At 59.8% G+C, this 56,153-nt stretch carries 57 protein-coding genes (2 of these 57 cut by a window edge); 29 read left to right on the top strand and 28 right to left on the bottom strand.

Features of this window, described 5'->3' with window-relative positions; translation table 11 throughout:
- Positions 1-268, bottom strand: the 5' portion of a protein-coding gene (locus ACQY8Q_RS21065; RefSeq protein WP_318417681.1) for a hypothetical protein. Its footprint begins 32 nt before the window's first position; only the first 268 of its 300 coding nucleotides appear in the window; its start codon is at positions 266-268; the stop codon falls past the left edge of the window.
- 242 nt (positions 269-510) lie between these two features.
- Between ACQY8Q_RS21065 and ACQY8Q_RS21060 the strand changes: the two genes are divergently transcribed.
- Entirely contained in the window at positions 511-3,393 is a 2,883-nt protein-coding gene (locus tag ACQY8Q_RS21060) for an Rne/Rng family ribonuclease (RefSeq protein WP_428428342.1), read from the top strand.
- Between the two features lie 163 nt (positions 3,394-3,556).
- Positions 3,557-3,772, top strand: coding sequence for a hypothetical protein (locus ACQY8Q_RS21055; protein WP_428428341.1), 216 nt, complete (start codon positions 3,557-3,559; stop codon positions 3,770-3,772).
- Positions 3,773-3,925: 153 nt separating this feature from the next.
- On the opposite strand, the gene ACQY8Q_RS21050 is transcribed toward ACQY8Q_RS21055, so the two are convergent.
- Positions 3,926-5,119, bottom strand: a complete 1,194-nt coding sequence (locus ACQY8Q_RS21050; protein ID WP_428428340.1) for a pyridoxal phosphate-dependent aminotransferase — start codon at positions 5,117-5,119, stop codon at positions 3,926-3,928.
- A gap of 185 nt (positions 5,120-5,304) precedes the next feature.
- On the opposite strand from ACQY8Q_RS21050, the gene ACQY8Q_RS21045 reads away from it, so the two are divergent.
- The 5 genes from ACQY8Q_RS21045 to aat all read left to right on the top strand — a co-directional run bounded on the left by ACQY8Q_RS21045 (position 5,305) and on the right by aat (position 9,100).
- Positions 5,305-6,072: a DsbA family protein gene (locus ACQY8Q_RS21045; protein WP_428428339.1), complete on the top strand. Its 768-nt coding sequence runs from the start codon at positions 5,305-5,307 to the stop codon at positions 6,070-6,072.
- A gap of 121 nt (positions 6,073-6,193) precedes the next feature.
- A complete protein-coding gene (gene aroQ / locus ACQY8Q_RS21040) occupies positions 6,194-6,640 on the top strand; it encodes a type II 3-dehydroquinate dehydratase (RefSeq protein WP_113245971.1) in 447 nt (148 codons plus the stop codon).
- A 22-nt stretch (positions 6,641-6,662) separates the two neighbouring features.
- On the top strand, positions 6,663-7,124 hold the full coding sequence (accB, locus tag ACQY8Q_RS21035) for an acetyl-CoA carboxylase biotin carboxyl carrier protein (protein ID WP_428428338.1): 462 nt from the start codon (positions 6,663-6,665) through the stop codon (positions 7,122-7,124).
- Positions 7,125-7,133: 9 nt separating this feature from the next.
- Entirely contained in the window at positions 7,134-8,477 is a 1,344-nt protein-coding gene (accC, locus tag ACQY8Q_RS21030; RefSeq protein WP_428428337.1) for an acetyl-CoA carboxylase biotin carboxylase subunit, read from the top strand.
- 8 nt (positions 8,478-8,485) lie between these two features.
- Positions 8,486-9,100 carry a leucyl/phenylalanyl-tRNA--protein transferase gene (gene aat, locus ACQY8Q_RS21025; RefSeq protein ID WP_428428336.1) on the top strand — a complete coding sequence of 205 codons (615 nt, stop codon included), beginning with the start codon at positions 8,486-8,488 and terminating at the stop codon, positions 9,098-9,100.
- A 44-nt stretch (positions 9,101-9,144) separates the two neighbouring features.
- Here the strand turns inward: aat and ACQY8Q_RS21020 are convergent, their stop codons facing one another.
- The 6 genes from ACQY8Q_RS21020 to gatB all read right to left on the bottom strand — a co-directional run bounded on the left by ACQY8Q_RS21020 (position 9,145) and on the right by gatB (position 13,248).
- Positions 9,145-9,570: a GNAT family N-acetyltransferase gene (locus ACQY8Q_RS21020; protein WP_428428335.1), complete on the bottom strand. Its 426-nt coding sequence runs from the start codon at positions 9,568-9,570 to the stop codon at positions 9,145-9,147.
- Entirely contained in the window at positions 9,551-9,967 is a 417-nt protein-coding gene (locus ACQY8Q_RS21015) for a DUF2155 domain-containing protein (RefSeq protein ID WP_428429836.1), read from the bottom strand. The genes ACQY8Q_RS21020 and ACQY8Q_RS21015 overlap by 20 nt, the downstream gene beginning before the upstream one ends.
- A 164-nt stretch (positions 9,968-10,131) precedes the next feature.
- Complete coding sequence (locus ACQY8Q_RS21010) at positions 10,132-10,527, bottom strand: NADH:ubiquinone oxidoreductase subunit NDUFA12 (protein WP_428428334.1); 396 nt, start codon at positions 10,525-10,527, stop codon at positions 10,132-10,134.
- A 105-nt stretch (positions 10,528-10,632) separates the two neighbouring features.
- The gene (locus ACQY8Q_RS21005; RefSeq protein WP_428428333.1) at positions 10,633-11,106 is read right to left on the bottom strand and encodes an N-acetyltransferase family protein; all 474 of its coding nucleotides are present in this window, start codon (positions 11,104-11,106) and stop codon (positions 10,633-10,635) included.
- 91 nt (positions 11,107-11,197) lie between these two features.
- Entirely contained in the window at positions 11,198-11,683 is a 486-nt protein-coding gene (locus tag ACQY8Q_RS21000) for a GNAT family N-acetyltransferase (RefSeq protein WP_428428332.1), read from the bottom strand.
- Between the two features lie 62 nt (positions 11,684-11,745).
- Complete coding sequence (gene gatB / locus ACQY8Q_RS20995) at positions 11,746-13,248, bottom strand: Asp-tRNA(Asn)/Glu-tRNA(Gln) amidotransferase subunit GatB (RefSeq protein ID WP_428428331.1); 1,503 nt, start codon at positions 13,246-13,248, stop codon at positions 11,746-11,748.
- 149 nt (positions 13,249-13,397) lie between these two features.
- On the opposite strand from gatB, the gene ACQY8Q_RS20990 reads away from it, so the two are divergent.
- The 4 genes from ACQY8Q_RS20990 (at position 13,398) to ACQY8Q_RS20975 (ending at position 15,694) form a co-directional block, all read left to right on the top strand.
- Positions 13,398-13,706, top strand: a complete 309-nt coding sequence (locus ACQY8Q_RS20990; RefSeq protein WP_428428330.1) for a DUF1294 domain-containing protein — start codon at positions 13,398-13,400, stop codon at positions 13,704-13,706.
- An 83-nt stretch (positions 13,707-13,789) separates the two neighbouring features.
- The gene (locus ACQY8Q_RS20985) at positions 13,790-14,257 is read left to right on the top strand and encodes an Rrf2 family transcriptional regulator (protein WP_428428329.1); all 468 of its coding nucleotides are present in this window, start codon (positions 13,790-13,792) and stop codon (positions 14,255-14,257) included.
- Positions 14,258-14,336: 79 nt separating this feature from the next.
- Positions 14,337-15,242, top strand: a complete 906-nt coding sequence (locus ACQY8Q_RS20980) for an NAD(P)/FAD-dependent oxidoreductase (RefSeq protein WP_428428328.1) — start codon at positions 14,337-14,339, stop codon at positions 15,240-15,242.
- A gap of 194 nt (positions 15,243-15,436) precedes the next feature.
- Positions 15,437-15,694, top strand: coding sequence for a YjhX family toxin (locus tag ACQY8Q_RS20975; RefSeq protein WP_428428327.1), 258 nt, complete (start codon positions 15,437-15,439; stop codon positions 15,692-15,694).
- 50 nt (positions 15,695-15,744) lie between these two features.
- On the opposite strand, the gene ACQY8Q_RS20970 is transcribed toward ACQY8Q_RS20975, so the two are convergent.
- The 5 genes from ACQY8Q_RS20970 to ACQY8Q_RS20950 form a co-directional block, all read right to left on the bottom strand.
- Positions 15,745-16,254 carry an N-acetyltransferase family protein gene (locus ACQY8Q_RS20970; protein WP_428428326.1) on the bottom strand — a complete coding sequence of 170 codons (510 nt, stop codon included), beginning with the start codon at positions 16,252-16,254 and terminating at the stop codon, positions 15,745-15,747.
- Positions 16,255-16,287: 33 nt separating this feature from the next.
- Positions 16,288-16,776 (bottom strand): N-acetyltransferase family protein, encoded by a 489-nt coding sequence (locus ACQY8Q_RS20965; RefSeq protein ID WP_428428325.1) that lies wholly within the window; start codon positions 16,774-16,776, stop codon positions 16,288-16,290.
- A 23-nt stretch (positions 16,777-16,799) separates the two neighbouring features.
- Positions 16,800-18,281 carry an Asp-tRNA(Asn)/Glu-tRNA(Gln) amidotransferase subunit GatA gene (gene gatA / locus ACQY8Q_RS20960; RefSeq protein WP_428428324.1) on the bottom strand — a complete coding sequence of 494 codons (1,482 nt, stop codon included), beginning with the start codon at positions 18,279-18,281 and terminating at the stop codon, positions 16,800-16,802.
- 48 nt (positions 18,282-18,329) lie between these two features.
- On the bottom strand, positions 18,330-18,617 hold the full coding sequence (gene gatC / locus ACQY8Q_RS20955) for an Asp-tRNA(Asn)/Glu-tRNA(Gln) amidotransferase subunit GatC (RefSeq protein ID WP_428428323.1): 288 nt from the start codon (positions 18,615-18,617) through the stop codon (positions 18,330-18,332).
- Between the two features lie 85 nt (positions 18,618-18,702).
- Positions 18,703-19,407 carry a metal-dependent hydrolase gene (locus tag ACQY8Q_RS20950; RefSeq protein WP_428428322.1) on the bottom strand — a complete coding sequence of 235 codons (705 nt, stop codon included), beginning with the start codon at positions 19,405-19,407 and terminating at the stop codon, positions 18,703-18,705.
- 95 nt (positions 19,408-19,502) lie between these two features.
- On the opposite strand from ACQY8Q_RS20950, the gene ruvX reads away from it, so the two are divergent.
- Complete coding sequence (gene ruvX, locus ACQY8Q_RS20945; protein ID WP_428428321.1) at positions 19,503-19,997, top strand: Holliday junction resolvase RuvX; 495 nt, start codon at positions 19,503-19,505, stop codon at positions 19,995-19,997.
- Here the strand turns inward: ruvX and ACQY8Q_RS20940 are convergent.
- Both ACQY8Q_RS20940 and ACQY8Q_RS20935 read right to left on the bottom strand, forming a co-directional pair.
- Positions 19,934-20,278 (bottom strand): DUF6105 family protein, encoded by a 345-nt coding sequence (locus tag ACQY8Q_RS20940; RefSeq protein ID WP_428428320.1) that lies wholly within the window; start codon positions 20,276-20,278, stop codon positions 19,934-19,936. The genes ruvX and ACQY8Q_RS20940 overlap by 64 nt on opposite strands.
- Positions 20,275-20,418 carry a hypothetical protein gene (locus tag ACQY8Q_RS20935; protein ID WP_428428319.1) on the bottom strand — a complete coding sequence of 48 codons (144 nt, stop codon included), beginning with the start codon at positions 20,416-20,418 and terminating at the stop codon, positions 20,275-20,277. The genes ACQY8Q_RS20940 and ACQY8Q_RS20935 overlap by 4 nt, the downstream gene beginning before the upstream one ends.
- 183 nt (positions 20,419-20,601) lie before the next feature.
- Here ACQY8Q_RS20935 and ACQY8Q_RS20930 point away from each other — a divergent pair, with 183 nt between their 5' ends.
- Complete coding sequence (locus ACQY8Q_RS20930) at positions 20,602-21,537, top strand: AEC family transporter (protein ID WP_428428318.1); 936 nt, start codon at positions 20,602-20,604, stop codon at positions 21,535-21,537.
- Here ACQY8Q_RS20930 and ACQY8Q_RS20925 read toward each other — a convergent pair.
- Entirely contained in the window at positions 21,519-23,168 is a 1,650-nt protein-coding gene (locus tag ACQY8Q_RS20925; RefSeq protein WP_428428317.1) for an acyl-CoA dehydrogenase family protein, read from the bottom strand. The genes ACQY8Q_RS20930 and ACQY8Q_RS20925 overlap by 19 nt on opposite strands.
- Positions 23,169-23,367: 199 nt before the next feature.
- Here ACQY8Q_RS20925 and ACQY8Q_RS20920 point away from each other — a divergent pair, with 199 nt between their 5' ends.
- From ACQY8Q_RS20920 to rpmG, 10 genes are all read left to right on the top strand, one after another.
- Positions 23,368-24,309, top strand: a complete 942-nt coding sequence (locus tag ACQY8Q_RS20920; RefSeq protein ID WP_113245951.1) for an aspartate carbamoyltransferase catalytic subunit — start codon at positions 23,368-23,370, stop codon at positions 24,307-24,309.
- The gene (locus ACQY8Q_RS20915) at positions 24,306-25,595 is read left to right on the top strand and encodes a dihydroorotase (protein WP_428428316.1); all 1,290 of its coding nucleotides are present in this window, start codon (positions 24,306-24,308) and stop codon (positions 25,593-25,595) included. Before ACQY8Q_RS20920 ends, ACQY8Q_RS20915 begins: the two co-directional genes overlap by 4 nt.
- Positions 25,596-25,754: 159 nt before the next feature.
- A complete protein-coding gene (plsY, locus tag ACQY8Q_RS20910; RefSeq protein WP_428428315.1) occupies positions 25,755-26,369 on the top strand; it encodes a glycerol-3-phosphate 1-O-acyltransferase PlsY in 615 nt (204 codons plus the stop codon).
- Positions 26,370-26,375: 6 nt separating this feature from the next.
- The gene (gene dprA, locus ACQY8Q_RS20905; RefSeq protein ID WP_428428314.1) at positions 26,376-27,527 is read left to right on the top strand and encodes a DNA-processing protein DprA; all 1,152 of its coding nucleotides are present in this window, start codon (positions 26,376-26,378) and stop codon (positions 27,525-27,527) included.
- A 547-nt stretch (positions 27,528-28,074) separates the two neighbouring features.
- Positions 28,075-30,756, top strand: a complete 2,682-nt coding sequence (topA, locus tag ACQY8Q_RS20900) for a type I DNA topoisomerase (RefSeq protein ID WP_428428313.1) — start codon at positions 28,075-28,077, stop codon at positions 30,754-30,756.
- A 2-nt stretch (positions 30,757-30,758) separates the two neighbouring features.
- Positions 30,759-33,137, top strand: coding sequence for a ribonuclease R (rnr, locus tag ACQY8Q_RS20895; protein ID WP_428428312.1), 2,379 nt, complete (start codon positions 30,759-30,761; stop codon positions 33,135-33,137).
- A gap of 46 nt (positions 33,138-33,183) precedes the next feature.
- Positions 33,184-33,645, top strand: a complete 462-nt coding sequence (locus ACQY8Q_RS20890) for a DUF983 domain-containing protein (RefSeq protein ID WP_428428311.1) — start codon at positions 33,184-33,186, stop codon at positions 33,643-33,645.
- Positions 33,642-34,352 carry an NUDIX hydrolase gene (locus ACQY8Q_RS20885; RefSeq protein ID WP_428428310.1) on the top strand — a complete coding sequence of 237 codons (711 nt, stop codon included), beginning with the start codon at positions 33,642-33,644 and terminating at the stop codon, positions 34,350-34,352. Before ACQY8Q_RS20890 ends, ACQY8Q_RS20885 begins: the two co-directional genes overlap by 4 nt.
- 13 nt (positions 34,353-34,365) lie before the next feature.
- Positions 34,366-35,550, top strand: a complete 1,185-nt coding sequence (locus ACQY8Q_RS20880; protein WP_428428309.1) for an MFS transporter — start codon at positions 34,366-34,368, stop codon at positions 35,548-35,550.
- Between the two features lie 93 nt (positions 35,551-35,643).
- Positions 35,644-35,811 (top strand): 50S ribosomal protein L33, encoded by a 168-nt coding sequence (rpmG, locus tag ACQY8Q_RS20875; RefSeq protein ID WP_037107821.1) that lies wholly within the window; start codon positions 35,644-35,646, stop codon positions 35,809-35,811.
- Between the two features lie 712 nt (positions 35,812-36,523).
- Here the strand turns inward: rpmG and ACQY8Q_RS20870 are convergent.
- Positions 36,524-37,891 carry a PleD family two-component system response regulator gene (locus tag ACQY8Q_RS20870; RefSeq protein WP_428428308.1) on the bottom strand — a complete coding sequence of 456 codons (1,368 nt, stop codon included), beginning with the start codon at positions 37,889-37,891 and terminating at the stop codon, positions 36,524-36,526.
- A 116-nt stretch (positions 37,892-38,007) separates the two neighbouring features.
- Complete coding sequence (locus ACQY8Q_RS20865) at positions 38,008-38,379, bottom strand: response regulator (RefSeq protein ID WP_003547430.1); 372 nt, start codon at positions 38,377-38,379, stop codon at positions 38,008-38,010.
- Positions 38,380-38,537: 158 nt separating this feature from the next.
- On the opposite strand from ACQY8Q_RS20865, the gene ACQY8Q_RS20860 reads away from it, so the two are divergent.
- The 4 genes from ACQY8Q_RS20860 (at position 38,538) to ACQY8Q_RS20845 (ending at position 42,219) form a co-directional block, all read left to right on the top strand.
- Entirely contained in the window at positions 38,538-38,816 is a 279-nt protein-coding gene (locus ACQY8Q_RS20860; RefSeq protein ID WP_428428307.1) for a DUF3572 domain-containing protein, read from the top strand.
- 2 nt (positions 38,817-38,818) lie between these two features.
- The gene (locus tag ACQY8Q_RS20855) at positions 38,819-39,460 is read left to right on the top strand and encodes a hypothetical protein (RefSeq protein WP_428428306.1); all 642 of its coding nucleotides are present in this window, start codon (positions 38,819-38,821) and stop codon (positions 39,458-39,460) included.
- Positions 39,461-39,602: 142 nt separating this feature from the next.
- Complete coding sequence (locus ACQY8Q_RS20850) at positions 39,603-40,892, top strand: DNA polymerase IV (protein WP_428428305.1); 1,290 nt, start codon at positions 39,603-39,605, stop codon at positions 40,890-40,892.
- Between the two features lie 103 nt (positions 40,893-40,995).
- Positions 40,996-42,219 (top strand): L,D-transpeptidase family protein, encoded by a 1,224-nt coding sequence (locus ACQY8Q_RS20845; RefSeq protein WP_428429835.1) that lies wholly within the window; start codon positions 40,996-40,998, stop codon positions 42,217-42,219.
- 10 nt (positions 42,220-42,229) lie between these two features.
- Here the strand turns inward: ACQY8Q_RS20845 and dnaE are convergent, their stop codons facing one another.
- Positions 42,230-45,742 carry a DNA polymerase III subunit alpha gene (gene dnaE / locus ACQY8Q_RS20840; protein WP_428428304.1) on the bottom strand — a complete coding sequence of 1,171 codons (3,513 nt, stop codon included), beginning with the start codon at positions 45,740-45,742 and terminating at the stop codon, positions 42,230-42,232.
- A gap of 185 nt (positions 45,743-45,927) precedes the next feature.
- Here dnaE and ACQY8Q_RS20835 point away from each other — a divergent pair, with 185 nt between their 5' ends.
- Together ACQY8Q_RS20835 and ACQY8Q_RS20830 are read left to right on the top strand one after the other, a co-directional pair.
- Positions 45,928-46,173, top strand: a complete 246-nt coding sequence (locus ACQY8Q_RS20835) for a hypothetical protein (RefSeq protein ID WP_428428303.1) — start codon at positions 45,928-45,930, stop codon at positions 46,171-46,173.
- Positions 46,174-46,207: 34 nt separating this feature from the next.
- Positions 46,208-46,789: a hypothetical protein gene (locus ACQY8Q_RS20830; protein WP_428428302.1), complete on the top strand. Its 582-nt coding sequence runs from the start codon at positions 46,208-46,210 to the stop codon at positions 46,787-46,789.
- Between the two features lie 54 nt (positions 46,790-46,843).
- Here ACQY8Q_RS20830 and ACQY8Q_RS20825 read toward each other — a convergent pair whose 3' ends face one another.
- From ACQY8Q_RS20825 to ACQY8Q_RS20785, 9 genes are all read right to left on the bottom strand, one after another.
- On the bottom strand, positions 46,844-47,527 hold the full coding sequence (locus ACQY8Q_RS20825) for an ABC transporter ATP-binding protein (protein ID WP_428428301.1): 684 nt from the start codon (positions 47,525-47,527) through the stop codon (positions 46,844-46,846).
- A gap of 18 nt (positions 47,528-47,545) precedes the next feature.
- Positions 47,546-48,853 carry a lipoprotein-releasing ABC transporter permease subunit gene (locus ACQY8Q_RS20820; protein WP_428428300.1) on the bottom strand — a complete coding sequence of 436 codons (1,308 nt, stop codon included), beginning with the start codon at positions 48,851-48,853 and terminating at the stop codon, positions 47,546-47,548.
- An 11-nt stretch (positions 48,854-48,864) separates the two neighbouring features.
- Positions 48,865-50,193 carry a proline--tRNA ligase gene (gene proS / locus ACQY8Q_RS20815; protein ID WP_428428299.1) on the bottom strand — a complete coding sequence of 443 codons (1,329 nt, stop codon included), beginning with the start codon at positions 50,191-50,193 and terminating at the stop codon, positions 48,865-48,867.
- Positions 50,194-50,879: 686 nt separating this feature from the next.
- Complete coding sequence (locus ACQY8Q_RS20810; protein WP_428428298.1) at positions 50,880-51,149, bottom strand: DUF1467 family protein; 270 nt, start codon at positions 51,147-51,149, stop codon at positions 50,880-50,882.
- A gap of 129 nt (positions 51,150-51,278) precedes the next feature.
- Complete coding sequence (gene mce, locus ACQY8Q_RS20805) at positions 51,279-51,683, bottom strand: methylmalonyl-CoA epimerase (RefSeq protein ID WP_428428297.1); 405 nt, start codon at positions 51,681-51,683, stop codon at positions 51,279-51,281.
- A gap of 17 nt (positions 51,684-51,700) precedes the next feature.
- Positions 51,701-53,368, bottom strand: a complete 1,668-nt coding sequence (locus ACQY8Q_RS20800) for a ribonuclease J (protein WP_428428296.1) — start codon at positions 53,366-53,368, stop codon at positions 51,701-51,703.
- 35 nt (positions 53,369-53,403) lie between these two features.
- Entirely contained in the window at positions 53,404-54,171 is a 768-nt protein-coding gene (locus ACQY8Q_RS20795; RefSeq protein ID WP_428428295.1) for a biotin--[acetyl-CoA-carboxylase] ligase, read from the bottom strand.
- Positions 54,168-55,610: an NADH-quinone oxidoreductase subunit NuoN gene (gene nuoN, locus ACQY8Q_RS20790; RefSeq protein ID WP_428428294.1), complete on the bottom strand. Its 1,443-nt coding sequence runs from the start codon at positions 55,608-55,610 to the stop codon at positions 54,168-54,170. The genes ACQY8Q_RS20795 and nuoN overlap by 4 nt, the downstream gene beginning before the upstream one ends.
- An 18-nt stretch (positions 55,611-55,628) precedes the next feature.
- Positions 55,629-56,153, bottom strand: the 3' end of a protein-coding gene (locus ACQY8Q_RS20785) for an NADH-quinone oxidoreductase subunit M (RefSeq protein WP_428428293.1). 987 nt of this gene lie beyond the right edge of the window; only the last 525 of its 1,512 coding nucleotides appear in the window; the start codon falls outside the window, past its right edge — the gene reads right to left on this strand; its stop codon occupies positions 55,629-55,631.

Genomic DNA, 56,153 nt, shown 5'->3' with positions numbered 1-56,153 from the left:
TGACATAGAAAACATAAAAGCCTTGCAGGGAGAAAGTGTTGACGGGATAGAATCGACGACCGGCAGCCAAAGGGTTTTTCAAGCCCTGGCGCCAGAGCGTGATCGGGACGGGTAAAACCGCTTCAACGCAGATCACGTCTCGGACAAGCAGTCGCGCTTCATCCGCCGTCGCTCCACTTTTTCTTCGTATGCTGAATCGAGAAATTCCGGCGGTGGCCGGAGCGTTTATGGTGACGATCACCGCAGGCCCGTGACCGGGCACATTCATCGGGCCTTCAGGGCCTACTACATTGGCATTCTTGTTTGGTCATTAACGTTGTCCCAGCAGTATCGGTCAGAAGTAAACAGGCCCCGGAACAGATTGGTTCCGGCTGCTGTCTGGCTGTTGGACGATTTCCCCAACCATACAGGAACATTCACATCCGGCGAAAAACCTGAACTGCATGGAAAGTCTCCTCCGGGAGGCTATTTTCCTGCTGTTTCCAAGGTACGCCGAGGAGCACCACCTACATGGCAGAGAAAATGCTTATCGATGCGTCTCACGCTGAAGAGACGCGCGTTGTTGTCGTACGCGGAAGCCGCATAGAAGAATTCGACTTCGAATCCGAACACAAGAAACAGATCCGCGGCAATATCTATCTCGCGAAAGTGACGCGCGTTGAGCCGTCGCTGCAGGCGGCCTTCGTCGATTACGGCGGCAACCGCCACGGCTTCCTGGCCTTCGCCGAAATCCACCCTGACTATTACCAGATTCCGCTCGCCGACCGGCAGGCGCTTTTGCGGCAGGAAGCCGAAGACGCGCGCCGCGATGACGACATCGAGCATGTCGAAACCGGCACGGATCTCGGCCCTGACTCAGACGATGAAACAGTAGAGACGACGGTAGAAAACGTCGTCGAGATCATCGAGGCGGCCGCCGAGCCGGTCGAGACCGTGGAAACGGCTGTCGAGGCTGAAGAAAAGCCGAAGGCAAAAGCCAAGCGCCCGCGCCGCACCAAGAAGGCTGCTGCCGCAGAAGCCGAAGCAACCGGGACTGACAGCGACGAAGGCAATGGTGGCGAAATGGCCGCCATGGTCGATACCGACAGCATTTCGGAAGATACCCGCGGCGGACGCCGTGGTCATGACGACGATGATGACGATGGTCATCACGAGGAAAAGGAAGTCATCGAATCCGTCGGCGCCGAAGATGCGATGGAAGAAGTGCCGGACCGGCAGGTCAACCGCCGTCCGCGCAAGCAGTACCGCATCCAAGAAGTCATCAAGCGCCGGCAGATTCTGCTGGTGCAGGTGGCCAAGGAAGAACGTGGCAACAAGGGCGCAGCTCTCACCACTTACCTGTCGCTGGCCGGCCGCTATTCGGTTCTGATGCCGAACACGGCGCGTGGCGGCGGTATCTCCCGCAAAATCACCAACCTGCCGGATCGCAAGCGTCTGAAGGAAATTGCCCGCGCGCTCGACGTGCCGCAGGGCATGGGCGTCATCCTGCGCACCGCCGGTGCCAACCGCACCAAGGTCGAGGTCAAGCGCGACTTCGAATACCTGATGCGCCTGTGGGAAAATGTTCGCACGCTCACGCTGTCTTCGACAGCCCCCTGCCTCGTCTATGAGGAAGGCTCACTGATCAAGCGCTCGATCCGCGACCTTTACAACAAGGACATCAGCGAGATCATCGTTTCCGGTGAAGAAGGCTACAAGGAAGCCAAGGGCTTCATGAAGATGCTGATGCCGAGCCACGCCAAGGTGGTCCAACCTTACCGCGACGTACACCCGATCTTCTCGCGCTCGGGCATCGAAGCCCAGCTCGATCGCATGCTAGTGCCGCAGGTAACGCTGAAGTCCGGCGGTTACATCATCATCAACCAGACCGAAGCGCTGGTTGCCATCGACGTCAACTCGGGCCGTTCGACCCGCGAACACTCGATCGAAGACACGGCGCTCCAGACCAACCTTGAAGCCGCCGAAGAAGTCGCCCGCCAGCTACGCCTGCGCGACCTTGCCGGTCTTGTGGTCGTCGACTTCATCGACATGGAAGAAAAGCGCAACAACCGCTCGGTTGAAAAGCGCCTGAAGGATCACCTCAAGAACGACCGCGCCCGCATCCAGGTCGGCCGCATCTCGCATTTCGGCCTGCTCGAAATGTCGCGCCAGCGCATTCGTGCATCGGTGCTTGAATCGACGATGCAGGTCTGCTCGCATTGCAACGGCACGGGCCACGTCCGTTCGCAGTCCTCCGTTGCCCTGCATGTCCTGCGCGGCGTCGAGGAGTATCTGCTGAAGAACACCACGCACAACATCACCGTGCGGACGACCCCGGATATCGCGCTCTACCTGCTCAACCACAAGCGCGGCACGATCATCGATTATGAAGAGCGCTTTGGCGTTCAGATCATCATCGAGGCGGACGCTCATGTCGGTGCGCAGCATTTTGCCATCGATCGCAATGAAGCTGTCGAGAACCCGGTCAAGATCGATCAGATCATCCAGTTCGAGCCAGAGATCGACGAAGATGACGATATCATCATCGAAGAGGATATCGAGGACGACGAAGAACTCGTGGTCGAAGCCAAGCCGGAACGCGCAGAGCGGGCCGAGCGCAGCGAACGCGCACCTGCCGAGCAGAGTGACGAACAAGGCAACCGCAAGCGCAAGCGCCGCCGGCGCCGGCGTGGTGGCCGCCCGGGTGGTGATCAGGGTACCGAAGCCGGTGTCAGTTCCGACGATGCCTCCGATGAGGATGGCGACGAGGACGAAGCCGATGACGTTGCCGCACAGGCAGGTTCCGAAGATCCACAGGATGCAGGCCTGAGCGAAGAAGAACGCCAGAAGCGCAAGCGCCGCCGTCGCGGCAAGCGTGGTGGCCGCCGCAACCGTCCGGACGAGGCAGAAGGTGAAAACCAGGCAGCCGACGGCGAAACCGCAGGCGAAGAAGCCTCGACAGACGCGCCAGAAGCGGAAGCTGCTGTTGCCGTTCCAGCCGAAGCCGTGGTTGCCGCTGTAGCTTTTGAGGACGTCGCCGAAGCTCCGGTCGTTGCCGAGGCAGACGCAAAGCCCGCCAAGCCGAAGCGCAGCCGCAAGAAGGCCGTGGCTGCTGTAGAAGAAGCCGTTGCCGAGGAAGCGCCTGTCGCAACCGCCGATGCGGATGCCCAGGCTGCTGTCGAAGCAAAGCTGGAAACGGTTGCTGTAGTCGAAGAACCGGCAGTCGAAAAGGCTGCCGCGGACCTCGAAGAGACGAAGCAGGAAGACATCAAGCCGGTGCGCGCCAATCGTGATATCGAAACGATCGCCAGCGAACCGGTCGTCAAGTCGTCCGCCGTCAAGAAGGACGAAGGCGACACGGACCCCGCAAAGCCCAAGAAGGGCGGCTGGTGGCAGAAGCGCGGCTTCTTCTAAGTCGAGACTGACAGCTAAGAAATGAAAAACCGGCCAAGCAATTGGCCGGTTTTTTCGTTTTGGCTCCCTGTTCCATTAGGAACTGCGAAAACAAAACGGTTTCGGCAGAGTGTGGCCTACTGGACGAGATGGGCTCGTCCGGCAATAAGCCGAGGAGGCAATCATGCGACGTTTCCTTGTCGCAGCGGCGCTCGTCGCCATTCCCACCATTTCGCTTGCCGCACCGTCCCAAGCCGGCAGCAATGGCCGCCAGCGTTACAATGACTTCTACTATGGGAGTTATGACACAGCCTTTGAACCGGTCTGTGTGATCAGGACAGTGCGCAGGACGGACGTGCACGGCAACCCCGTCATCCAGAAGGTCCGAATCTGCCGCTGAGGCAAGCGGGTTCGACATGGGCTATAGGCATGTGCGTCCGCTGGGCGCGCATGAAACGCTGGCGGCCCGCTGCCGATCCACTTCCCAATCTGATTCACAGCCGTGACAGACTGAATCCGGAAAAACCGTTAACAGTCTGGGATCGCTACAGGATCATGCCAACCAGCGGGCGATGCGGTCCATTGCGTCGACCATGTCAGCGTGCGCACCTGCATAGGAAAACCGCATCGTGCGATGACCTTCGACAGGATCGAAATCGAGCCCCGGCGTTGCCGCGACATTGATCTCGGCCAGCATCTTGCGGGCAAATTCCATGCTGTCATTGGTGAAGCGGCTGACATCGGCATAGGCGTAGAAGGCGCCGTCCATCGGCGAAGCGATGGTAAAACCGATCTCCGGCAGGCGCTTCAGCAGCAGATCACGATTGGCGGCGTAGGATGCCTTGTAGACATCCAGTTCCGCCTCACAGCCGAGCGCTGCTTCTGCGGCGATCTGCGACAGTTCCGGTGGCGAGATATAGAGGCTCTGGGCGATCCGCTCGAAGGCGCGCACCTGGGCTTCCGGCAGGATCATCCAGCCGATCCGCCAGCCGGTCATGCAGTAATATTTGGAGAACGAGTTGATGATAACCGCTTCATCGGTCACCGCCAGCGCCGTCGTCTCCTCGCCCGCGAATGTCAGGCCATGATAGATCTCGTCCGATATAAAGGCGATATCATTGTCGTGGCAATAATCAGCGAGTGCCTTCAACCCTGCCCTGCCGGTCACCGTGCCTGTCGGGTTGGCCGGGCTGGCGAGAAGAACGCCGTCCAACGGCCTTCCCGCTTTTTTAGCCGCTGCTTCAAGGTTTTGCGGCGTCAGTGTAAAGCCGCTTTCGGCATCCGCCTCGACCTCGACGACCGTCAGGCCGAGGGCTGCCAGGATGTTGCGGTAGGCCGGGTAACCCGGGCGGGCGATGGCGACACAATCACCGGGATCAAACAGCGCCAGAAAAGCCAGATTGAAGCCGGCCGATGATCCGGTCGTGACAGCAACGCGCTGTGGATCGATATCGATACCGTAGCGTGAACGATAATGCCGGGCGATGGCTATCCTCAGCGACGCGGTCCCAAGCGCATCAGTGTACCCGAGACGGCCGTGGTCGAGTGCGGTCCGTGCCGCTTCCAGAGCCGCCTTTGGTGCTGGATGGCTCGGCTGGCCAACAGCCATCGAGATCACCGGATAACCGGGCTCGCGACGTTTGGTGGCTTCAGCCAGAACGTCCATGGCATGAAACGGCTCGACGGAGCTGCGAACGGAAAGAGGCTTCAACGGCACATCCTCGATATTTTTTGACGTGACAGGCATGTGCCTGATCGCAAAGGCCTTCACAAGTGTGCGAGCGCCGCATTTCGGCCGATTTTGCGGTTTCGTTTGGCGCCACGGCACCCTATGGTCGGCGACGATATTCTGTTGTCCTTCAAACAAGCCTGTTGACGCGGCCTTAGCACTTGAACGACAGACTGCAGCAACGAAAGACAACGAGGAACACCATGGCATTCAACGCTCGCAAATTCATCGCCGCTTCGATCATCCTTTTGACGGCGAGTGCTGCTACCTCCCCGGCAGCCTACGCGCTGGATGCCAAGCAGAAGCAGGAAATCGGCGATTTCATCAGGGAATACCTCGTCGCCAATCCGGAAATTCTGCTCGAAGCCCAGCAGTCGCTGAAGAAGAAGCAGGCCGACGAACAGTCGGCGCAGGCGCAAACTGCCATCACCGACAATGAAAAGGCGATCTTCCAGTCGCCCTATGACGTGACGCTCGGCAATCCGAAGGGCGACGTCACCATCGTCGAGTTCTACGACTACAACTGTGGCTACTGCAAACGTGCCTTGTCGGACATGGAAACCATTCTGGAAAAGGACAAGAACGTCCGTTTCGTCCTGAAGGAACTGCCGATCCTTGGACCGGATTCGATGGCGGCCCATAAGGTCAGCACCGCCTTCCGCGCCATCGCACCGGAAAAATATGGTGACTTCCACCGCGCCCTTCTGGGTGGCGAGGACCGCGCCAACGAGGAAACGGCGATGGCCGTTGCCACCGGTCTTGGCGTTCCCGAGGCTGACCTGCGCCAGAAGATGGCCGAAAACACCCAGGACGACGCCGTCAAGCAGGTCTACACGCTGGCCAACGATCTCGGCATCACCGGCACGCCGTCCTATGTGATCGGCAAAGAAGCCGTGTATGGCGCCGTTGGCGCCGAGGAAATTGAAACCAAAGTCAACAACGTCCGCACGTGCGGCAAGACCGTCTGCTAAGGCCCATTTCTGGGTAACTGCGCGTTATGGCTTGTGGACAAATGCCGAGGTGGGCCAAAGGGCTTTTCCTCGGCAGTCCGCCGGTCTATAGGTAGCGCTCGACTATCGGACCGGATTCCATATGCCATCGACCATTTTCGTGCTGAACGGCCCCAACCTCAACGCGCTCGGCAAACGCGAGCCCGGTATTTATGGGGGCAAGACGCTGGCCGACATCGAGGCAATGTGCGTCGAGCATGGCAATGCACTCGGCCTCAACGTCGTTTGCCGGCAGAGCAATCATGAAGGCGACCTCATCGACTGGTTCCATGAGGCAGGCAGCGTGGCACAGGGCATCGCCATCAATGCCGGCGCCTACACCCATACCTCGATTGCGCTGCACGATGCAGCTAAGGCGATCGGTATTCCGGTCGTCGAAGTGCACCTCTCCAATGTTCATGCACGCGAAGAGTTCCGGCACAAATCGATGCTGGCGCCCGCTGCAAAAGGCGTGATCTGCGGCTTTGGTGCCGACAGTTACATTCTGGCGCTCAATGCGCTAAAGACACTCACACAACACACGAAATAAAAAGAACACGAGGCTCATATCCATGGCTGACAAGAAACCCGGCATCGACCAGAAGCTGATCCGCGATCTCGCCGACATCCTGAACGAAACCGATCTTACCGAAATCGAAGTGGAACAGGACGACCTGCGTATTCGCGTGTCGCGCGCCGGTACGCCGCAATACGTATCCGCTCCGGTTCCGGTCGCTGCACCGGTTCAGATCGTGTCTGGCGTTACTGCAGTTTCGGCTGCGGAAACGGCACGGACCTCCAAGAACGCGCTGACCGCACCGATGGTTGGTACGGCTTATCTCTCGCCTGCTCCTGGCTCGCGCCCGTTTGTTGAAGTCGGCGCCACCGTCAAGGAAGGCCAGACCATCCTGATCATCGAAGCCATGAAGACGATGAACCAGATCCCGGCGCCCCGCTCCGGCAAGGTTACCGAAATCCTCGTTGAAGACGGCGCACCGGTCGAGTACGGCGAAGCGCTTGTCATCATCGAATAGGCCGAACAGATGATTTCAAAGATCCTCATCGCCAATCGCGGCGAAATCGCCCTTCGGGTGCTGCGCGCCTGCAAGGAACTCGGCATCGCCACCGTCGCGGTTCATTCGACCGCCGACGCCAACGCGATGCATGTGCGGCTTGCCGACGAGAGCGTCTGCATCGGCCCGCCGCCCTCGCGCGACAGCTATCTGAACATCCACCAGATCGTTGCGGCCTGCGAGATCACCGGCGCTGACGCCGTGCATCCCGGATACGGCTTCCTGTCGGAAAATGCCAAGTTCGCCGATATCCTCGACGCGCATGGCATTACCTTCATCGGACCGACCGCCGATCACATCCGCATCATGGGTGACAAGATCACGGCGAAGGAAACGGCCAAGTCGCTCGGCATTCCGGTCGTTCCGGGTTCTGCCGGTGAAGTGTTGCCGGAAAATGCACTGGAAATCGCCCGCGAAATCGGCTTCCCCGTGCTGATCAAAGCCACTGCCGGTGGCGGCGGCCGCGGCATGAAGGTGGCGAAGAACGAGGACGAACTGTCCGAGGCGGTTTCCACAGCCCGTTCAGAGGCGCTTGCCGCCTTCGGCAACGACGCCGTCTACATGGAAAAGTATCTCAGCAAGCCACGCCATATCGAAGTCCAGGTCGTCGGCGACGGTGAAGGCAATGCCATCCATCTGGGCGAACGCGACTGCTCTTTGCAGCGCCGCCACCAGAAGGTCTGGGAAGAAGCCAATTCGCCGGCTCTTAACGTCGAGCAGCGGATGAAGATCGGCGAAATCTGCGCCGATGCCATGCGCAAGCTGAAATACCGTGGCGCCGGCACGATCGAGTTTCTCTACGAAAACGGCGAGTTCTTCTTCATCGAGATGAACACCCGCCTGCAGGTCGAGCATCCGATCACCGAGGCCATCACCGGCATCGATCTGGTGCACGAACAGATCCGCGTCGCTTCCGGCGGTGGTCTGTCGGTGACGCAGGACGAGATCGTCTTTTCCGGTCATGCCATCGAATGCCGCATCAATGCCGAGGATCCGCGCACTTTCGTGCCGTCGCCCGGCACGATCACGCATTTCCATGCTCCGGGCGGTCTCGGTGTTCGCGTCGATTCGGGCGTCTATCAGGGCTACAAAATCCCGCCCTACTACGACAGCCTGATCGGCAAGCTGATCGTGCATGGACGTACCCGCGTCGAATGCATGATGCGCCTGCGCCGCGTGCTCGATGAATTCGTCATCGACGGTATTAAGACGACCTTGCCCCTGTTCCAGGACCTGATCAACAATCAGGACATCGCCAACGGCGACTACGACATCCATTGGCTGGAAAACTATCTGGCCCAGTCGGCCGAATGAGGTTTTGAATGAAGGGGACCCGTAGCAGGCAGCCGGACATTACACCGGATTTGCTGTTGCGGGCCTATTCCATCGGCCTGTTTCCGATGGCCGACAGTGCTGACGATCCCGAACTGTTCTGGGTCGAGCCTGAATTGCGCGGCATTATCCCGCTCGACGATTTCCACATTTCAAAAAGCCTGGCCAAGACGATCCGGCGTGCGCCGTTCGATATCCGGTACGACACGGCCTTCGAGCAGGTGATGGACGGATGTGCCGCCCCTGCCCCGGACCGGCCGACCACCTGGATCAACGCCAAGATCCGCTCCCTCTATACGACGCTGCACAGCATGGGCCACGCACATTGCGTCGAAGCGTGGGAGGATGACGAACTGGTGGGTGGCCTCTACGGCGTCTCGCTCGGCTCGGCGTTCTTCGGCGAAAGCATGTTTTCGCGCCGCACGGATGCCTCGAAGATTTGCCTTGTGCATCTGGTAGAGCGCCTGCGCAAGCGGGGCTTTGTCCTGCTCGATACCCAGTTCACCACCGAGCATCTGAAGAATTTTGGTGCGATTGATGTGCCGAAAGCGCGTTACGAAAAGATGCTGGCCCGCGCGATTGCTACACCGCATCTGAGATTTTAGGCGCAGCCGTATCCCCGGACTGGCTCGCCAGGCAAATCGAAAGCCTACCCAAGCTTCATCAAACCTGCCTGGGTCTCGCCAAAGCCGCAGTTGCGATAGAACGCGGCTAGATGCCCTTCGAAATCGACATGCAGCCAGAGTGCTCCCCGTTCGCGGGCCAGCGTTTCCGCTGCCTTCACCAAGCGGGTCGCGATACCCAAGCGACGCTTGGCGGGATGCACGCAGGTGTCGAGAATGAAGGCATGAATGCCGCCGTCCCAGGCAACGTTGACGAAGCCAATCAGCTGCTCGCCGTCATAGGCGCCGACATGGCCAAGGCTGTGCGACAGGATGCCTGAAAAATCTCTCGGCGTGGGTTCGCCCCAGGCGACAGCCCAAAGAAAATTCATCTGGTCGTTCGGGGGAAAGGGATCGGTGCGGATTTCGATGGTCAACGCGATCCTCAAAGCATTACTGCTTGGCTGCGGCATCCGGCGGCGGCAGGTCGGACTTGGCCTTGCAGCTGTTCAGCCAGACGTCATAGACCGGGTGCTCGACGGCGTTGAGGCCCGGGCTGTCTGCGAACATCCAGCCGGTGAAGATGCGGCGGATCTTGCGGTCGAGTGTGATTTCGTCGACTTCGACAAACGTGTCGGTCTTCGGCGCTTCGGTCTCGTCGCGGCTGTAACAGACACGCGGCGTCACCTGCAGCGCGCCGAACTGGACGGTTTCACCAATATAGACGTCGAAGGTCGTGATGCGGCCAGTGATCTTGTCAATGCCGGAAAAGACGGCGACAGGGTTGGTGATCCTTGCTGCGTCAGCGGCCGTCATCATCGAAAGAACGGCGGTGCCGGCAATCGCGAACAGCGAGGCTGCCGTAAACATCCGGCGCTTTAGAATTCGCTGACTTGAAACTACCATTCTAACGCCCGTCTCCCGCGTAATCCCCGGCCACAGTGCCGGGTATCAGGCGCTAAACATCAAATGTGGCCGAGGCATGGTGCCTGCGGTGCAATCAACAATCCAAAGGAACTGTTTGCAAATCGGGTTCAGGAGCGTGGCGTCCAGGCATCATAGTCGCCGGTGACGCGCGGACGCTCGCCGGTGGCATTGATCGAACCCGGTGGCCGGTAGGCCTGGGCAGAGCCGGTGCCGTTCGGCTGATGCGGCTTTTCCCACTCTCGCTCTTTGTAGCTTTCATCCGCCGGCGACACGTCGGTACGATGGTGCATCCAGCCATGCCAGCCCGGCGGAATGGCGGATGCGTCGGCATAGCCGTTATAGATCACCCAGCGGCGGGTGCGGCCCTCGGAATCAGTGCCGCCCTGATAATAGACGTTGCCGGCCGCATCTTCGCCCACTCTTTTGCCGAAGCGCCAGGTGTGAAAGCGGGTGCCGATCGTCTGTCCATTCCACCAGGTAAAAATCTGCAGCAGAGACTTCATGATGTCCGTCCTTGACCGCGCTAAAACCGCGCGGGATATCCTAGATTACTGCTCCGCTTATGCCGCGCAGCCTGCCGCTTGTCCAGTGATTCCGTGGCAACGCCGCTATTTCAACCGAATCTTGAAGCCGAGATGGGAGGGCTCGAACCCGACCCGCTCATAGAACCGGTGGGCATCGATGCGCTGCTTGTTCGAGCTTAGCTGCACCTTGGAAAGACCTTGCGCACGAGCCGTTTCGACCGCAAACCGCATCATCGTCTCGCCGATCCCCCTTCCGCGCATGTCCTTTCGGGTCTGCACGGCTTCGATCAACAGGTTGGAGCTCCCCCGGCCGGACAGCGTCGTCAGGATCGTGGTCTGGAACGTGCCGACCACCGCCCTATCCAGCTCGGCGACATACAGCGTCTCGTTTGGGGTAGCGACAATGCGCTCAAATGCCGCGAGATAGTCGGCAAAGGCATCTGGCGCAGTGGTGTCGCCATGGCCGCCGATCGTATCGGATGCGAACAGGGCGATGATCTCGGTGAGATCTTCACGGTTGGCCAGCCTGATCGACACATTGAGCTTTGGTGCGTGCATATCTTTCGATTCCCGATTTCTGACCGTGGCTTGCCAGCGGATGAAGAAGGAAATGTGACAGCAGCGCACGGGAGGAGCCAAGGCGGCCTTATCAGTCCAGAGGCTTTTCCATCACGATCGTTGCAATGCCCCAGGTCGCAGCCCCCCCGCCTGCCCTGACGAAGCCATGCGCGTCATAGAAGCCGATGGCCTTGGCGTTGTTCTCCTCGACCTCGACCCGCATCGTGCCCGCATAGGGAAAGCAGGTTTCGAGCTCGGCAAAAATATCGCGGGCTATCCCCTGCCGCTGGAACTGCGGCAGGACGTAGAGCTGGTGTAGCACCGCCGTTTCATGCAGCGTTTCGGACATGGCCGCAAAGCCCATGCCGCCGATCACCTTGCCGTCGTCGGCAACGAGAAACTCGCCGTTTTTGCGCTGAAGATTGGCCTTCAACGCTGCCACCGAATGCCACTTGGCCGTCATCTCGTTGATCTTATCGGCACCGTACTGCGCATCATAGGTCGCATGCGCGGTCTCACCGAGAAGCGCCGAGACTTTCGCAAGGTCGCGCTCGGTGGCTGTACGGACGAAGAACATGTTTTGGGCCTTTCAATCGCAACTCCGAACGGAAAACCGTTTCACGCTTTTCCCGGAATGGCTCAGTCCTCGATGCCGAGCTTGGCCTTGACCAGCGCCTGCACCGCCTGCGGGTTGGCCTTGCCACCGGTCGACTTGATTACCTGGCCGACGAACCAGCCGGCAAGCGATGGTTTGGCCTGAACCTTGGCGACCTGATCGGGGTTGGCAGCGATGATCTCGTCGACGGCCTTTTCGATGGCGCCGGTGTCCGTCACCTGCTTCATGCCGCGGCTTTCGACCAGCTCGGCCGGGTCGCCGCCTTCGGTCCAGACGATTTCGAACAGGTCCTTGGCGATCTTGCCGGAGATCACTTCCGACTTGATGAGGTCGAGAATGCCGCCGAGCTGGGCGGGGGAAACCGGAGTCTCTTCAATGGCTTTGCTGGCTTTGTTCAACGCGCCAAGCAGGTCGTTGATGACCCAGTTGGCAGCAATCTTGCCATCGCGGCCAGCAGCCACCGCCTCGAAATAATCGGCAATCGCCTTTTCAGACACCAGCACGGATGCGTCATAGATCGACAGGCCGAGATCGCGCACGAAACGCTCCTTCTTGTCGTCGGGCAGTTCCGGCAAGTCGGCCTTCAGCGCTTCAATGAAGGCGTCGTCGAATTCGAGCGGCAGCAGGTCCGGGTCCGGGAAATAGCGGTAGTCATGCGCATCTTCCTTCGAGCGCATCGAACGGGTCTCGCCCTTGCCCGGGTCGAACAGGCGGGTTTCCTGGTCGATCGAGCCGCCGTCTTCGAGAATGCCGATCTGGCGGCGGGCTTCGTATTCGATCGCCTGACCGATGAAGCGGATGGAATTGACGTTCTTGATTTCGCAACGCGTGCCGAAATCCTCGCCCGGGCGGCGCACGGAAACGTTGACGTCGGCGCGCAACGAGCCTTCGTCCATGTTGCCGTCGCAAGTGCCGAGGTAACGCACGATCGACCGCAGCTTGGTGACATAGGCCTTGGCTTCATCGGACGAGCGCATGTCCGGCTTGGAGACAATTTCCATCAGCGCCACGCCCGAGCGGTTCAAATCGACATAGGACATGGTCGGGCTCTGGTCGTGCATCGACTTGCCGGCATCCTGTTCCAGATGCAGCCGCTCGATGCCGATTTCGATATCCTCGAACTGGCCTTGACGATCCGGTCCCACCGAAATGACGATCTGGCCCTCGCCGACGATCGGATCCTTGAACTGGGAAATCTGATAGCCCTGCGGTAGGTCCGGATAGAAATAGTTCTTGCGGTCGAAGATCGAGCGCTTGTTGATCTGCGCCTTCAGGCCAAGACCGGTGCGTACGGCCTGGGCGACGCATTCCTCGTTGATGACAGGCAGCATGCCCGGCATCGCTGCATCGACCAGCGAGACGTTGGAGTTCGGTGCATTGCCGAATGTCGTCGAGGCGCCCGAAAACAGCTTCGAATTGCTCGTCACCTGGGCATGGACTTCCAGGCCGATGATGACTTCCCAATCGCCAGTGGCGCCGGGAATATAGCGTTTCGGTTCTGAGATGCGGACGTCGACGAGGGTCATGGAATGCTCTTCTGTAAGCTTCAATTCGTGTGTCTCTGGGTAGAACAATTGGCTATGGCGTGCAAGGCTTGTCGCATCCGGCATGGCGTATTGATGCCCAATCTCCGGGCGTTTGCGATCTGTTCAATTTTTTGAGGCACTCTATCCGAATGGCCATCTGTCTCTTGCTCATCATTGTGTTTCTTGTCCTCAACATCGTGACGTTCTGCGTCTTCTGGTGGGACAAGGCGGCGGCGCGCGGTGGAAAATGGCGGATCGCCGAAAACAAGCTTTTGAGCCTGGCGTTTTTCGGCGGAAGCCTCGGCGCCTTTGCCGCCCAGCGGCTGCTGCGGCACAAGACCCGCAAGGAGCCTTTCCGCACCCGGCTGGCGGCGATCCTCGTCCTGCACGCCGCCGTCGCCTCCGTCGGACTTCTGGCATTGCCCTGGGTGCTTGCCGGTCACGTTTTCCACTCTTGAGGTCACTTCCCCTCTAGCTACCTGACTTTTGACCCGACCGCCACAGCTTGACTCGCGGGACGATTCGTAACTATTATTATTACATGAAAAGAAACAGCCGCCTTTCCGCAGTGCTGCACGCACTGCTGCACATGGCAGAACGCGAACGGCCGATGACATCGGACGAGCTCGCCCTCTGTCTCCACACCAATCCTGTCGTCGTCCGGCGCACCATGGCCGGGCTGCGCGAGGCAGGCCTTGTCACTTCCGGCCGTGGCCATGGCGGCGGCTGGACGCTGGCCCGGCCGTTGGAGGATGTCACCATGCATGACATCTATGCAGCACTGGGCGAGCCGATGCTGTTCCAGATGGGCAATGTCAGCGAAAGCCCGGGCTGCCTGGTCGAACAGGCCGTCAATCACGCGCTCGACGATGCGTTTCGCGATGCCGAAGTGATGCTGATTGCGCGCCTCGGGCAAGTGACGCTGGCCACCCTTGCCGACGATTTCAAACGGCGCTTTGCCGAGCACAGGGCCGCGCTGAAACAGCTGGGTAAAACACGGCCCGGCTAACACTCCTATCAACACTGATGTCTCCCCCATCCGGTTTCTCATGAAATTGCCGGGGGGCGGAGCTATGGAAGGAAAGACCATGCAACAGGATGCAATCATCATCGGCGGCGGTTTTGCCGGATTGGCGGCCGCCTATATTCTCGCCCGCGCCCGGCGGCATGTCACCATCATCGACAGCGGCACGCCACGCAACCGGTTTGCCGCCCATTCCCACGGCGTGCTGGCACTCGACGGCAAATCAGGGCTGGAGATCCTCACCGAGGCGCGGGCCCAGCTCGCTGCCTATCCCACGGTGACCTTCATCGAAGGCGAGGCTGACTCTGCGGAAGGCGTAATCGACGACTTCCATGTCAGCGTTGCCGGACACGGCTCAATTGCCGCCCGGCGGCTGCTTCTGGCCAACGGCATAGAAGACCGCCTGCCCGATATCCCCGGCCTTGCCGAACGCTGGGGCAAGACAGTACTGCATTGCCCCTATTGCCACGGCTATGAAATCGGCGGCGGGCCGATCGGTGTGCTGGCAACACAGCCGATGTCGGCGCATCAGGGGGCCGTCGTTGCCGACTGGGGCGATGTCACCCTGTTCACCAACGGTATGCCGGAGCCGGACAAAGAGACACTTGCCCTTCTCGAGAGGCGTAACGTAACCCTCCGGCCCGGCACGGTCAGCGTTATTGAGACCGGTACCTGCGATATGCTGCGGGTTCGGCTGGAGAACGGCCGGACCTTTGATGTCAAAGCGCTGTTCGTCGCGGCCGAACTGCATATGCGCGGCACGATCGCCGAAAGCCTTGGCTGCGCATTGCAGGACACACCCGCCGGCAAGATCCTCGCCACCGACACCGTCAAGGCGACCAGTGTCGCCGGGGTCTATGCCGCCGGCGACAATGCCCGCGCCTTCGGCAACATCACGCTTGCTTCCGCCGATGGCGTCATGGCCGGCCTCGGCATGCACCAATCGCTCATGTTCGCATCGCATTCTTGACGGCGCTGCCGTCCTTCGCTTAAAAATGGCCGTCCTTATGGAGTTTTGATGTTTTCTATATCCGAGATTGCCTGAAGGCCCTGCCTGCAAAAGTCTTTTGCGGGCACGGGCCGGAAAACGAAGCCCTGACGTTCGACTGAACGGCAGACCCGTTTTCATGCGTTCACGCGAACGCTTTTCGGATCTCGACATCAATGGACATTTCACGCGAAGAACAGCGTATTCTACATCTCATGGCCCAAGGCGGCCGCATCGAAATCCTCCGTCTGGACGGCAAGAGCATCGACAGTGCTCGATGCTTCACCCGCGACGGCTGGCTCTATCCCGGTTTCGGTTTGGAGATGTTTCGTAAACTGAAACGGAAGAAAGCGATTTCGTCATCCGGCGGCAAACCCTACCGGATCACCCAACGCGGCCTTGTTCTCGTGCGCTCGCAGCTGAACAACTGCTAACAAAACAAAGCCGGTGGGACCGTTCATTCGGTCTCGCCGGTTTTTTTCATTCAGAACCACTGCTCATCGTTATGAACAGCAGGCTCTCCCAGCATTTTCGTCATGCCGACCGATTCGACATCCCGGTCGAGTTTTGGTGCGTAGGCCGTTGACAGCGAGCTGATCGCATACCCGTGCTTGCGGAAAAACCCGATGGCCTTTGCATTCTGGGCATGCGTATTGATCGCCACAGCCTGAAACCCGTCAGCCAGTATCCTGTGTTCCAAATCGGCAAGCAGGGTCGAGCCGAGACCGTATCGCTGCATCGAGGGTTCGATCCAGAGATCGGAGATCGTCCCGTCCTTGTCTTCGCGCGCGGCCCACCCGGCGACGATGCCGTTGGTTTCAGCGACGCTCACCGAAAACCAGTTCGAACGCAGAAAGGACAGGAACGACAGTTCGGCGACGCGGCGCATGGCCTGCGCATCGGCCACGCCGGAAACGGCTTTCTCCCAGGCATCAAGCCCGATCGTGGCAAGGGCTGGAACTTCGTTTTCGCGCGCAAGGCGGACAATGATCATGCAGCGGTCCCCCCTTCCGCAGCAAGTAGAGCATCATAGGATCGATTTTTCCAGACGTACCTTGGCCTGGTCCAGACCAAGCGACGGCGAAAAATCGGTGCCTTGCCAGACCTCGGTAAAACCGAGCTTTTTGTAGAGGGAAAGAGCGGGATCGTTGGACGCATCAGTCTCAATGCTTGCAACGCCCAGATTTTCAAAGTGCATCCGGGACAGAAGCTCGCCGATCAGCGCCGAGCCGACCCCCTTGCCCTGCCAGTGCGGAGCAATCCAGATATCGGAAATATAATCCCAGCCGCGTGACCGGTCGCCGGGATGTTCGCGGCTGTCGCGGGCACCCCAGCCGATCACTTCATTTGCGGCAACGGCAACGAGGACCTCGGCGTCCGGCCGTCCGGCAAACGTCAGAAAGCTGTCTTCGACGCGCGTTTCGACAGTCGGCTCAAACCAGCTCTGGTGAATACGGCTGGATTTCCAGGCGTCAAACCCGATCCGGGCGACTGCCCCGGTGTCCGCGGCAGTCATATTGCGAAGGCGGAAGGCCGTTTTTACCACCACTTCGTTGGCTGGAATTTTCCGGCGGCCTGCTCAATGACATGCGCTGTCTTGAACAGCGTTTCTTCCTCGAACGGCTTGCCGATCAACTGCAGACCGAGCGGCAGGCCCTTGTGGTCGAGACCGGCGGGTACGGCAATGCCCGGAAGACCGGCCATGTTGACCGTCACCGTGAAGATGTCGTTGAGGTACATCTTGACCGGATCGGATGCCAGGTCCTCGTCGGCAATGCCAAAGGCGGAGGACGGTGTAGCCGGCGTCAGGATCGCATCGACACCGGCGTGGAAAGCCAGTTCGAAGTCGCGCTTGATCAGCGTACGGACCTTCTGGGCCTGCAGGTAATAGGCGTCGTAATAACCGGCCGACAGCACATAGGTGCCGATCATGATGCGGCGCTTGACCTCGGTGCCGAAGCCGGCCGCACGGGTCTTTTCATACATGTCGGCAATGTCCTTGCCATCGACGCGCAGGCCGTAGCGGACGCCGTCATAGCGGGCAAGGTTGGACGAGGCTTCAGCGGGCGCCACGATGTAGTAGGCCGGAAGCGCATATTTGGTGTGCGGCAGGCTGATATCGACGATTTCGGCACCGGCGTCCTTCAGCCAGGCAATGCCCTGCTGCCAAAGGGTTTCGATTTCTTCCGGCATGCCATCGACGCGGTATTCCTTCGGAATGCCGATCTTCATGCCCTTCAGCGACTGGCCGAGCGAGGCCTCATAGTTTGGCACCGGCAGATCGACAGAAGTCGTGTCCTTGGCGTCGACCGATGCCATCGACTTCAACAGGATGGCCGCATCGCGCACGTCGCGGGCGATCGGACCGGCCTGATCGAGCGACGAGGCAAAAGCGACGATGCCCCAGCGCGAGCAGCGGCCATAGGTCGGTTTGATACCGACTGTGCCGGTAAAGGCTGCCGGCTGGCGGATCGAGCCGCCAGTATCGGTGGCAGTGGCACCGGCGCAGAGGAACGCGGCAACGGCTGCGGCCGAACCGCCGGAGGAGCCGCCTGGAACCAGATCGAGGTTCGAGCCATTGGCACGCCACGGGTTTTTCACCGGGCCGTAATAGGAGCTTTCGTTTGACGAGCCCATGGCAAACTCGTCCATGTTGAGCTTGCCGAGCATGACGGCGCCGTCGTTCCAGAGGTTCTGGGTGACGGTGGATTCATACCGCGGCTTGAAGCCGTCGAGAATGTGGCTGCAGGCCTGGGTGTGGATCCCTTCGGTACCGAACAGGTCCTTGATCCCGAGCGGAATGCCTTCGAGAGCACCGGCCTTGCCGCTGGCGATGCGGGCATCCGATGCCTTCGCCATCTCGCGCGCCTTGTCCGGCGTGGTGACGATGTAGGCATTCAGCGCACCGTTGGCCGCGTCGATCGCGCCGACATAGGCTTCCGTCAGTTCGACGGCGGAGATTTCCTTGGCGCTCAGCTTCGTGCGCGCTTCGGCGATGGTCAGGCGGGTCAGGTCGGTCATGGCAGGCTTTCAAAATCGGGTGCGTTCGGGCGGCGGCAGCGGCAAAGATTACTCGACAACCTTCGGGACGAGGAAGAAATTGCGATCCTCGTTCGGTGCGTTCGCAACGATATCGTCGGCCTTGTTGCCATCGGTTACCGCATCGACGCGTTTCTTCATTGCCATCGGGGTTACCGATGTCATCGGCTCGATGCCATCGACATTGACCTCGGAAAGCTGCTCGACGAAACCGAGGATGCCGTTCAGTTCGCCGGTCATGCGCTGCGCTTCCTCTTCGGTGACGGCAATGCGGGCAAGGCGCGCGACGCGCTTCACGGTGGCGAGGTCTACGGACATGGGTGTCTCCGGTCTTCAAGGAACTTTCCCCCGCTATAATAGCCGCAGTGCTGCCACGCAACGGGGGAATGCAAACGCAAGCCGCTTAGACGGCAACAATACCGCCGACTGCGGGCGCTTCGACCTTAGCTGAAGCGCCGTCCATGCCTGTGATGAACAGCGCCGGCGTCTGGTCGATAATGCCGAACGAACCGTAGTGGCACGGAAGCACGGTGGCAAACTTGAAGAAGCGCTGGCAGGCCAGCGCCGCTACGGCACCGCCCATGGTGAACCGGTCGCCGATCGGCACGAGACCGATTTCCGGCTGGTGCAGTTCCTGGATCAGCGCCATGTCGGAGAAGATGTCGGTATCGCCCATATGATAAAGCGTCGGCTCATCCTCGAAATGCAGGACAAGGCCGTTGGCATTGCCAAGCGAATGCGACACGCCGTCCTCGGTCAGTTGCGCCGAGGAATGCAGCGCGTTGACGAAGGTGGTGGAAAAGCCGTCGAGATGAATGGTACCGCCGGTATTGCCCATTTCGAGCGCCTGAACGCCCTTGGAGCCCAGCCATGCAGCGAGATCGGCATTGGCAACAACGGTCGCGCCGGTTTCCTTGGCGAGCGCAATCGTATCGCCGACATGGTCGCCATGGCCGTGGGTGAGCAGAATATGGGTGAGCCCGGCGGCGGCATCCTTGCGTGTGGCTTCGTCGAAGGATGGGTTGCCGGTGAAGAAGGGGTCGATGAGGATTTTTGATTTGGCGGTTTCCAGATGGAACGCGGAATGTCCGAGCCACTTGATCTTCATGACAATACTCCTTGATTTATCGCGGGGATGATTTGGCGGCAGGATAGGGATATGGATCACCCGAGTAATCCTAAAAGACCGAATCGGCAAATCACATGGCTGTTCTCAGCATCGAAGATCTCGCATCCGCCCTCCTGCCCAGCCAGGCCATCGCCGGGCTCGATCTCGGCACCAAAACGATCGGCATTTCGGTGTCCGATCTCGGACGGCGCTTTGCCACGCCACGCGCAGTGATCAAGCGGGTCAAGTTCGGGCTGGATGCGCAAGCGCTGCTTGCCATGGCCGAAAAGGAAAGGATCGCCGCGTTTGTCATCGGCCTGCCGATCAACATGGACGGTTCCGCCGGTCCCCGAGCGCAGGCGACCAGGGCTTTCGTGCACAACATGGCGCAGAAGACGGAGCTGCCGTTCATCTACTGGGACGAACGGCTATCGACCGTGGCGGCCGAACGGGTGCTGATCGAGATGGATGTTTCGAGAAAGAAGCGGGCCGACCGGATCGATTCGGCAGCCGCTTCCTTCATTCTTCAGGGCGCGCTGGACAGGTTGGCATCCTTGGCAAAGGGTGCTGCCGCAGTTTCAGACGGCTGAGCCGGTGGAAACCGCTTGGCGTACCAGGCGCGGATCTCGCGGCGTTTGCGGTAGGCGATGATCGCAAACACCAGCAGGCTGTCGAAGACGATGGCGCGGGCCACCAGCGGCGGGATGGTTTCGGGCGGGATGCCGAGCACATTGCCATAGATGGTAAAGACCAGATCGTGCGCCTGACGCGTCAGCATGAAAATGCCGAAGCTCATGTCGTAATAGGAAAGGCCGTACCAGCCGGTCAAAAGGATGACCGGGCACGCCCAGAGGATCAGGAACCACTTCATGCTGCTCTCCCCTCCACGAATGCGCCATGTTTGAACTGCGCCGACAACCGATCCAGAGCAAGCAAGCTCACCAGGATGACAGCCGGAACCGCCAGATCGAGCGCAAGGCTCGCAAAAAACATCGTCATGATGATGACCAAGCCAGTTCTCACCGAACGTGCTCCATTCCAAAAAACGTTAACAATCTCTTCACGGCCACTCTTGCCCGTTAACCCTGACGGCGCAACGTAAACCATTTGTTAAGGTTAATTTCCGGGCAGTGCGGTTGCCGCGCTGTGGACAAGGAGTTATCGGTTGCCTTTTTCCTTCCTGCAGGCCTCCCCATGACGATCATCTTCGAAAGCATCCTGCCGATCTTCCTGCTAGTTTCTCTGGGCGTCTGGCTAAAACGCTCATCGCTGGTCGATAACACCCTGTGGGAAGGACTGGAGCAGCTCGGCTATTATATCCTGTTCCCTGCCCTGCTGTTCTCGACACTGGCAACGGCCGACTTTGCCGGCATGAAGACCGATTCGACCGCGCTTGCGACGATTGGCAGCATCACGCTGATGTCGGCAGCCCTGCTGCTGCTCTGGCCGCTGCTGCGTGCCCGCCACGTCTCGTCCGCCGCCTTCACCTCGATCTTCCAGACGGCGACGCGCTGGAACGGCTTCATGGCGCTGGCCATCGCCCAAAAGCTCTATGGGCCGCTTGGCCTCAGCCTGACGGCGCTGGTGATGACCTTGGTGATTATCCCCATCAATCTCTACAATATCGGCGTGCTGATCGGCTTCAACGGCGGACCGAAGGGGCTGCGGTTCTTCGTCTTCAAGATCGCCACCAATCCGCTGATCGTTGCCTCGGTGCTGGGTATCGTACTGAATTTCTTTCAGGTTCCGGTCTATGGCCCGGTTCTGACCGCCGTCGAGATGCTGGCGAGCGCTTCGCTCAGCCTCGGGCTTGTGATGGTCGGGGCTGGGCTGAAGGTTTCGGATGCGCTACGGCCGAGCATGGTGGCCCTGCTCGCGGTCTTTCTGAAACTGATTATCATGCCGGTGTTCATGGTCGGCACCGCCTACTTGCTCGGCATTCGCGGCGATGCCCTGCTGGTGATTGCGCTTGGCGCAAGCGTGCCGACCGCGATGAACGGTTATCTACTGGCCAAGCAGATGGGTGGCGACGCGCCGCTCTATGCTGCCGTCGCCACTATCCAGACAGTCGTGTCGTTCTTTACCATTCCGCTGGTTCTGACCGTGACCGGCTATATCGCCGCCGGATAGAGCAAGTCGACGATGTAGGCTGAATCAAACCGCGAATCGAGCATGCCATAGGTCGAGCGCCAGCCGGCAGCCAATCGCGATTCCAGGAACGCATCGGCAATCCGCCCTGCGCCGAGCCGATAGAGTTCGGCAGCGGCGGCAGCCAGCGCCAGCTGCTCGACCAGCATGCGGGCAGCCCCCTCGTCGCGCTCACAGAGCGACATTGCCGCACGTAGCACATCGACGGTCTTCTTGGCGGAGGGTCCGAGATCGCGGCTGATCACCTGGAACAACAGTTCGAACAGGTCCTTGCCGCGCGTCAGGACACGCAAGACGTCCAGTGCCATGACATTGCCGGAACCTTCCCAGATCGCATTGACCGGGGCTTCGCGATAATGCCGGGCGATCGGCCGTTCCTCGACATAACCACTGCCACCGATGCACTCCATCGCCTCGGCGATCAGCGCCGGCGCAATCTTGCAGCTCCAGTATTTCGCGACGGGCGTCATGATCCGTGCGTAGGCTGCGTCTTCGGCACTGTCGCGCGCCTTGTCAAAGGCTTCGGCGAGGCGGAACGACAAGGCGCTGGCAGCGGCGACATCGAGCGCCATGTCGGCCAGAACCCGGGTCATCATCGGCTGTGCCACCAGCGGCTTGCCGGAGACCTTACGGCCGCGCACATGATGCACGGCTTCAGCGAGCGACGCGCGCATCATACCAGCCGAAGCCAATGAGCAATCGAGACGCGTCAGCGTTACCATGTCGAGAATGGTACGGATGCCCGCATCGGGCGAACCGAGCACGAAGCCGAAAGTATCGGAAAACTCAACCTCGGAGGACGCATTCGAGCGGTTGCCGAGCTTGTCCTTCAGCCGCTGGAAGCGCAGGCCGTTGGCCGAGCCGTCTTCAAGCAGACGTGGAACGAGGAAGCAGCCGAGACCATCGCGGGTCTGCGCCAGCATCACGAAGGCATCGCTCATCGGCGCCGACATGAACCATTTATGGCCGTTCAGCCGGTAGATGCCCTCGCCCACCCGTTCGGCCGTCGAGGTATTGGCGCGCACATCCGTGCCGCCCTGCTTTTCCGTCATGCCCATGCCGATGGTGACGGAGGCTTTCTGCATCCACGGGCGGTTGGACGAATCATACTTTCGCGACAGGATCTTTGGCGCCCATTCTTTCTGGACGGCCGGCGACGCGGAGATCGCAGCCACGGAGGCGCTGGTCATGGTCAACGGGCAGAGGTGGCCGCATTCGAGCTGCGCCGTCAGGTAGAAACGCAGCGCCCTCGCCTTGTGCGAGCGGCCGCGCTCGTCGGCGATGTTTTCCCAGGCCGAAGCATGCAGGCCCGATGTGACCGAGCGGCGCATCAGCGCGTGCCATGCCGGATGGAATTCGACGACGTCAAGCCGCTCGCCGCGCGCCCCATGGGTGCGCAGCTTCGGCAGGCCTTCATTGGCCATGCGCGCCAGATCCTGCGCCTCGGGCGAGGTCACATAGCGGCCGATCGTCTCGAAATCGTCGCGCAGGGGACGCGGCATCGATGCGGCGATATCGACCAGCAACGGGTCTGAGCGGAAGGCATTGATCCCCGACCAGGGTTTCGGCTGGTTCAGATCGGCTAATTTCTGTTCGGTACGGTTCAGAGTCATGTCGCGTTTCTAACCCAAGTCCCTATGCTTAGGAACAGGATGGGCATGGGATAAATGCCGCATCCCGCAACAATTTGCGCGCGGTGCGTTATGGTCACAAAAGCGTGGGGATGCGGCCGGTTTGCGTAGCCTTTGCCTTGCCGGTTAGGGATACAGTCATTATAGACCCACGCAACTTCACCAAATGAGGCGGCTCCCCATGGATTTCTTTCCGCATCGCCACCTGCTCGGCATCAAGGGCCTGACCGAACAGGACATCACGCTCCTGCTCGACCGGGCGGACGAAGCCGTCAAGATTTCCCGCCAGAGAGAAAAGAAGACCACGACGCTGCGCGGACTGACGCAGATCAACCTGTTCTTCGAAGCCTCGACCCGGACGCAATCTTCCTTCGAGCTTGCCGGCAAACGGCTGGGTGCTGACGTGATGAACATGTCGGTCAGCAATTCGTCGGTCAAGAAGGGCGAAACGCTGATCGATACGGCGATGACGCTGAATGCGATGCACCCGGATGTACTGGTCGTGCGCCATTCGTCGGCCGGTGCCGCCGCCCTGCTTGCTCAAAAGGTTTCCTGCTCCGTCGTCAATGCCGGCGACGGCCAGCACGAGCATCCGACCCAGGCGCTGCTCGACGCGCTGACCATCCGCCGTGCCAAGGGCAAGCTGTCGCGCATCATCGTCGCGATCTGCGGCGACGTGCTGCATTCGCGCGTTGCCCGCTCCAACATCCTGCTTCTCAACCAGATGGGCGCCCGCGTCCGTGTGGTCGCTCCGGCAACACTTCTCCCCTCCGGCATCGCCGACATGGGCGCCGAGGTGTACCATTCGATGGAGGAAGGCCTGAAGGATGCCGATGTTGTCATGATGCTGCGCCTACAGCGCGAGCGCATGGCTGGCTCCTTCGTTCCCTCGGTACGCGAATATTTCCGCTATTACGGGCTTGATGCCGAAAAGCTGAAGGCTGCCAAGGACGACGCACTGGTCATGCATCCCGGCCCGATGAACCGCGGCGTCGAGATCGCCTCGGAGATTGCCGATGGGCCGCAGAGCGTTATTGAGCAACAGGTTGAAATGGGGGTTGCGGTACGCATGGCGGTGATGGAAACGCTTCTTCTTTCGCAGAACCAGGGGCCACGCACATGAGCAACGCCCTCGTCCTGAAAAACCTGCGCATCATCGACCCCTCGCGTAATCTCGATGAGACCGGCGATATCATCGTCGAAAACGGCCTGATCATTGCCGCCGGGAAGTCGGTTGAGAAACAGGGCGTCCCTGCCGGCGCCGAAATCAAGGACTGCACTGGCCTCGTCGCCGTGCCCGGCCTGGTCGATGCCCGTGTTTTCGTCGGCGAACCCGGCGGTGAATATCGCGAGACCATCGAATCCGCATCACGAGCTGCGGCTGCCGGTGGTGTCACCTCGATCATCACCATGCCCGATACCGATCCAGTGATTGACGATATCGCACTGGTGCAGTTCGTCCAGAAGACCGCACGCGACAAGGCGCTGATCAATGTCTATCCGGCGGCAGCGCTGACCAAGCATCTCGATGGCGAAGAGATGACCGAATTCGGCCTGTTGCGCGAAGCCGGCGCTGTCTGCTTCACCAATGGCCGCCGTCCGGTGCACGACACACTCGTCCTTCGCCGCGCCATGACCTATGCGCGCGAATTCGGCGCCGTGATCTCGCTCGAGACCCGCGACAAATATCTCGGTGCCGATGGCGTCATGAACGAGGGTCTGCTCGCAAGCTGGCTTGGCCTTTCCGGCGTGCCGCGCGAAGCCGAGATCATTCCGCTGGAGCGCGACCTGCGCATCGCCAGCTTGACGAAGGGTGCCTATCATGCGGCAAAAATCTCGCTGCCCGAATCGGCCGAGGCCATCGCCACCGCCCGCAAGCGCGGCGCCAACGTCACCTGCGGCATCTCGATCAACCATCTGACGCTGAACGAGAACGATATCGGCGAATACCGCACCTTCTTCAAGCTCTCGCCGCCGTTGCGTGGCGAAGACGATCGCGTCGCGATGGTGCAGGCACTTGCCGATGGCACCATCGACATCATCGTTTCGTCGCACGACCCGCAGGATGTCGATACCAAGCGCCTGCCCTTTGCCGATGCCGCCGATGGCGCGATCGGTCTGGAGACACTGCTGGCTGCTGCGCTCCGCCTCCATCACAGCGGCACCGTGCCCCTGATGCGCCTGATCGATGCCATGTCGACACGGCCTGCGCAGATCTTCGGGCTCGATGCTGGTACGCTGAAACCCGGCGCCAAGGCCGATATCACGCTGATCGATCTGGACGAACCCTGGATTTTCGGAAAGGACTCGATCGTCTCCCGCTCGAAAAACACGCCTTTCGAAAATGCCCGCTTTACCGGCCGGGCGGTTCAAACCTATGTTGCGGGAAAACTGGTCTATTCGCTGTAATCAAGCGACGGATCTGCCCCTCATCCGCCCTATCGGGCACTTCTCCTCGCAAGCAGGGAGAAGGGAGTTTCGGCAATCTCCGTCGTCCCCTCGCCCGCTTGCGGGGAGAGGGTTGGGGTAAGGGCAATATCCGCCGAGGCGGAATTGGGGAGGCAATAGGTGTCTGACATATTTTCCTGGCAACTTGGGCTAGCGCTGACGGCCGGTGCTGCAATCTTCGGCTATCTGCTCGGCTCCATCCCTTTCGGATTGATCCTCACCCGCATGGCCGGGCTCGGCGACGTCCGCAAGATCGGCTCCGGCAATATCGGTGCGACCAATGTGCTGCGCACCGGCAATAAGAAGCTGGCTGCCGCCACACTGTTGCTGGATGCCCTGAAGGGAACTGCCGCAGCGGCAATTGCCTCACGCTGGGGCATCGAGGCCGGCATTATCGCTGGTTTCGCAGCATTCCTCGGGCATCTCTACCCCGTCTGGCTCGGCTTCAAGGGCGGCAAGGGCATCGCCACTTACATCGGCCTGCTGCTTGGGCTGGCCCCCATCATGGTTCTGCTGTTCGCCGCCATCTGGCTGGCGATGGCCAAGATCACCCGTTATTCCTCTCTTTCGGCACTGGTTGCAACGCTTGTGGTTCCGGTTGTATTGTTGGCGACGGGCTACGGAAAGATCGGCCTGCTGTTCGTGGTGATGAGCATCATCACCTGGATCAAGCACCGGGCGAACATCCAGCGGCTTTTGGCCGGCACCGAAGGCCGGATCGGGGAAAAAGGATAAGGTGACATGTCGGACGGCGGCGCAGAACGAAACGGGATTGCGCTTTCGGAACGACAAAGAACTGCCTGGCTGAGGCTGATCCGCAGCGACAATGTCGGGCCTGCCACCTTCCGCGATCTCATAAACCATTTCGGCTCGGCGGAAACCGCGCTTGAAATGCTGCCCGAACTGTCGCGGCGCGGTGGCTCGACCCGCGCCATCCGCGTCGCCTCGATGGCTGAGGCTGAAAAAGAGCTTTCTGCTGCGTACCGCTTCGGCGCCCGTTTCATCGGCATCGGCGAACCCGATTACCCCCCCGCCCTGCGCCAGATCGATGGCGCCCCGCCGCTGCTGGCCGCTAAGGGCAACTCTAACATCGGCACCGTTCCTTCGCTCGGCATCGTCGGCTCGCGCAATGCCTCGATCAGCGGCACGAAATTCGCAGCCATGATCGCCCGTGATGTCGGACGCGCCGGATACTCCATTATATCGGGGCTTGCGCGGGGCATCGATACCGCCGCCCATCGCGCCAGCCTCGACACCGGAACCATTGCTGCGCTGGCCGGTGGTCTGGATCAGCCCTATCCGCCCGAGAATATCGGCCTGCTGGACGAGATCACTGAGGGTAATGGCCTGGCGATCAGCGAGATGCCGTTCGGCTGGGAACCGCGTGCCCGCGACTTCCCCCGCCGCAACCGGCTGATTGCCGGTGTCAGCCTGGGGCTTACCGTCGTCGAAGCCGCCTCCCGGTCCGGTTCGCTGATCACGGCGCGCTATGCCGCCGATTTCGGCCGGCTGGTCTTTGCAGTACCCGGCTCACCGCTTGATCCCCGCTGTCACGGCACCAACGGCCTTTTGAAGGATGGCGCGATCGTCACGACAGAGGCGCAGGACATCTTGCAGGCGCTCGCACCACTCAGCCGCATCGACCTGTTTTCGCCACCGCAGGCAGAGGAGCCGGGTGAACGCGATACCGGCCCAATGGAACCGCCGCCGAATGAGAATGATCGCGCGCAGATCACCGATGCGCTTGGGCCGACCCCCGTGGAGATCGACGACATCATCCGCCATACCGGCCTTTCGGCGTCGGCCGTCTATCTCGTGCTTCTAGAACTGGACCTTGCCGGGCGGCTTCACCGGCATCCCGGCGGCCTTGTTTCCCTCAGCATTGGAGAATGACAGCTGTCTTTTGCCAGACAGGATATCGCCGGCTTCGACAAACGCCATTTCGATCAGGTAGCACAAGCATATCAGCGCCCTCGTTGGCGGCGACGCCACGCAGTTCGCCCAGCATGTGCCGGATATAGGCGACCTTTTCACGGGCCTGTGCCTCTTTCTTGCCGGCCCCCGTTGAATTCGGAATCATCGGTTTCCCCTGTGCTGCATTCAAGATCCGCCCGTGGACAGGCACATATTGGTCGAGCGGAACGCCATGCAACACCGTTCGGTCGTGCTGGTGACCAGTTCAAGGCACGCGCCCGGAAGCATCGCTTCCTGCCCGTTCCCAGCGCGATGGAAACTACACTTCAAAGACGATATCCCATTTATCTTTAATTGCAATACAAACGTAATCTCTCATAGGTTGCATAACGTTGTGGCGGCTTATTTTAGACCCGGCACTTGACCGCAGACGAATCCCTGTCCATGTCGGGGCATCGTTATTTCCCATTGTGCCGCCCCTCCCCGGCTTGGCACAGCTTTGAACGGTTGCTTTGAGAATATGACCATGAATGTCGTCGTCGTGGAATCGCCTTCAAAGGCGAAGACCATCAACAAGTATCTGGGTCCCGGTTATAAGGTTCTCGCCTCCTTCGGTCACGTCCGCGATTTGCCGGCCAAGGACGGCTCGGTATTGCCGGATGACGACTTTGCCATGCTGTGGGAAGTGGATGCCAAATCCGCCAAGCACATGAAGGACATCGCCGACGCCCTGAAATCCGCCGACCGCCTCATCCTCGCAACCGACCCGGATCGCGAGGGAGAAGCGATTTCCTGGCACGTGCTCGATCTGCTGAGGAAGAAGAAGCTGATCGGCGACAAGCCGGTGAGCCGCGTCGTCTTCAACGCCATCACCAAGAAGGCCGTGCTCGACGCGATGGCCAATCCGCGTGATATCGATATTCCGCTGGTCGATGCCTATCTGGCGCGCCGGGCTCTCGACTATCTCGTCGGCTTCAACCTGTCGCCGGTGCTCTGGCGCAAGCTGCCCGGCGCCCGCTCGGCCGGCCGCGTGCAATCGGTGACGTTGCGTCTCGTCTGCGACCGCGAATCGGAAATCGAACGCTTCGTTTCGGAAGAATACTGGAACCTGTCGGCGCTGTTGAAGACACCGCGCGGCGATGAGTTCGAAGCGCGCCTGGTATCGGCTGCCGGTAACCGGCTGCCGCCGCGTGGCGTCACCAATGGTGAAGACGCGGGCAAGCTCAAGACTTTGCTCGACGGCGCCGCCTATACGGTCGACAGCATCGAAGCCAAGCCGGTCAAGCGCAATCCGTCGCCGCCGTTCACCACCTCGACGCTGCAGCAGGCCGCGTCCTCCAAGCTCGGCTTTTCGGCATCACGCACCATGCAGGTCGCACAGAAGCTCTACGAAGGTATTGATATCGGCGGCGAGACCGTCGGTCTCATTACCTACATGCGTACCGACGGTGTACAGATGGCGGGAGAGGCGATCGACGCTGCGCGCAGTGCCATCGGCGACCAGTTCGGCAGCCGCTATGTGCCGGAAAAGGCCCGTATCTACACGACGAAGGCGAAGAATGCCCAGGAAGCGCACGAGGCGATCCGCCCGACCGACTTCAACCGCATTCCCGACCATGTCCGCAAGTTTCTCGATGCCGACCAGTTGCGTCTCTATGACCTGATCTGGAAGCGCGGCATCGCCAGCCAGATGGCATCGGCCGAAATCGAACGGACCACCGCCGAGATCTCCGCCGACAACAAGGGCGAGAAGGCCGGCCTGCGGGCTGTTGGCTCGGTCATCCGTTTCGACGGTTTCATCGCCGCCTATACCGATGCCAAGGAAGATGGCGAGCAGAGCGACGGCGACGATGAGGATGGCCGCCTCCCCGAGATCAACGCGCGCGAAAACCTCGCCAAGCAGAAGATCAACTCGACCCAGCACTTCACCGAACCGCCGCCGCGCTATTCGGAAGCATCGCTGATCAAGAAGATGGAAGAGCTCGGCATCGGCCGTCCTTCCACCTATGCTGCGACGGTGACGACGCTGCTGGATCGCGAATACATCGTCAACGACAAGCGCAAGCTCATCCCCGAAGCCAAGGGCCGGCTGGTAACGGCGTTTCTTGAAAGCTTCTTTGCGCGCTATGTCGAATATGATTTCACCGCATCGCTGGAAGAAAAGCTCGACCAGATTTCCGCCGGTGAACTGAACTGGAAGGACGTTCTTCGCGACTTCTGGAAGGATTTTTTCGCCCAGATCGAAGACACCAAGGAACTGCGCGTTACCAACGTGCTCGACGCATTGAACGAAGAGCTGGCCCCGCTGGTCTTCCCAAAGCGCGAAGACGGCAGCGACCCGCGCATATGCCAGGTCTGCGGCACCGGCAAGCTGTCGCTGAAACTCGGCAAATACGGCGCCTTCGTCGGCTGCTCGAACTATCCGGAATGCAACTTCACCCGCCAGCTGTCCTCCGACAGCAAGAACGGCGACGAGGCTTCCGTTTCCAGCGAGCCGCTGGCGCTTGGCAAGGATCCGCATACGGGCGAGGAAATCACCCTGCGCTCCGGCCGTTTCGGCCCCTACGTCCAGCGCGGTGACGGCAAGGAAGCCAAGCGCTCAAGCCTGCCCAAGGGCTGGACGCCGGCGACCGTCGATCATGAAAAGGCGCTGGCCCTTTTGTCGCTGCCGCGCGATATCGGCGCGCACCCTGAAACCGGCAAGATGATTTCGTCCGGCCTTGGCCGCTACGGACCGTTCATCCTGCACGACGGCAAATATGCCAATGTCGAAAGCATCGAGGACGTGTTTTCCATCGGCCTCAACCGCGCCGTCTCGGTTCTTGCCGACAAGCAGGCAAAGGGACCCGGTGGACGGGGCGCCTCGGCTGCTCCGTTGAAGGAAGTCGGCGAGCATCCGGATGGCGGACCGATTACGGTCAAGGATGGCAAGTATGGTCCTTACGTCAACTGGGGCAAGGTCAACGCGACCCTGCCGAAGGGCAAGGATCCGGTGTCGGTGACGCTGGAGGACGCGCTGCTGCTGATCGCCGAGCGCATCGCCAAGGGCGGCATCAAGCCGGCAAAGGGCAAGGCAACCAAAGCCGCCAAGCCGAAGGCCGCCGCCAAAACGGATACGGCAGCCGCCAAATCGGCCAAGCCGAAAGCGGCAGCCAAGCCAAAGGCCGCGGCTAAGCCAAAGACAGCTGCAAAAGCAAAGAAAGACTGAAAGTGACCAGAAACCCGCGCGATCGAACCGAACGGCCCGGAAAACCCGCAGTCCGGATCGGACGCGCGGGCAAGAAGGTCATCATGCCCGCAGACGACACCGTGATCATTCACGGCGCCGTGCCGCCGCGTGATGTGCTGATGCGCTTCATTTCGGAAAACCCGGACAAAGCGTCGAAACGCGAAATCTACAAAGCGTTCGGCCTGAAGGGTGAAACGCGCATCGAGCTGAAATCCATGCTGCGCGACATGGAACAGGACGGGCTTCTGGAAAAGAAGCGCAACTCGCTGGTGCGCCCCGGCGCCCTTCCCCCCGTCACCGTTCTCGACATCACCACCCGCGACAAGGATGGCGAGCTGATCGGCCGTCCGGCTGAATGGCCCGACGATGCGGGCGTTGCCCCCGCCGTGTCGATCCGCCAGTCGAGTGTCGGCCAGTCGAAGGGCAAGATGCCCGTCGGCGGCATTGGCGACCGGGTTCTGGCCAAGATTTTTCCAGCCAAGGATCGCGGGGGCCCGGCCTATACGGCCCGCATCATCAAGGTGCTTGACCGCAAGCGCAACAACAACGCAGCGCTCGGCGTCTTTCGCGCTTCGCCGGATGGCGGCGGCCGGATCATGCCGATCGAGAAGCGCGGCGAGGAAATGCAGGTCGATGCCGAGCATCAGGGTCCGGCCAAGGACGGTGATCTGGTCGAGGTCGAAATCGTCCGCTCGGGCCGGTTCGGCCTGCCGCGTGCCGCAGTCAAGACCGTAATCGGGTCGGTCGCCACCGAAAAGGCGATCTCGATGATCGCCATCCATGCCCATGGCATTCCCTATATCTTCCCCGATAGTGTCATCAAGGAAGCGGATGCTGCCGGTCCTGCGACCATGTCTCACCGCGAAGACTGGCGCTCGCTGCCGCTGATCACCATCGATCCGGCCGACGCCAAGGACCATGACGACGCGGTTCATGCCGAGCCCGATCCGTCGCCGGACAATGAAGGCGGCGTCATCGTCACTGTCGCGATCGCTGATGTCTCCTGGTATGTGCGGCCGAAATCGGCACTTGACCACGAAGCCGCCAAGCGCGGCAATTCCGTCTATTTTCCCGACCGCGTCGTGCCAATGCTGCCGGAGCGGATTTCCAACGAACTGTGCTCGCTGAAACAGGGCGTCGACCGGCCGGCGCTCGCCGTGCGCATGCGATTTTCGAAGGAAGGCCGCAAGGCCGGCCACACGTTCCATCGCATCATGATGAAGAGTGCCGCCAAGCTCTCCTATAATCAGGCGCAGGCGGCGATCGATGGCAATCCAGACGATCAGACCGGCCCGCTGCTGGATCCGATCCTGAAGCCGCTGTGGAACGCCTATGCGATCCTGACGCGTGGCCGCGAACGGCGCCAGCCACTCGAACTCAACATGCCCGAACGCAAGATCGTCCTCAAGGCCGACGGCACCGTCGACCGCGTTTTCGTACCGGATCGACTCGATGCCCACAAGCTGATCGAGGAAATGATGATCCAGGCCAACGTAGCCGCTGCCGAGACGCTGGAGATCAAGCGCCAGCCGCTGGTCTACCGCGTCCATGGTGCGCCATCGCTTGCCAAGCAGGAGACGCTGCGCGAATTTCTGGCCACGCTCGACCTCTCGCTCGTCAAGGGCGGCAACCTGCGTTCCAACCATTTCAACGGCATCCTGTCGCAGGCTGTCGACAAGCCTTATGAGACCATGGTCAACGAGATGGTGCTGCGCTCGCAGAGCCAGGCGATCTACAGCCCGGAAAACATCGGCCATTTCGGCCTCAACCTGATGAAATACGCCCATTTCACCTCACCGATCCGCCGCTACGCCGACCTGATCGTGCATCGCGCACTGGTGGGTACGCTGGGGCTTGGCGAAGGCGGCATCACGCCAGCCGAGGAAGCAGCACTCAACGATATCGCCGCTGAAATTTCGACATTCGAACGCCGGGCGATGGCCGCCGAACGTGATACCGTTGACCGGTTGATCGCCCATCATCTCAGCGGACGGGTCAACGAGGAATTCGATGGACGCATATCGGGCGTGACGAAAGCGGGACTATTTGTCACTCTTCCCGCCTATGGTGCCGACGGGTTCGTCCCTATATCTACGCTGGGACGCGATTATTTCATCTATGACGAGGCCCATCAGGCCCTTTCCGGCGAAAAAACCGGACTTGGTTATCGTCTTGGCGATCAGATCCGCGTCAAACTGGTGGAAGCTGTGCCGCTTGCCGGCGCGCTGCGCTTCGAGATGATCAGCGAAGGACGCAAGATGCCGACGGCAACGCGCTCCTTCCACAAATCCGGCCGCAGAGATCGCAGCGGCGGCGCTCGCAAAATGCCGGGAACGCGACCGCCGCGCGGCAAGCGATAAAGGATGGAAGGGATTTGCCTTCCGTCCACAGAGTGAGGATATGGATATGCAGGCAACTGGCAGCACTCCGGAAACAGTCCGCTTCGAGCAGACGCACGAAGCCCAGCGCCCGGTTGGGCGATCAATCAAGCGTGGGCTGCTGAACAAGTGCCCGGCCTGCGGCAGCGGCAAGCTCTTCGGCCGCTTCCTGAAGACAGTCGATGCCTGCTCATCCTGCGGCGAACAGCTCGACCGGCACAGCGCCGACGACTTTCCACCTTACATCGTCGTCACCATCATGGGTCACGTCGTGCTTGGCGGCTTCATGGCAACGGAAATGATCCTGCCGATGTCGAACTGGGCCCACCTGGCAATCTGGGTGCCAATCACCATCATCGGCTCGCTGGCCATGCTGCAGCCCGTCAAGGGCGGCGTCGTCGGCCTGCAATGGGCCTTGAAGATGCACGGTTTCAGTGGTCACGATGACGAACCGGCCGACGCGCTACCGGTCACGGACCGGACTGCGTGACCGCCAGTGGCGACGAGCCGGTCGACGGCTCTCCCCTCGACAGTATCAAAGTGCGCTCGCCGCGGCCGCGTGAAGCTGCATCGATCATGCTGCTCGACCGCTCGCAGGATTGCGTTCGCGTTCTTGTCGGCCGGCGCAACAAGGCGCATGTCTTCATGCCGAACCTGCACGTCTTTCCAGGCGGACGCAGGGACAGGGACGACCATCGGCTTTCCTTCAGTGGCGATATCCACCCGGATGTGCTGCAACGCCTGAAAATCGCTTACAAGCACTCTGCTCCCGAAAGCCGGCTGCGCGCCATTGCGCTTGCGGCACTTCGTGAATTGCACGAAGAGGCGAGCATCGCGGTCGGTTCTAAAGACTGCGGAAACACTCTGTTACCTTTCCTTCCCGATCTGACAAACTTGCGCTATATGGCTCGGGCGATTACGCCGCCGGGACATCCGCGCCGTTTCGATACCCATTTCTTCGCCCTGTTCACGGACGAAGCGGGCGTCGATCCGGGCGATATCCGCGACAGCCGGGAACTCGAAGATTTGAGATGGATTGATGTCAACGATGTTTCGGCGGTGCGATTGCCGGACATTACCAGCATCATCCTTGCCGATTTGAGGGCAAGCCTTCAATCCGACGCATCTCTGCCGTTTGGGAGACCGGTACCGTTCTACTACACGCGTCACGGGCGATTTGTCCGCGACCTCCTTTAGGGAATTGCATTGCATGTCACAGCCGCCGTCCGGCACGCCTGCGCCGGTTGAGGAAATACACTGGCCATCGCTGATTGCCGCCATTGCTGCCATCTCGGCCGTTGGCATCGCGATCGGCCTCGGCCTGCCGCTGCTCAGCATCATCATGGAAAAGCGCGGCATCTCGTCGACAATGATCGGCCTGAATTCGGCGATGGCAGGTCTTGCCTCCATGGCAGCAGCAACGGTCACGGCAAAGATCGCCCATCGTTTCGGCGTCGCCAATACGATGCTGCTCGCCATTGTCTTTGCCGCGATCAGCGCACTCGGCTTTTACTACATCCAGAATTTCTTGCTGTGGTTTCCGCTGCGCGTCGTCTTTCACGGTGCCATCACCGTGCTGTTCGTTCTCTCCGAGTTCTGGATCAACGCCACAGCCCCGCCGAAACGGCGCGGGCTCGTTCTCGGCATTTATGGCACCGTCCTGTCGCTTGGCTTTGCAGCAGGGCCCCTGCTCTTCTCCATCCTCGGCAGCGAGGGTATCCTGCCGTTCGCCTTCGGCGCCAGTGTCATTCTTTTGGCAGCCATACCGATCTTCCTTGCCCGCAATGAAAGCCCGGTGCTGGACGAAAAACCCGAGCTGCATTTCATGCGCTACATTTTTCTGGTGCCCACCGCCACTGCAGCCGTGTTCATTTTCGGCGCTGTCGAATCGGGTGGCCTGTCGCTCTTTCCGATCTACGGAACCCGCAGCGGTTTCACAGAATCGCAGGCCGCGCTGCTTTTGACCGTTATGGGTATCGGCAACGTGATTTTTCAGATTCCGCTGGGCCTGCTGTCGGACCGCATCAAGGACCGGCGCAATCTGCTGGCTTTGATGACTGTCGTAGGCTTGATCGGCGCGCTCTGTCTGCCCCTGCTGCAGGGCAACTGGTGGCTGATGGCCATCGTGCTGTTGTTTTGGGGCGGAAGCGTCGCCGGCCTCTATACGGTCGGCCTGAGCCATCTTGGCTCGCGTCTCACCGGCGCCGACCTTGCGGCCGCTAATGCCGCCTTCATCTTTTCCTATGCGGTGGGAACGGTGGCAGGTCCCCAGGTGATCGGCGCCGCCATGGATATTTCGGGGAATAACGGCTTTGCCTGGGCAATCGCCGGATTCTTCGGGCTTTATGTGATACTTTCCGTGGTGAGAATCGTTTTCAATCCAAAACGGACTTGACTTTTCGGGCGCGATTTGTAGTTTCGCGCCAAGTTTGCCGGGACCCTTCCCTTGGAAGTGCGCGGCTTTGTTTTTTATAAAGGCAGGACGACCATGGCGAAAGCTGCAAAAATCAAGATCAAGCTGTTGTCGACGGCCGACACAGGTACTTTCTACGTGACCTCGAAGAACAGCCGTACGAAGACGGACAAGATGTCCTTCACCAAGTACGACCCGGTCGTACGCAAGCATGTCGAATTCAAGGAAACCAAGATCAAGTAAGATCTGGTTTTTCTTTCGGAATATGAAGGCGCCGGCTGAAAAGCCTGGCGCCTTTTTCTTTTTGGTTGTTTGGCATAGGTGCGCCGGCGATCATGCCGGAATGGATTAAAACAAAAAACGCCGCCCCCATGACAGGGACGGCGTTTTAATGGGCGTCGGCTGACCGCGACCGCGGCACGAGGAACCGCATTGGTAACAGATCAGCCGACAAACCCCACGACCCAGGAGATGCGGCGGACCTGACATCATGGGGTAACTGATGGGAGTTGTTTTCTCCCTTGCTGAGGAGAATTGACTGAAAATAAAAAAAAATCAATGGATTCTTAACTACGGCGCACAACTGCGCCAAGGCATGGTTAAATTAACCATGCCTAATAGACCATCCAACGCTGATTCTGCGGCGAGCCGATCCTCAAAAAATTGCTTCTCAAAAGTAATATTACTTTTTCACAGAATGACGAAATGGCAATGCGAAACGCTTCATTAAGGCAATCGAAATATTTAAACATTTGATCTATATGCATTATTTAAAAACGCTAGAAATCACCCGTGATTTTTCCCGCCTGCATGGCAAAGATTACGGATGGATTTCACCATCTTTGCGCGACTTTTAATTCGCAGACACGTTTCCCGACAAACTTAAGATGCCGCCGGAATCACCCTATCTTTTTCCTGTGGAAAAACGCGTTAAGAGGCAGATACCCCATCCGGCTCACGCAGCGGCAGCAACCACCTGGTTGCGGCCATTGTTCTTGGCTTGATAAAGCGCCGTATCCGCACGTTTCAACAAAGCCTCTGGCGTATCGCCTTCCGGGTTCAGCGTCGCTATACCCAGCGACGCGGTGATCGACAGCGGCGTATCGGAATTCGGCAGCGCGAAACTCCTGTCTTCGACAATGGTGCGCAGCCGCTCGGCAATAGCTGCAGCCGCCTCTGCCGGTGTGTCCGGCATCACGACGACGAACTCTTCACCGCCAAACCGGCAGGCAAGGTCGGCGCCACGCACTGTCGAGCGCACACGATGGGCAAAATCACGCAGCACCTCGTCTCCGGCATCATGACCATAGGTATCGTTGACGCTCTTGAAGCGATCGATATCGGTGATGCAGATCGACAGCGGCCGGCCGCGCGCAAGGGCGCGGTCGATCAGAAGCTTCAGATGATTGTCGAGATAGCGGCGATTGTGCAGGCCGGTCAGCCCGTCCGTCACCGCCAGCTCGATGGTCTGCTTGACGCTGGCGCGCAGCCGGTCATTGCAGTGCTTGCGGCGGATCTGCGTCAGGCTGCGGGCAACCAGTTCGTTCGGATCGACGGGCCGCATCAGATAGTCGGTAACACCGAGATCGAGCGCGCGAACCACCATTTCGTCATGCCCCTGCTCGGCGATGATGAGCAGCGGAATATAACGTGTACGCTCCAGCGATCGCAGCTGCGAGCAGAGCCGAAGCGGATCGTAATCATCGAAATTCGAGTTGACGATGACCAGATCAAAACTGTTTTCGGCGGCCTCGAACAAGGCTGCCTGCGGGTCCGACATGGCCGTCACTTCCGCGACCGGCTTCAAGGCCCGGATGATACGCTCCTGCGAGCTGCCCCTGCCATCGACAAGCAGGACATTGCCGAACTCGTCCGGCCGGTCCGTCGAGGTTATATCCTGCAGGCCGACATTATGGGCCGTTTCGGCGCGGAGGCGCAGTTCGTCGCTGACATTCTTCAACCGGACCAGGCTTTTGACCCGCGACATCAGCTGCAGGTCGTTGACGGGTTTGGTCAGAAAATCGTCGGCGCCGGCTTTCAGCCCCCTCACCCGATCCGATGGCTGATCAAGGGCAGTGACCATGACGACGGGAATATGGGCGGTGCGCGGGTTTGACTTCAGGCGTTCGCAGACTTCGAACCCGTCGATCCCCGGCATCATGATATCGAGCAGGATGAGATCGACCGGCTGCCTTTCGCAGATTGCCAAAGCCTCATAGCCATCTGCCGCCGTCAGGACGTCAAAATACTCCGCCACAAGACGCGCCTCGAGCAACTTGACGTTGGCCGGGATGTCATCAACGACAAGGATCCGTGCAGTCATGCAATCTTTCCTGCCAATAAGCGCCTGAACCAGAAAGCGGATTCAACTTTCAATTTTGAGTTCACGCGCAAGAATATCGTTGAGGAGCGTTCCTGCCGGAGCCTCCTCGCGCTGTATCAGGCATCGCCCAAATAAGTCTTGATCGTCTCAATAAATTTCGGCACCGAGATGGGCTTGGAAACATAGGCCTCGCAGCCCCCCTGCCGTATGCGTTCTTCGTCGCCCTTCATCGCAAAGGCCGTAACGGCGATCACCGGGATGACATGCAGTTCGTCGTCTTCCTTCAGCCATTTGGTCACTTCAAGCCCCGAAACCTCCGGAAGCTGGATGTCCATAAGGATCAGGTCAGGCCGATGTTTACGTGCAAGATCAAGGGCTTCCATACCATTTCGGGTTTGAATGGTCGTGTACCCGGATGCCTCGATCAGGTCACGAAAGAGCTTCATGTTCAGCTCATTGTCTTCAACAATCATAACCTGTTTGGGCATTTCGATCCCTTGATTTGCGGTTCCGGCTTGCATGGCCGTCGCATCGCGATAAGTTGCGGCGCGGTTGGGCTCATAGCCCCGGAAGCTTGAAGCTACAGCGATTTGGTTGAAGAACCGGTAATATTCCGTAAAAAACTACCCGAATGCGATAAGGACGAATGGACGTGACACCATCCGAAGAAACAGCGATTGCCATCCTCGGCTGGCTTGCAAACGAGCCGGAACTGCTCGGACGTTTCCTGGCATTGACGGGTACCGATCCAACATCCATGCGGCACGCCGCCGCCGACCCCGGTTTCCTTGCCGGCGTCGTCGATTTCCTGATGGGCCATGAGCCGACGCTGCTCGCTTTTTGCGAGGCGACCGGCACGCGGCCCGAGGATGTGGTGCGCGCCCATGCGATCCTGTCGGGGCCGGACAATCCGGGAGATTTCTGACGGTGACCGATGCGCTTGATCTCAACCATATCCGTCTGACGGACCGTCCGCTGATCGTCTGCGATATCGACGAAGTCGTGCTGGAATTCCTGACGCCGTTTTGCAACTTCCTGCGCTCGTGCGGCCGTGATCTTTTGCCCCGCTCCTTCCGCCTGAATGGTAATATCGTCGATCTCGACACTGGTCTTCCGGTCGAAGATGCGATGACGAGCGAACTGCTGGAGACATTCTTCCGTCTGCAGGACCAGTGGCAGACGCCTGCCGATCGCGTCGTGGATACCTTGGCGGCACTCTCCACTGAAGCCGATATCATCTTCCTGACCGCGATGCCGCCACGCCACAGCGGCGTGCGCCGGGCGTTGCTCGATCGCCATGACCTGCACTATCCTCTGCTGGCCAGCGAAGAACCCAAGGGGCCGATCATCAAGCGTCTGCACGATGCCCGCGATGTGCCGCTGGTGTTCATCGACGATATCCTGCGCAATCTGCAGTCCGTTCAGACCCATGCGCCGGGTTGCCTGCTGATCAACCTGATGGCGAACGCCCAATTCCGGGCGATGGCGCCGGATCCGGGCGACGGCATCGCCAAGGCAGACTGCTGGACAGATGTGGCCGCCATCATCCGTGCGCATTTTTTGCGCTGAACGGCGGCGGGCAAACTGATTCCGGGCAAAAAGATCGCCCATGCTCACCTTTCCTGGGAAGGTCATCAAGATCGCCTTTCCATGCCTTGAGACTCGTCAGTTTAGGGCGTATCGTGAAAATGTTCAACTTTTGTTCCGATCGATGCAAACAGACGCGCAGCAATTTCCGGGGTTTTGCCGAGACTGTCTCACAGGCCAACCGGCCGGCATTCGCCGTTGCCGGGCCTGCGGTAGCCCGCGCCTGCTCTATCATTCCGAACTCTATCAGCTGACGCTTGCCCATATCGATTGCGACGCCTTCTATGCCTCGGTGGAAAAACGCGACAATCCCGAATTGGCCGACAGGCCGGTGATCATCGGCGGCGGCAAGCGCGGCGTCGTCTCCACCGCCTGCTATATCGCCCGCATCCATGGCGTCCGCTCCGCCATGCCGATGTTCAAGGCACTGGAGGCCTGTCCGCAGGCTGTCGTCATCAGGCCCGACATGGAAAAATACGTGCGGGTCGGGCGCCAGGTGCGCATGCTGATGCAGGAGCTGACGCCACTGGTTCAACCGCTGTCGATCGACGAGGCATTTCTGGAATTGAAAGGCACCGAGCGGCTGCATCACGATCCCCCTGCCCGGACACTGGCCAAATTCGCCCGCCGGGTCGAACAGGAGATCGGCATTACCGTTTCGGTCGGCCTGTCCTATTGCAAGTTCCTCGCCAAGGTGGCGTCCGACCTGCAGAAGCCCCGCGGCTTTTCGGTGATCGGCGCGGCAGAAGCACTGGATTTTCTCAAAGACAGGTCGGTGACGCTGATCTGGGGCGTCGGCAAGGCCTTTGCGGCGACCCTGGAGCGCGACGGCATCCGCACCATTGGCCAGTTGCAGACAATGGACGAAACCGACCTGATGAAGCGTTATGGCACGATGGGACAGCGCCTCTACCGGCTGTCTCGCGGTCAGGACGAACGCACCGTCGAGATCGACGGGGAAGCCAAGAGCGTCTCATCGGAAACCACGTTCAACGACGATCTCTGCGACTATGACGATTTGGTCACGCATCTGCGCCGGTTGAGCGAACAGGTGGCGCACCGGCTGCGCAAGGCCGACATTGCCGGCCAGACCGTGGTGCTCAAGCTGAAAACCGCCGATTTCAAGAGCCGGACGCGCAACCGCCGCCTTGACAGCCCCACACGCCTTGCCGACCGCATCTTTCGCACCGGCATGCAGCTTCTGGACAAGGAAACCGACGGCACCAAATTCCGCCTGATCGGCATTGGCGTCTCCGACCTTTCCAATCCCGATCTCGCCGATCCGCCCGATCTCGTCGATACGCAGGCAACCCGGCGCGCTGCGGCGGAAGCGGCGATCAATACGCTGCGCGACAAGTTCGGCAAGGCGACGGTCGAGACCGGTTACACGTTCGGCAAGGGCCGGCGAAAATAACCGGCTTCACATTCCTGTGTTCCGCACGGAACAGCAAAGTTTCCTTAAATCTCTCAGGCTAGGCTGATCTTCTGTTTCTTGTGTCCGGATGCTCCTTATGGTTTTGCGTTTTACATTTGGTCTCGGCTTGGCTCTCGCTTTGTCTGCCAGCGTTGCGTTTGCGGGCGAGCAAGCTCCCCTGCAGATCGTCGTTTCCAGAGACCAGCAATCGCTGGTGGTCTATGACGGCAATACGGTGATCGCCACGTCGAATGTCTCGACGGGCAAAGCCGGTCATTCGACGCCGACAGGCATTTTCTCGATCCTCGAAAAACGCCGCTTCCACAAGTCGAACATCTATTCGAACGCGCCGATGCCGTTCATGCAGCGGCTGACCTGGTCCGGCATTGCGCTGCATGCCTCCAATCACGTTCCGAGCTACCCGGCCTCGCATGGCTGCGTGCGGATGCCGGATGCCTTTGCCAAACAGCTGTTCAAGATGACCGGCCGGGGCGTGCATGTGCTGATCTCCGATCGCCAGCTGACGCCGGTCGCCATCGCCGATCCGTTCCTGTTCCAGCCGAAGGGGAAGGAACCGGAATTGCTTTCGGACGCGACGTTGCGGCCGAGTGTTTCGCAGGTCCCCACCCAATCTGTCGAAGTTGCCACGATTGAGCCCCCACCGGAAAAACAGGCCGCCGTCGAGACGGAAAAGCAACCGCCGATCCGGATGTTGATCACCCATCGCGGCATACGCGAAAACACCATGGATATGCAGACCCTGCTCAACGAACTCGGTTATGCCGCCGGTCTCGCCGATGGCTACACGGGCGCGCAGACCATCGATGCCATCAAGGCGTTCCAGACTGCGGAAAAACTCACCGTCGATGGCAAGGCAACACCGGCCTTCATCGAAGCGCTCTATGCCAAGGCCGGCAAGGGCAAGCCGCCGAACGGCCAGCTTCTCATCCGCCGCGATTTTGAACCCTTGTTTGAAACGCCCGTCGTGATCGACAGGCCGGAGGTCGCACTCGGCACCCACTTCTTCCAGTTCCAGGATATCGATGCCGCCACCGGCAAGGGTGAATGGTTCGCCATGACGCTCGACAACACGCTCCCAGGGCCGATGAAAAAGCGCCTTGGTATCACCGTCGAAGAAGACCCGGCGGCCTTCAATGCCGCGCAACGGACGTTGGCCCGCATCACGATGCCGGACGAGACGCGCCAGCGGATCGAGGAACTGCTCGCTGAGGGCTCGTCGCTGACCATCTCGGACATGGGGCTTGGCCAGGAAACCGGCGCCGGCACGGATTTCGTCACCGTCACCCGTACCCGTTCAAAATCCTGACGGTCTAGCGCTAGACCAGTTCGACATCGATGACGCCCGGCGCTGTCCTCAGCGCCGCCGCGATCTCAGGCGAGATCCGATATCGCTCGTTCAACTCCACCTCGATTTCGCGCTGGCCATTATCCTTGATGACGATGAACGACACCAAACCTTCGCCGCGTGCGTTCAGATGTGTTGCCACAGAGCGCAGCGGGCCACTGTCGCGGACATAGACGCGCAGCGCCTTCTGCATCTGCAGCGACCGTTCTTCCAGTGACTGCAGCGTCTGGATGCGCATGCCGATGCCCTCCGGCCGCTCTTCGGCCTGCACCGTCATCACCAATGATTTGCCGGGTTCGAGAAGGTCGCGGTACTGATTGAGCGCCTCCGAAAACAGCACAGCCTCGAACTGGCCGGTCGAATCGGAAAAGGCAATAATGCCCATCTTGTTGCCGGTGCGGGTCTTGCGCTCCTGCTTCGATGTCACGGTGCCCGCGAGCCGCCCGGCCGCCGCCCCCTTTTTCACCGACGCGGAGAAGTCGGCAAAGGTTTGGACGCGGATCTTGTTCAACAGCTCATTGTAGGTATCGAGCGGGTGGGCGGACAGGTAAAAACCCAGCACCTGGAACTCGCGGTGCAGCTTTTCCGATGCCAGCCAAGGCGAATAAGGCGGCAGGTTGATCTTTTCCGGGCCGGTCGCAGCACCGGCGCCAAACATGTCGCTCTGGCCGCTGATCTTGTTGGCTTGGGCAATCTGCGCAAAGCCGAGAATGCGGTCGAGCCCACCCACCAGTTCGGCCCGGTCATAGCCGAAACAATCAAAGGCGCCAGCGCAGATCAGACTGTCGAACACCCGCCTGTTCAAAAGCTTCGGATCGATGCGCAGGCAGAAATCTTCGAGATCGGCGAAAGGCTCTTCGCCACGCACCTCAACGATATGATCGACGGCCGCTTCGCCGACGCCCTTGATGGCCGACAGCGAATAATAGATGCGGTTGTCGCCGGTCTCGAAACGCCGGAACGATGTCTGCACCGATGGTGGAATGACCTCGATATCGAGCCGCTTGGCATCCTGGCGGAAGTCGTTGATCTTGTCGGTGTTCGACATGTCGAGCGTCATCGACGCGGCAAGGAACTCGACCGGGAAATGCGCCTTCAGATAGGCCGTCTGATAGGAAACGATGGCGTAAGCTGCGGCGTGCGATTTGTTGAAGCCGTAGTTGGCGAACTTGGCGAGCAGATCGAAGATCAGATCGGACTGCGGCTTCGAGACACCGTTGTCGACGGCACCCGTGACGAAACGGGTGCGCTGCTTGTCCATTTCCTCCTTGATCTTCTTACCCATGGCGCGGCGCAGAAGGTCGGCTTCGCCGAGCGAATAGCCCGATAGGACCTGGGCGATCTGCATCACCTGCTCCTGGTAGACGATAACGCCCTGGGTCTCCTTCAAAAGATAATCGATCTTCGGATGGATCGATTCGATCTCTTCCTCGCCGTGTTTGCGAGCGTTGTAGACCGGGATGTTTTCCATCGGGCCTGGTCGATAGAGCGCCACCAGCGCGATAATGTCCTCGATGCAGTCCGGCCGCATGCCGATCAGCGCCTTGCGCATGCCGGCACTTTCCACCTGGAACACGCCGACTGTGTCGCCCTTGGAAAGCATCTCGTAGGTTTTCTGGTCGTCGAGCGGCAGCGCCTCAAGCTTGACCTCGATATCGCGCTTCTTGATGAAATCGACGGCGACTTTCAGCACCGTTAGCGTCTTCAGTCCCAGAAAGTCGAACTTGACGAGGCCGGCCTGCTCGACCCATTTCATGTTGAACTGGGTAACAGGCATGTCAGAGCGCGGATCGCGGTACATCGGCACCAGCTGTGACAGCGGCCTGTCGCCGATGACGATACCGGCAGCGTGGGTCGAGGCGTGGCGGTAGAGACCCTCGATCTTCTGGGCGATATCGAGCAGACGGCCGATCACCGGCTCCTTGTCGACCTCCTCCTGAAAACGCGGCTCTTCCTCGATCGCCTTGGCGAGCGTGGTCGGATTGGCCGGATTGTTCGGCACCATCTTGCAGATCTTGTCGACCTGGCCATAGGGCATTTCCAGCACACGGCCGACGTCGCGCAAGGCGGCGCGCGCCTGCAGCGATCCGAAAGTGATGATCTGCGCCACCTGTTCGCGGCCATACTTGCGCTGCACGTAGCGGATGACCTCTTCGCGCCGGTCCTGGCAGAAGTCAATGTCGAAGTCGGGCATCGAGACGCGGTCCGGATTAAGGAAGCGTTCGAACAGAAGCGAGAAGCGCAAGGGATCTACGTCGGTGATGGTCAAAGCATAGGCGACCAGCGAGCCTGCACCCGAACCACGGCCGGGACCGACTGGAATATCCTGCAGCTTTGCCCATTTGATGAAGTCGGCAACGATCAGAAAGTAGCCCGGAAATTTCATCTTCTCGATGACGGAAAGCTCGAAATCGAGCCGCTCGCGATAATCGGTCTCGGTATAGCCTGGCGACATGCCGAGCATTCGCAGTCGTTCGTCGAGACCCTCGACCGCCTGACGGCGCAATTCGATCTCCTCGGAGCGCTCGGCCTCCTTTGGATCGTCCGATGCACCGGTAAAACGCGGCAGGATCGGTGCGCGGGTCTTCAAGACGAAGGAACAGCGCTTGGCGACCTCGATGGTGTTTTCCAGCGCCTCCGGCAGGTCGGCAAACAGAGCCGCCATATCCTCGCGGCTCTTCAGATAATGATCCGGCGTCAGGCGGAAGCGTGTATCATCCGAGACCATCGCATTGTGCGCCACCGCCATCAGCGCATCATGCGCCTCGAATTCGGCTGGCGACGGGAAGAATGGCTCGTTGGTGGCGACGATCGGCAGTTCGAGCTTGTAGGCGAGATCGATGACGCGGTTTTCATGGCGGCGGTCATATTTGCCGTGGCGCTGAAGCTCGACATAGAGACGATCGTCAAAAACCATAGAAAGCGTTTTTAGGCGCGCTTCCGCGAGCGCATGGTGACCGGACTTCAAGGCCATATCGACAGGCCCACCCGAGGCACCGGTCAGTGCAATCAAGCCCCCCGCTCCGCCTTCCTGCAGCCAGGACAGTGCAATGCGCACCGACTGGTTTCCCTCGCCGCCGAGATAGGCCCGGCTGACGATATCGACGAGCCGGACATAGCCGGCATCCGTCGCCGCAATCAGAACGATGGCCGGCAGCTTGGCCAGATGCTGGGCGTGGCCGCGTTTCTCGCCTTCGCCTTCATCCTCCATATCGATCGACAACTGGCAGCCGATCAGCGGCTGCAGGCCATCGTCCATGCACTTTTGCGAGAATTCGAGCGCGGCAAACAGGTTATTGGTATCGGCAATGCCGATAGCTGGCTGACCGTCGGCAACAGCCTTGCCGATGATCTTCTTGATCGGCAAAGCCCCCTCAAGCAGCGAAAAGGCAGAATGAACCCGAAGATGAACGAACTGGGGAGATACGCCGCCCTGAGCGGAACTATCCTGCCGCTTGCCGTTTACTGCATCTGCATCTGCCATGGCACACCCCGATTCCTGTGAAGGACCGAGGATATCCTGTTTCCGTCCGCAGATGTCCAGTTTTCATCTGCCACGCGGCAGCAATTTCAAACTAGTCCATCTTGTCCACAGCCGAGCACTTCTTCCATTCCGCGCGACGGCGAATGCGCGGAATGACAAGTGGCCTCAACCGGACTTACATGCCGATGACGATGATTGAAAAACTGGCGATGAACATGGCAATGGAGGTCAAAGCGGCGAGATCACGAATGAAGTCAGTCATTGGTCGGCTCCCTTTTCCGTTATGTTCTTACAATGTTCTATTTATGTTCATGCGTCAAGCAGCAACTGCAAATCTTCGATCTCTGATGAACGGGGATGGTAAACACTTTCCAACCTACCTGATTGGTAAGGATATCCGGCATCTGGACGCGGGCCGGTTGGCCGATTAGTCTGCACATCAAGTATACATCGAGGGATGATTTGATGAAGATATCACTGACCGTCATGGCGGCGTTGCTCGGCCTGTCTGCGACTCTGGCGCAGGCGGCAGACGCCGTCGATCCGGATCGCATCGTCTTTGCGGCGACAGGCGATTGGGACAAGGACGGCAGTTCAGATCTTGCTATGCTGGTGGCACCTGCCGAGGGCAGCGACGAGGACAACGCTGTCTATATCTATCTCAATGACGGCGACACCGACCGGCTGAAACTGAAAACAGTGGTGCCGAACAAGGTTTGGGGAGATCTGACCATGGCCGGGCGGGCACCATCGATCACCGCCCTTGAGAACGGCTCGATCCTGATCACCACCCGCAATGATTCCGTCGGCCGCGATCGCTGGGAGCAGAAGCTGACGGTCGCCTATCGCAACTTCGACTTCGTCGTCGCAGGCTATACCTATACGTCCTACGACACGCTCGACCCCGACAATACGACGGAATGCGATTTCAATGTGCTGACCGGCAAAGGCAAGAGCAGCGGCAGGCCCGTTGCCGCCAAAGGCGAAATCGTGCTGCTCAAGGACTGGTCCGACGAGCGCGGACAAACGGTCTGCAATAAGGGATAGACGCAAGGCAGCCCCGCCCGCAACCGAAGCGACGGCTGTTACTGACCGCCGCTGCTAAAGCTCGATGACCTTGCCGTCCTCGATGGTGACGCGGCGGTCCATGCGCGAGGCCAGTTCGTAATTGTGGGTGGCGATCATTGCCGCAAGGCCCGACTGGCGAACCAACGCTTCCAATGCTTCGAAAACGTAGCCTGCGGTTTCCGGGTCGAGATTGCCGGTCGGCTCGTCGGCCAGAAGCACCAGCGGCGCATTGGCGACAGCCCGGGCAATGGCAACACGCTGCTGCTCGCCGCCGGACAGCTCCGATGGGCGATGTTCGGCGCGGTGGCCGATGCGCATGTAATCCAGAAGCGCGGCCGCACGTTCGCGGGCCTCGGCCTTGTTGAGACCGGCGATCAACTGCGGCATCATGATGTTTTCGATTGCGGTGAATTCCGGCAACAGATGATGGGCCTGATAGACAAACCCGATCTCGTTGCGGCGGATCGCCGTGCGCTGCTCGTCGCTGAGCCCACCGCAGGATTGCCCCTTGATCAGCACCTCACCGGCATCCGGCCGCTCAAGCAGACCCGCCAGATGCAACAGTGTCGACTTGCCGGTGCCCGAGGGTGCGACAAGCGCCACGGTCTGGCCACCGAACAGCGAAAAATCCGCGCCCTTCAGGATCGACAGGGTTTCGTCGCCCTGGCTGTAATGACGTTCGACGCCGGAAAGCTGCAATGCCACGCGCGCATTCATCGTGTCTGAAATCCCCAATTATTCGTAGCGCAGAGCCTGAACCGGATCGAGGCGCGACGCGCGCCAGGCCGGAAAGATCGTGGCAAGAAAGGACAGGCCGACGGCCATGGCGACAACCGATGCGGTTTCGCCAAAGTTCATATCGGCCGGAAGCTGGCTTAAGAAATAGAGTTCGGGATTGAACAATGTCGTTCCCGAAATCCAGGAAAAGAACTGCCGGATCGACTCGATGTTGAGGCAGACGAGAACGCCCAGAAGCACGCCCGCAATGGTGCCGACAATACCGATCGCCGCCCCTGTCATGAAGAAGATCCGCATGACAGAACCGGACGAGGCGCCCATGGTGCGCAGGATGGCGATGTCGCGGCCCTTGTCCTTCACCAGCATGATCAGGCCGGAGACGATGTTGAGCGCCGCCACCAGAATGATCAGCGTCAGGATCATGAACATGACGTTGCGCTCGACCTGAAGGGCGGAGAAGAAGGTCTTGTTGCGATCGCGCCAGTCGCTGATCAGCACCTGGCGTCCGGCCGCATCCTCGATCGGCTGGCGCAGGTCATCGACCAGATCTGGATCCGTGACGAACAGCTCGATCGACTGCGCGATACCCTCGGCGTTGAAATAGAGCTGGGCTTCTTCCAACGGCATGAAAATGATCGAGGCGTCGTATTCCGACATGCCGATCTCGAAGATCGCCGAGACGGTATAGGACTTGACCCGCGGGTTGACGCCCATCGGGGTAATGTCCCCTTCCGGCGCCACCAGCGTGATCGTACCACCGGCGGTGATACCCAATTGTTGAGCCATGCGTGAGCCGATCGCAACACCCGTTCCGGCCGCGTAACCGACGAGATCGCCGGACTGGATATGATCGGAAATCGACTTCATCTTGGCGAGATCGTCAGCACGGACGCCGCGGACCAGCGCGCCCGTTCCGGCGCCACCGGGACCGGAAGCCAGCGTCTGGCCTTCGATCATCGGGATCGCCATGGTGACGCCCTTGACGCCGGAAAACTTTGTCGCAAGGTCGGCGTAGTTGTCGAGCGGGCCATCCAGCGGCTGGACGATCATGTGACCGTTGATGCCCAGGATGCGCGAAATCAGCTCGGTGCGGAAACCGTTCATCACGGCCATGACGATGATCAGCGTCGCCACACCCAGCATGATACCGATGAAGGAAAACCCGGCGATCACCGAAATGAACGCTTCCTTGCGGCGCGAGCGCAGATAGCGCCAGGCCACCATGCGCTCGAATGTGGAAAACGGACGGCTCGACGGCGCCTTGGCGGTCGCGGCCTTTTCCTGTTCTAGCGTCGCAGCGCTCATTCCCTGGTCCCTTATTTCGAGGCGGTCAGCTTGTTGATGGCTGCCTCGATCGTCAATGTTTCGCGGGCGCCGGTCTTGCGATCCTTGAGTTCAACCTCGCCATTGGCAACCGAACGTGGCCCGGCAATGATCTGCACAGGCACCCCGATCAGGTCAGCAGTGGCAAACTTGGTGCCGGCGCGGTCGTCCTTGTCGTCGTACAGCATATCGAATCCTGCGTTGCCCAGCGCAGCATAGAGGGTTTCGCACGCCGCGTCGCATGCTTCGTCGCCGGACTTCATGTTGATCACAACCGCATCAAACGGCGCGATGGAGGCCGGCCAGATGATGCCGTTCTCGTCATGCGATGCCTCGATGATGGCGGGAACCAGACGGGTCGGGCCGATGCCATAGGAACCCATATGCACCGTGTGTTCCTTGCCGTCAGGGCCTTGAACCTTGGCGCCCATGGCTTCGGAATATTTGGTGCCGAAATAGAAGATGTGGCCAACTTCGATGCCGCGCGCCGAAACTTTGGAGGCATCATCGATGGCGTTGAAGGCGGCTTCGTCGTGCATTTCGGAGGTGGCGGCGTAGAGCGATGTCCACTTGTCGAAGATCGCCTTCATCGCGGCGGCATCCCAGAAATCCGTGTCGTCGGATGGAATGTCGAAGTCGAGGAAGTGCTTGTGGCAGAAGACTTCCGATTCACCGGTATCGGCAAGGATGATGAACTCGTGGCTGAGATCGCCGCCGATCGGGCCGGTATCGGCGCGCATCGGAATGGCGCGCAGGCCAAGACGCGCGAAGGTGCGCAGATAGGCTGCGAACATGCGATTGTAGCTGTCCACCGCGCCTTCGCGATTGAGATCGAAGGAATAGGCATCCTTCATCAGGAATTCGCGCGAACGCATGGTGCCGAAACGCGGACGGCGTTCGTCACGAAACTTGAGCTGGATATGATAGAGATTGAGCGGCAGGTCCTTGTACGACTTGACGTAAGAACGGAACACGTCGGTGATCATCTCCTCGTTGGTCGGCCCATACAGCATGTCGCGCTTGTTGCGATCCTTGATCCGCAGCATTTCATCGCCATAGGCATCATAGCGGCCGCTTTCCTGCCAGAGCTCGGCCGATTGCAGCGTCGGCATCAACAGTTCGACGGCGCCGGCGCGGTCCTGTTCTTCCCGGATGATCTTGGTCACCTTGTCGAGAACCCGCTTGCCGAGCGGCAGCCATGTATAGATACCGGCCGACTGCTGACGAACCATGCCGGCACGCAGCATCAGCCGGTGCGAAACAATTTCCGCTTCCTTCGGGGTTTCCTTCAGAATGGGCATGAAAAAGCGGGACAGGCGCATGAACGGGTTCCAGAAGTTAAAAGCACTTCGCACTATCGTTGGATTCGGGCGAAATAACGTTGAGCCTGCAGGCCATGCACGCGACGAGCGCGCAAACCGGACACTGCCGTTTGACTGTTTGCCACGACGACCGGCCAGCTGATTCCAGAAGGCGATGCACCGCGCTTACGCGTTCATAGACGCTTCGCGGCAGGAAGAAAACCCGTCATCTTTTTTGGCGCAACGGGTGACGGCGCACTGAATTTCAAGGTGGGGAAAAACAAAAATACCTGCGTCAAAAAGGCACGGTAGTAACAGGATTTTGACAGAAGTTGTCAACGGAAAAATTTAACCAGAGTGTAGCAAAAATGCAAAAAAAACGGATGACAACGCATAATGTTTGGGCTAGTTTTGGCCCACAAAAGAGGCAGGGAGATTAAATTCTTGTCGATTTCGCGGTCAAGTCTTGGGAGGATAAGATCTTAGGCGCGTTTACACGCAGCCACCGGTAACGGATAAGGATCACGCGATACTTTAAAGAACAAGGCTTTTAGCCTTGTTTTTTTTTGACTTTTTATACTGAGAGCAATGGGATGAGAAATGTTCGTCGCCTGAATCGCGGCGATTGTGTGGCGGCCGCATTCGCTTACAGGCTCAGTAAAGGGTAAGCCGCCGCTATCGCAGCCGCAGCAACACCGATCATCCCCTCAATAGAACTTAGGCGCAAACTGCGGGATCGAGTCTAGGCCGTAGCCCATACGGACCGAAAGCACGTACCATATCGCGTGGATAATGGCAGCAAGCACCGAGGTCATTAGAAACACCCGAAGCGCGCGGAAACGCGCAGGTGCACTTTCAACGCTGCCCGGTACGACCTCGTTGTTTTCGGCCTGCGTCCGCAAGCCGATCGGCAAGACGATGAACAGCGACAACCACCAGATGATGAAATAGATCGCGAAGGTGGAAAAGATCGGCATTGTGGTCTCTCATTACGAAGGGAGATCGATGTCTCGCCTTTTGACATGGCGCGCGTGAACGGTGTTATACCGCGTTCGTATCTGCCCGACAAATACTGCGGCCGATAAATACCGGCGCGCGGTCTTCTGTCACACCTGCTCGAGTTCGATCAGCGTGCCGAAGAAATCCTTCGGGTGGAGAAACAGCACAGGCTTGCCATGCGCGCCGATCTTCGGATTGCCGTCACCAAGCACCCTGCCCCCGGCAGCAACCAGGCTGTCGCGCGCAGCCAGGATGTTCTCGACCTCGTAGCAGATATGGTGCATGCCGCCGGCCGGGTTTTTCGCAAGGAAAGCCCCGATCGGCGAACCTTCGCCAAGCGGTTCCAGAAGCTCGACCTTGGTATTATCAAGCGTGACGAACACGACGGTGACGCCATGTTCCGGCAACGCTTCCGGCGCGGTGACCGACGCGCCGAGCATCGACCGGTATCGCTCCACCGCTGCGGCAAGATCCGGAACGGCAAGAGCGATATGGTTGACACGTCCAAGCATCGGTCTGATCCCGGCTATCAGAGCTTGTTGATGAACACGGTAACGACAGGCTTCTTGCCCCAGACGTCGTTGGCCGTACCGCGAATGGCCCGGCGTACTGCTTCCGTGACCATGGCGATATCCTTGCGCTTGCCGCGCGGGATGCTTTCGACAGCGCCCAGAACCGCGTCATAGAGCGTATCATTCATGTCTTCGCCTTCATCATCGAACTCGGGCAGGCCGATCGGAACGACGATCGGGTCGGCCGCGAAATCGTAACGGGCGTCCAGAATAACATTGACCGCAACATGACCGGCAAAGGACAGCTTGCGGCGATCGCCGATGCCCATCTCCTCGAAATCGCCGATCAGGCTGCCGTCCTTGTAGATGCGGCCGTGCGGCGCTTCGCCGATGACGGTCGCCGGTCCCGGCGCCAGACGGAGAATATCACCATTTCGGACACGCGGAACGGTCTTGATGCCGGACTGCAGGCCAAGTTCGGCCTGTGCAGTCAAGTGGGCTGCTTCGCCATGCACCGGCACCAGCATCTGCGGGCGCGTCCACTCATACATCTGCTGCAGCTCGTTGCGGCGGGGATGGCCGGAAACGTGGACCAGCGCTTCGTTATCGGTGATGATATGGATGCCCTGTTCGACCAGGCCATTCTTGATGTCGTTGATCGCCTTCTCGTTACCGGGAATGGCGCGCGAGGAAAACACCACGGTATCGCCGGCCGTCAGCGCAACGTTGCGCATTTCGTCACGCGAGATCTTGGCGAGTGCAGCGCGGGATTCACCCTGGCTGCCGGTCAGGATCACCACGACCTTGTCGCGCGGGATATAGCCGAATTCGTCTTCGGCGATGAACGGGTTCAGACCTTCCATCAAGCCGACATCGCGGGCAACGTCGCAGACGCGCTTCATCGAGCTGCCGAGAAGCAGCACTTCGCGGCCGGCAGCAGCCGACGCCTTGGCAATCGAGCGGATGCGGCCGACATTGGACGAAAAGGTGGTGATCGCCACGCGGCCCTTGGCATTCTCGATGATCTTGGTGAGGCTGGTCGACACTTCTTCTTCCGAAGGAGAGACACCATCGCGCATGGCATTGGTGCTGTCGCACATCAGCGCCAGAACGCCCTCGTCGCCGACAGCGCGGAACCGCGCCTCGTCGGTGAACGGGCCGAGCGACGGTGCGTGGTCGATCTTCCAGTCGCCGGTGTGGACGACATTGCCGAGCGGCGTGCGGATGACCAGCGACATCGGCTCGGGGATCGAGTGATTGACGCCGACGGCTTCGATCTCGAACGGACCGACATTGATGCGGTCGCCTTCCTTGAAGATGGTGATCGGCACCTGCGCACGGCTGCGCTCATAGGAGCGCTTGGCTTCGAGCATGCCGGCAGTGAACGGCGAGGCATAGACCGGCACGTTGAGGCCCGGCCAAAGATCGGCCAGCGCGCCGTAATGGTCTTCATGAGCATGGGTGATAATGATGCCCTTGAGATTCTTGCGCTCTTCGGCAAGGAACCGGATATCGGGAAGCACCAGATCGACGCCGGGCAGATCAAGACCCGGGAAGGTCACGCCGCAATCGACCATGATCCACTGGCGGTGGGCGGGCGAACCATAGCCGTAAAGGGCCAGGTTCATGCCGATTTCCCCCACTCCGCCTAGCGGCAGGAAGACGAGTTCGTCTTGTTTGCTCATTGATTGATTGCGCCTTATGTCACCCGAAATGGGGTCTATCCAAAAAATACATCGCCTGCGGCGATGCGTTGAACCGCGCCTGCTCCAAGATCGAGCATCAGCCGGCCGTCTTCATCTATGCCTTCAAACCGGCCGGAAAGCGAGCGATCCGGCAGGTTGACTGTAATCTTCTGGCCTATACCGCCTGCTGCGGACCGCCATTGTGCAATAATCTCTGCGATGCCGTCGCCGCGGTTCCAAATGTTCAACGCATCGCTCATGGAGCGGAACAGATGGGCAAAAAGCTCGTCCGGCGAAACGGCGGCACCTTCCGCGTGCAGGCTGGTGACGGGATAGAGCCCATGATCCGGCGCCAGCGCAACATTGATGCCGCAGCCGATGACCAGTGCATGATGCCCGTCCGGTATTGCCTCGCCTTCCAGCAGGATACCGCAGCACTTTTTACCCGCAATCAGAATATCGTTCGGCCATTTGATCGAGACCGCATTGGACCCTGCCGGCATCACGGCCTGGATTGCCCGATGCACCGCAACAGCGACTGCCAGCGGCAGCGATTGCAATTTCTCCATCGGTGCCGGATCGATCAGAAGCAGCGAGGCATAGAGATTGCCCGGTTCCGATGCCCAGCTGCGGCCACGCCGGCCACGGCCGGAGACTTGCCGCGCTGCGGTGATCCAGTGAAGTCCCGAATCACCCGCACGCGCCCGGATCAGGCATTCTGTATTCGTCGATCCGACATCGCCAAGCGCTGTATGCCGGAAATCATCGAGCGAAACTCTGCCGATCCGGCCCTGTTCTGTCAAAAGAACGTCCGCGCTGCAACTTCGGCCGCGGTGCCGATCGGTCCACCGATCAGAACATAGGCAAGAACGAACAGACCGGAGAGGCCGTAGACCAGACGCAGCACGCCGGAAGGCCGTGCAAACTCGTCCTTGGCGTCATCGAACCACATCAGCTTGATGACGCGCAGATAGTAGTAGGCACCAACGACGGAGGCGAGAACACCGATGATCGCCAGAGCATAGAGATGCGCTTCGATTGCCGCCATGAACACGAAGTACTTGGCAAAGAAGCCGGCGAGCGGCGGAATGCCAGCGAGCGAAAACATCATCACGGTCAGGACCGTCGCCATGAACGGGTTGGTCTGCGACAGGCCAGCAAGATCATCGACGCTTTCGACGTGATTGCCGTCCTTGCGCTTCATCGCCATGATGCAGGCAAAGGTGCCGAGCGTCATCACCACATAGACCAGCATATAGATCAGCACGCCGCGCACACCGGCCATCGAGCCGCTGGACAGGCCGACGAGCGCATAGCCCATGTGACCGATCGACGAATAGGCCATCAGTCGCTTGATGTTCTTCTGGCCGATGGCGGCAAACGAGCCGAGCAGCATCGAGGCAATCGAGATGAAGACGACGATCTGCTGCCAATCCGTGACGATCGGCTCGAACGGCGAGATGACCAGACGGATCAGCATGGCCATCGCGGCAACCTTCGGAGCCGCCGCAAAGAAGGCGGTGACCGGTGTCGGTGCGCCTTCATAAACGTCCGGCGTCCACATGTGGAACGGAACGGCGGAAATCTTGAAGGCGACGCCAGCAAGAATGAAGACCAGACCGAAGACCAGGCCGAGCGAACGGCCTTCTGCCGACAGTGCTGCGGCGATACCGTCAAAACCGGTATGGCCGGTGAAGCCATAGACCAGCGACATGCCATAGAGCAGCATGCCGGACGACAGCGCGCCGAGCACGAAATACTTGAGGCCCGCTTCCGTCGAACGCAGATTGTCGCGGTTCATCGCGGCAACGACATAGAGCGCCAGCGACTGCAGTTCGAGCGCCAGATAGACCGAAATCAGATCGTTGGCCGAAATCATCAACAGCATGCCGAGCGTGGCCAGCACGATCAGAACGGGGAATTCGAACCGGTCGATGCCGCTCGAACGCGCCTCGCCCGCCGACATGATCAGCGCCACGATGGACCCGAACAGAGTCAGCACCTTCATGAACTTGGCAAACGGATCAGACAGGAAGGCGCCGTTGTAGGCCTGACCGTCGCCGGTCTGCCAGACCAGCCAGACACCGGATACGGCGAGCAGGCCGACGGCGAGAGCGGTGACCAGACCGGACGATTTCTCGCCGGAAAAGACACCGATCATCAACAACACCATGGCGCCGACCGCAAGGATCAGCTCCGGGGTCGACAGGTGCAGGCTCAGCAGGAATGTTTCAGTCGTCATTTCAATCCCGTCCTGTCGTCATTTCGCCGAAAGCGCAACGTCATGCGCTGCCTGCACGGCCGCAGTGTAGTTGTTGATAAGCATGTCGACCGAAGCTGCCGTCGCATCGAAGACCGGAGCCGGATAGACGCCGAAGAAGATGGTCAGCACGATCAGCGGATAGAGCAGCGCTTTTTCACGGCCGGAGAGATCCAGCAGCGATTTCAGGCTGTCCTTGTCGAGTGTCCCGAAGATCACCCGGCGATAGAGCCACAGAGCATAACACGCCGACAGAATAACGCCGGTGGTGGCGAAGAACGCAACCCAGGTGTTGGCCCGGAAAGCACCAAGCAGCACGGTGATTTCACCGACGAAGCCGGAGGTGCCCGGCAGGCCGACGTTCGCCATGGTAAAGATCATGAAGGCGACCGCATATTTCGGCATGTTGTTGACGAGACCGCCATAGGCGCTGATCTCGCGGGTGTGGGTGCGGTCGTAGACCACGCCGACACAGAGGAAGAGCGCGCCGGATACCAGACCGTGCGACAGCATCTGGAAGATCGC

Source organism: Pararhizobium sp., from assembly GCF_965279435.1.
In the GTDB taxonomy this organism is placed as follows: domain Bacteria; phylum Pseudomonadota; class Alphaproteobacteria; order Rhizobiales; family Rhizobiaceae; genus Pararhizobium.
This window is presented reverse-complemented; position numbering and strand designations above follow the sequence as displayed.

Coding starts and splice junctions, on each gene's coding strand:
- ACQY8Q_RS21055 (WP_428428341.1), top strand. CDS start 3,557: ATGCGACGTTTCCTTGTCGCAGCGGCGCTCGTCGCCATTCCCACCATT.
- aat (WP_428428336.1), top strand. CDS start 8,486: ATGAAGGGGACCCGTAGCAGGCAGCCGGACATTACACCGGATTTGCTG.
- gatB (WP_428428331.1), bottom strand. CDS start 13,248: ATGACCCTCGTCGACGTCCGCATCTCAGAACCGAAACGCTATATTCCC.
- ACQY8Q_RS20835 (WP_428428303.1), top strand. CDS start 45,928: ATGACGATGATTGAAAAACTGGCGATGAACATGGCAATGGAGGTCAAA.
- ACQY8Q_RS20980 (WP_428428328.1), top strand. CDS start 14,337: ATGCAACAGGATGCAATCATCATCGGCGGCGGTTTTGCCGGATTGGCG.
- ACQY8Q_RS20830 (WP_428428302.1), top strand. CDS start 46,208: ATGAAGATATCACTGACCGTCATGGCGGCGTTGCTCGGCCTGTCTGCG.
- ACQY8Q_RS20860 (WP_428428307.1), top strand. CDS start 38,538: ATGGACGTGACACCATCCGAAGAAACAGCGATTGCCATCCTCGGCTGG.
- accB (WP_428428338.1), top strand. CDS start 6,663: ATGGCTGACAAGAAACCCGGCATCGACCAGAAGCTGATCCGCGATCTC.
- mce (WP_428428297.1), bottom strand. CDS start 51,683: ATGCTTGGACGTGTCAACCATATCGCTCTTGCCGTTCCGGATCTTGCC.
- ACQY8Q_RS20975 (WP_428428327.1), top strand. CDS start 15,437: ATGGACATTTCACGCGAAGAACAGCGTATTCTACATCTCATGGCCCAA.
- aroQ (WP_113245971.1), top strand. CDS start 6,194: ATGCCATCGACCATTTTCGTGCTGAACGGCCCCAACCTCAACGCGCTC.
- proS (WP_428428299.1), bottom strand. CDS start 50,193: ATGCGCCTGTCCCGCTTTTTCATGCCCATTCTGAAGGAAACCCCGAAG.
- ACQY8Q_RS20820 (WP_428428300.1), bottom strand. CDS start 48,853: ATGAGCGCTGCGACGCTAGAACAGGAAAAGGCCGCGACCGCCAAGGCG.
- ACQY8Q_RS21020 (WP_428428335.1), bottom strand. CDS start 9,570: ATGCCGCAGCCAAGCAGTAATGCTTTGAGGATCGCGTTGACCATCGAA.
- ACQY8Q_RS20920 (WP_113245951.1), top strand. CDS start 23,368: ATGGATTTCTTTCCGCATCGCCACCTGCTCGGCATCAAGGGCCTGACC.
- ACQY8Q_RS21005 (WP_428428333.1), bottom strand. CDS start 11,106: ATGCACGCACCAAAGCTCAATGTGTCGATCAGGCTGGCCAACCGTGAA.
- ACQY8Q_RS21010 (WP_428428334.1), bottom strand. CDS start 10,527: ATGAAGTCTCTGCTGCAGATTTTTACCTGGTGGAATGGACAGACGATC.
- ACQY8Q_RS20870 (WP_428428308.1), bottom strand. CDS start 37,891: ATGACTGCACGGATCCTTGTCGTTGATGACATCCCGGCCAACGTCAAG.
- rpmG (WP_037107821.1), top strand. CDS start 35,644: ATGGCGAAAGCTGCAAAAATCAAGATCAAGCTGTTGTCGACGGCCGAC.
- gatA (WP_428428324.1), bottom strand. CDS start 18,281: ATGACCGACCTGACCCGCCTGACCATCGCCGAAGCGCGCACGAAGCTG.
- dnaE (WP_428428304.1), bottom strand. CDS start 45,742: ATGGCAGATGCAGATGCAGTAAACGGCAAGCGGCAGGATAGTTCCGCT.
- ruvX (WP_428428321.1), top strand. CDS start 19,503: ATGGCTGTTCTCAGCATCGAAGATCTCGCATCCGCCCTCCTGCCCAGC.
- ACQY8Q_RS20800 (WP_428428296.1), bottom strand. CDS start 53,368: ATGAGCAAACAAGACGAACTCGTCTTCCTGCCGCTAGGCGGAGTGGGG.
- ACQY8Q_RS20880 (WP_428428309.1), top strand. CDS start 34,366: ATGTCACAGCCGCCGTCCGGCACGCCTGCGCCGGTTGAGGAAATACAC.
- ACQY8Q_RS20965 (WP_428428325.1), bottom strand. CDS start 16,776: ATGACTGCCGCGGACACCGGGGCAGTCGCCCGGATCGGGTTTGACGCC.
- accC (WP_428428337.1), top strand. CDS start 7,134: ATGATTTCAAAGATCCTCATCGCCAATCGCGGCGAAATCGCCCTTCGG.
- ACQY8Q_RS20915 (WP_428428316.1), top strand. CDS start 24,306: ATGAGCAACGCCCTCGTCCTGAAAAACCTGCGCATCATCGACCCCTCG.
- ACQY8Q_RS21060 (WP_428428342.1), top strand. CDS start 511: ATGGCAGAGAAAATGCTTATCGATGCGTCTCACGCTGAAGAGACGCGC.
- ACQY8Q_RS20850 (WP_428428305.1), top strand. CDS start 39,603: ATGCAAACAGACGCGCAGCAATTTCCGGGGTTTTGCCGAGACTGTCTC.
- ACQY8Q_RS21045 (WP_428428339.1), top strand. CDS start 5,305: ATGGCATTCAACGCTCGCAAATTCATCGCCGCTTCGATCATCCTTTTG.
- ACQY8Q_RS20940 (WP_428428320.1), bottom strand. CDS start 20,278: ATGAAGTGGTTCCTGATCCTCTGGGCGTGCCCGGTCATCCTTTTGACC.
- ACQY8Q_RS20865 (WP_003547430.1), bottom strand. CDS start 38,379: ATGCCCAAACAGGTTATGATTGTTGAAGACAATGAGCTGAACATGAAG.
- ACQY8Q_RS20990 (WP_428428330.1), top strand. CDS start 13,398: ATGGCCATCTGTCTCTTGCTCATCATTGTGTTTCTTGTCCTCAACATC.
- ACQY8Q_RS20825 (WP_428428301.1), bottom strand. CDS start 47,527: ATGAATGCGCGCGTGGCATTGCAGCTTTCCGGCGTCGAACGTCATTAC.
- ACQY8Q_RS20930 (WP_428428318.1), top strand. CDS start 20,602: ATGACGATCATCTTCGAAAGCATCCTGCCGATCTTCCTGCTAGTTTCT.
- ACQY8Q_RS21050 (WP_428428340.1), bottom strand. CDS start 5,119: ATGCCTGTCACGTCAAAAAATATCGAGGATGTGCCGTTGAAGCCTCTT.
- ACQY8Q_RS20985 (WP_428428329.1), top strand. CDS start 13,790: ATGAAAAGAAACAGCCGCCTTTCCGCAGTGCTGCACGCACTGCTGCAC.
- ACQY8Q_RS20970 (WP_428428326.1), bottom strand. CDS start 16,254: ATGATCATTGTCCGCCTTGCGCGCGAAAACGAAGTTCCAGCCCTTGCC.
- ACQY8Q_RS20810 (WP_428428298.1), bottom strand. CDS start 51,149: ATGCCGATCTTTTCCACCTTCGCGATCTATTTCATCATCTGGTGGTTG.
- ACQY8Q_RS20890 (WP_428428311.1), top strand. CDS start 33,184: ATGCAGGCAACTGGCAGCACTCCGGAAACAGTCCGCTTCGAGCAGACG.
- dprA (WP_428428314.1), top strand. CDS start 26,376: ATGTCGGACGGCGGCGCAGAACGAAACGGGATTGCGCTTTCGGAACGA.
- topA (WP_428428313.1), top strand. CDS start 28,075: ATGAATGTCGTCGTCGTGGAATCGCCTTCAAAGGCGAAGACCATCAAC.
- ACQY8Q_RS21000 (WP_428428332.1), bottom strand. CDS start 11,683: ATGTTCTTCGTCCGTACAGCCACCGAGCGCGACCTTGCGAAAGTCTCG.
- ACQY8Q_RS20950 (WP_428428322.1), bottom strand. CDS start 19,407: ATGAAGATCAAGTGGCTCGGACATTCCGCGTTCCATCTGGAAACCGCC.
- gatC (WP_428428323.1), bottom strand. CDS start 18,617: ATGTCCGTAGACCTCGCCACCGTGAAGCGCGTCGCGCGCCTTGCCCGC.
- nuoN (WP_428428294.1), bottom strand. CDS start 55,610: ATGACGACTGAAACATTCCTGCTGAGCCTGCACCTGTCGACCCCGGAG.
- ACQY8Q_RS21015 (WP_428429836.1), bottom strand. CDS start 9,967: ATGTTTACGGCAGCCTCGCTGTTCGCGATTGCCGGCACCGCCGTTCTT.
- ACQY8Q_RS20925 (WP_428428317.1), bottom strand. CDS start 23,168: ATGACTCTGAACCGTACCGAACAGAAATTAGCCGATCTGAACCAGCCG.